This window comes from Paraburkholderia sp. BR10882, assembly GCF_040948855.1.
GTDB lineage: Bacteria > Pseudomonadota > Gammaproteobacteria > Burkholderiales > Burkholderiaceae > Paraburkholderia > Paraburkholderia nodosa_A.
In genome coordinates, this window is the sequence record NZ_JBFPKP010000031.1 from 1 (window position 1) to 55,433 (window position 55,433).

General features: G+C 65.7%; 53 protein-coding genes and 1 pseudogene (1 of these 54 running past the window's edge). 16 read left to right on the forward strand and 38 right to left on the reverse strand.

Annotation, left to right across the window (positions count from 1 at the left end):
- Positions 1 to 246: 246 nt before the first annotated feature.
- From AB3X99_RS38125 to AB3X99_RS38145, 5 genes are all read right to left on the reverse strand, one after another.
- Positions 247 to 3,303, reverse strand: a complete 3,057-nt coding sequence (locus AB3X99_RS38125; RefSeq protein ID WP_368619950.1) for an efflux RND transporter permease subunit — start codon at positions 3,301 to 3,303, stop codon at positions 247 to 249.
- Positions 3,300 to 4,439: an efflux RND transporter periplasmic adaptor subunit gene (locus AB3X99_RS38130; RefSeq protein WP_368619951.1), complete on the reverse strand. Its 1,140-nt coding sequence runs from the start codon at positions 4,437 to 4,439 to the stop codon at positions 3,300 to 3,302. The genes AB3X99_RS38125 and AB3X99_RS38130 overlap by 4 nt, the downstream gene beginning before the upstream one ends.
- 5 nt (positions 4,440 to 4,444) lie before the next feature.
- Positions 4,445 to 5,893: a TolC family protein gene (locus AB3X99_RS38135; protein ID WP_368619952.1), complete on the reverse strand. Its 1,449-nt coding sequence runs from the start codon at positions 5,891 to 5,893 to the stop codon at positions 4,445 to 4,447.
- Positions 5,894 to 6,068: 175 nt separating this feature from the next.
- The gene (locus AB3X99_RS38140; RefSeq protein WP_368619953.1) at positions 6,069 to 6,983 is read right to left on the reverse strand and encodes a class I SAM-dependent methyltransferase; all 915 of its coding nucleotides are present in this window, start codon (positions 6,981 to 6,983) and stop codon (positions 6,069 to 6,071) included.
- 300 nt (positions 6,984 to 7,283) lie between these two features.
- Entirely contained in the window at positions 7,284 to 7,595 is a 312-nt protein-coding gene (locus AB3X99_RS38145) for a hypothetical protein (RefSeq protein WP_368619954.1), read from the reverse strand.
- 498 nt (positions 7,596 to 8,093) lie between these two features.
- Here AB3X99_RS38145 and AB3X99_RS38150 point away from each other — a divergent pair, with 498 nt between their 5' ends.
- On the forward strand, positions 8,094 to 8,249 hold the full coding sequence (locus tag AB3X99_RS38150) for a hypothetical protein (protein ID WP_368619955.1): 156 nt from the start codon (positions 8,094 to 8,096) through the stop codon (positions 8,247 to 8,249).
- 11 nt (positions 8,250 to 8,260) lie between these two features.
- On the opposite strand, the gene AB3X99_RS38155 is transcribed toward AB3X99_RS38150, so the two are convergent.
- On the reverse strand, positions 8,261 to 8,485 hold the full coding sequence (locus AB3X99_RS38155) for a hypothetical protein (RefSeq protein ID WP_069265725.1): 225 nt from the start codon (positions 8,483 to 8,485) through the stop codon (positions 8,261 to 8,263).
- A 314-nt stretch (positions 8,486 to 8,799) separates the two neighbouring features.
- Between AB3X99_RS38155 and AB3X99_RS38160 the strand changes: the two genes are divergently transcribed.
- On the forward strand, positions 8,800 to 9,168 hold the full coding sequence (locus tag AB3X99_RS38160) for a hypothetical protein (protein ID WP_368619956.1): 369 nt from the start codon (positions 8,800 to 8,802) through the stop codon (positions 9,166 to 9,168).
- A 69-nt stretch (positions 9,169 to 9,237) separates the two neighbouring features.
- Here the strand turns inward: AB3X99_RS38160 and AB3X99_RS38165 are convergent, their stop codons facing one another.
- The 4 genes from AB3X99_RS38165 to AB3X99_RS38180 all read right to left on the reverse strand — a co-directional run bounded on the left by AB3X99_RS38165 (position 9,238) and on the right by AB3X99_RS38180 (position 16,066).
- Positions 9,238 to 10,911, reverse strand: coding sequence for an electron transfer flavoprotein-ubiquinone oxidoreductase (locus AB3X99_RS38165; RefSeq protein ID WP_368619957.1), 1,674 nt, complete (start codon positions 10,909 to 10,911; stop codon positions 9,238 to 9,240).
- 43 nt (positions 10,912 to 10,954) lie between these two features.
- Positions 10,955 to 12,745: an acyl-CoA dehydrogenase gene (locus AB3X99_RS38170; protein ID WP_368619958.1), complete on the reverse strand. Its 1,791-nt coding sequence runs from the start codon at positions 12,743 to 12,745 to the stop codon at positions 10,955 to 10,957.
- A 242-nt stretch (positions 12,746 to 12,987) separates the two neighbouring features.
- Complete coding sequence (locus AB3X99_RS38175; protein ID WP_069268047.1) at positions 12,988 to 13,992, reverse strand: AraC family transcriptional regulator; 1,005 nt, start codon at positions 13,990 to 13,992, stop codon at positions 12,988 to 12,990.
- Between the two features lie 79 nt (positions 13,993 to 14,071).
- Positions 14,072 to 16,066: an acetoacetate--CoA ligase gene (locus tag AB3X99_RS38180; protein ID WP_368619959.1), complete on the reverse strand. Its 1,995-nt coding sequence runs from the start codon at positions 16,064 to 16,066 to the stop codon at positions 14,072 to 14,074.
- A gap of 720 nt (positions 16,067 to 16,786) precedes the next feature.
- Here AB3X99_RS38180 and arcD point away from each other — a divergent pair.
- The 4 genes from arcD to arcC all read left to right on the forward strand — a co-directional run bounded on the left by arcD (position 16,787) and on the right by arcC (position 21,533).
- Entirely contained in the window at positions 16,787 to 18,154 is a 1,368-nt protein-coding gene (arcD, locus tag AB3X99_RS38185; RefSeq protein ID WP_368661794.1) for an arginine-ornithine antiporter, read from the forward strand.
- Positions 18,155 to 18,170: 16 nt separating this feature from the next.
- Entirely contained in the window at positions 18,171 to 19,427 is a 1,257-nt protein-coding gene (gene arcA / locus AB3X99_RS38190) for an arginine deiminase (RefSeq protein ID WP_368619960.1), read from the forward strand.
- A 59-nt stretch (positions 19,428 to 19,486) separates the two neighbouring features.
- Positions 19,487 to 20,497, forward strand: a complete 1,011-nt coding sequence (locus AB3X99_RS38195) for an ornithine carbamoyltransferase (protein WP_342945751.1) — start codon at positions 19,487 to 19,489, stop codon at positions 20,495 to 20,497.
- A 106-nt stretch (positions 20,498 to 20,603) separates the two neighbouring features.
- The gene (arcC, locus tag AB3X99_RS38200; RefSeq protein ID WP_069268050.1) at positions 20,604 to 21,533 is read left to right on the forward strand and encodes a carbamate kinase; all 930 of its coding nucleotides are present in this window, start codon (positions 20,604 to 20,606) and stop codon (positions 21,531 to 21,533) included.
- Positions 21,534 to 21,646: 113 nt separating this feature from the next.
- Here arcC and AB3X99_RS38205 read toward each other — a convergent pair whose 3' ends face one another.
- The 5 genes from AB3X99_RS38205 to AB3X99_RS38225 form a co-directional block, all read right to left on the reverse strand.
- Positions 21,647 to 21,901 carry an RNA-binding protein gene (locus AB3X99_RS38205; protein WP_254313976.1) on the reverse strand — a complete coding sequence of 85 codons (255 nt, stop codon included), beginning with the start codon at positions 21,899 to 21,901 and terminating at the stop codon, positions 21,647 to 21,649.
- Between the two features lie 89 nt (positions 21,902 to 21,990).
- Entirely contained in the window at positions 21,991 to 22,812 is an 822-nt protein-coding gene (gene ppk2 / locus AB3X99_RS38210) for a polyphosphate kinase 2 (protein ID WP_342945749.1), read from the reverse strand.
- A gap of 137 nt (positions 22,813 to 22,949) precedes the next feature.
- Positions 22,950 to 23,393, reverse strand: coding sequence for a PRC-barrel domain-containing protein (locus AB3X99_RS38215; RefSeq protein ID WP_256094983.1), 444 nt, complete (start codon positions 23,391 to 23,393; stop codon positions 22,950 to 22,952).
- Positions 23,394 to 23,463: 70 nt separating this feature from the next.
- Positions 23,464 to 24,036, reverse strand: a complete 573-nt coding sequence (locus tag AB3X99_RS38220) for a cupin (protein ID WP_069268054.1) — start codon at positions 24,034 to 24,036, stop codon at positions 23,464 to 23,466.
- Positions 24,037 to 24,040: 4 nt separating this feature from the next.
- On the reverse strand, positions 24,041 to 24,373 hold the full coding sequence (locus AB3X99_RS38225) for a hypothetical protein (RefSeq protein WP_069268055.1): 333 nt from the start codon (positions 24,371 to 24,373) through the stop codon (positions 24,041 to 24,043).
- A gap of 507 nt (positions 24,374 to 24,880) precedes the next feature.
- On the opposite strand from AB3X99_RS38225, the pseudogene AB3X99_RS38230 reads away from it, so the two are divergent.
- Positions 24,881 to 25,018 (forward strand): annotated as a pseudogene (locus tag AB3X99_RS38230) (thioesterase family protein); the annotation flags it as partial.
- Positions 25,019 to 25,030: 12 nt separating this feature from the next.
- Here the strand turns inward: AB3X99_RS38230 and AB3X99_RS38235 are convergent.
- From AB3X99_RS38235 to AB3X99_RS38245, 3 genes are all read right to left on the reverse strand, one after another.
- Positions 25,031 to 25,348, reverse strand: coding sequence for a YnfA family protein (locus tag AB3X99_RS38235; protein ID WP_069268057.1), 318 nt, complete (start codon positions 25,346 to 25,348; stop codon positions 25,031 to 25,033).
- 107 nt (positions 25,349 to 25,455) lie between these two features.
- Positions 25,456 to 26,259, reverse strand: coding sequence for a phosphonoacetaldehyde hydrolase (gene phnX, locus AB3X99_RS38240; RefSeq protein WP_368619961.1), 804 nt, complete (start codon positions 26,257 to 26,259; stop codon positions 25,456 to 25,458).
- Between the two features lie 54 nt (positions 26,260 to 26,313).
- Positions 26,314 to 27,474: a 2-aminoethylphosphonate--pyruvate transaminase gene (locus tag AB3X99_RS38245; RefSeq protein WP_368619962.1), complete on the reverse strand. Its 1,161-nt coding sequence runs from the start codon at positions 27,472 to 27,474 to the stop codon at positions 26,314 to 26,316.
- Positions 27,475 to 27,611: 137 nt separating this feature from the next.
- Between AB3X99_RS38245 and AB3X99_RS38250 the strand changes: the two genes are divergently transcribed.
- Positions 27,612 to 28,469, forward strand: a complete 858-nt coding sequence (locus tag AB3X99_RS38250; RefSeq protein ID WP_069268060.1) for a LysR substrate-binding domain-containing protein — start codon at positions 27,612 to 27,614, stop codon at positions 28,467 to 28,469.
- A gap of 15 nt (positions 28,470 to 28,484) precedes the next feature.
- On the opposite strand, the gene AB3X99_RS38255 is transcribed toward AB3X99_RS38250, so the two are convergent.
- Complete coding sequence (locus AB3X99_RS38255; RefSeq protein WP_069268061.1) at positions 28,485 to 28,706, reverse strand: hypothetical protein; 222 nt, start codon at positions 28,704 to 28,706, stop codon at positions 28,485 to 28,487.
- Positions 28,707 to 28,974: 268 nt separating this feature from the next.
- On the opposite strand from AB3X99_RS38255, the gene AB3X99_RS38260 reads away from it, so the two are divergent.
- Complete coding sequence (locus tag AB3X99_RS38260) at positions 28,975 to 29,646, forward strand: phosphoribosyltransferase (protein WP_368619963.1); 672 nt, start codon at positions 28,975 to 28,977, stop codon at positions 29,644 to 29,646.
- A gap of 34 nt (positions 29,647 to 29,680) precedes the next feature.
- Here the strand turns inward: AB3X99_RS38260 and AB3X99_RS38265 are convergent, their stop codons facing one another.
- Positions 29,681 to 29,977, reverse strand: coding sequence for a YciI-like protein (locus tag AB3X99_RS38265; RefSeq protein ID WP_368606470.1), 297 nt, complete (start codon positions 29,975 to 29,977; stop codon positions 29,681 to 29,683).
- Positions 29,978 to 30,181: 204 nt separating this feature from the next.
- On the opposite strand from AB3X99_RS38265, the gene AB3X99_RS38270 reads away from it, so the two are divergent.
- From AB3X99_RS38270 to AB3X99_RS38280, 3 genes are all read left to right on the forward strand, one after another.
- Positions 30,182 to 30,502: a PsiF family protein gene (locus tag AB3X99_RS38270; RefSeq protein WP_342945740.1), complete on the forward strand. Its 321-nt coding sequence runs from the start codon at positions 30,182 to 30,184 to the stop codon at positions 30,500 to 30,502.
- Between the two features lie 311 nt (positions 30,503 to 30,813).
- Positions 30,814 to 31,257 (forward strand): hypothetical protein, encoded by a 444-nt coding sequence (locus AB3X99_RS38275; RefSeq protein WP_368619964.1) that lies wholly within the window; start codon positions 30,814 to 30,816, stop codon positions 31,255 to 31,257.
- A 128-nt stretch (positions 31,258 to 31,385) separates the two neighbouring features.
- Positions 31,386 to 31,973, forward strand: a complete 588-nt coding sequence (locus AB3X99_RS38280) for a YSC84-related protein (RefSeq protein WP_368619965.1) — start codon at positions 31,386 to 31,388, stop codon at positions 31,971 to 31,973.
- Positions 31,974 to 31,996: 23 nt separating this feature from the next.
- On the opposite strand, the gene AB3X99_RS38285 is transcribed toward AB3X99_RS38280, so the two are convergent.
- From AB3X99_RS38285 to mltG, 10 genes are all read right to left on the reverse strand, one after another.
- The gene (locus tag AB3X99_RS38285; protein WP_069268067.1) at positions 31,997 to 33,064 is read right to left on the reverse strand and encodes a glycosyltransferase family 4 protein; all 1,068 of its coding nucleotides are present in this window, start codon (positions 33,062 to 33,064) and stop codon (positions 31,997 to 31,999) included.
- A 190-nt stretch (positions 33,065 to 33,254) separates the two neighbouring features.
- Complete coding sequence (locus tag AB3X99_RS38290; protein WP_368661784.1) at positions 33,255 to 34,421, reverse strand: AAA family ATPase; 1,167 nt, start codon at positions 34,419 to 34,421, stop codon at positions 33,255 to 33,257.
- A 103-nt stretch (positions 34,422 to 34,524) separates the two neighbouring features.
- A complete protein-coding gene (otsA, locus tag AB3X99_RS38295; protein ID WP_069268069.1) occupies positions 34,525 to 35,931 on the reverse strand; it encodes an alpha,alpha-trehalose-phosphate synthase (UDP-forming) in 1,407 nt (468 codons plus the stop codon).
- A gap of 45 nt (positions 35,932 to 35,976) precedes the next feature.
- Positions 35,977 to 37,284 (reverse strand): mechanosensitive ion channel family protein, encoded by a 1,308-nt coding sequence (locus tag AB3X99_RS38300; RefSeq protein ID WP_368661785.1) that lies wholly within the window; start codon positions 37,282 to 37,284, stop codon positions 35,977 to 35,979.
- Between the two features lie 205 nt (positions 37,285 to 37,489).
- Entirely contained in the window at positions 37,490 to 37,852 is a 363-nt protein-coding gene (locus AB3X99_RS38305) for a Rap1a/Tai family immunity protein (RefSeq protein ID WP_028207010.1), read from the reverse strand.
- 84 nt (positions 37,853 to 37,936) lie between these two features.
- Positions 37,937 to 38,662, reverse strand: a complete 726-nt coding sequence (locus AB3X99_RS38310; protein ID WP_069268071.1) for an ankyrin repeat domain-containing protein — start codon at positions 38,660 to 38,662, stop codon at positions 37,937 to 37,939.
- A 67-nt stretch (positions 38,663 to 38,729) separates the two neighbouring features.
- Positions 38,730 to 39,515, reverse strand: coding sequence for a TatD family hydrolase (locus AB3X99_RS38315; protein WP_342945738.1), 786 nt, complete (start codon positions 39,513 to 39,515; stop codon positions 38,730 to 38,732).
- Between the two features lie 51 nt (positions 39,516 to 39,566).
- On the reverse strand, positions 39,567 to 40,610 hold the full coding sequence (locus AB3X99_RS38320; protein ID WP_368661786.1) for a DNA polymerase III subunit delta': 1,044 nt from the start codon (positions 40,608 to 40,610) through the stop codon (positions 39,567 to 39,569).
- 87 nt (positions 40,611 to 40,697) lie between these two features.
- Positions 40,698 to 41,318 (reverse strand): dTMP kinase, encoded by a 621-nt coding sequence (gene tmk / locus AB3X99_RS38325; protein WP_069268074.1) that lies wholly within the window; start codon positions 41,316 to 41,318, stop codon positions 40,698 to 40,700.
- On the reverse strand, positions 41,319 to 42,329 hold the full coding sequence (mltG, locus tag AB3X99_RS38330) for an endolytic transglycosylase MltG (protein WP_368661787.1): 1,011 nt from the start codon (positions 42,327 to 42,329) through the stop codon (positions 41,319 to 41,321).
- 77 nt (positions 42,330 to 42,406) lie between these two features.
- Between mltG and AB3X99_RS38335 the strand changes: the two genes are divergently transcribed.
- The gene (locus tag AB3X99_RS38335) at positions 42,407 to 43,426 is read left to right on the forward strand and encodes a folate-binding protein (RefSeq protein ID WP_342945734.1); all 1,020 of its coding nucleotides are present in this window, start codon (positions 42,407 to 42,409) and stop codon (positions 43,424 to 43,426) included.
- 91 nt (positions 43,427 to 43,517) lie between these two features.
- Complete coding sequence (locus tag AB3X99_RS38340; protein WP_069268077.1) at positions 43,518 to 44,372, forward strand: NRDE family protein; 855 nt, start codon at positions 43,518 to 43,520, stop codon at positions 44,370 to 44,372.
- Between the two features lie 147 nt (positions 44,373 to 44,519).
- Here AB3X99_RS38340 and AB3X99_RS38345 read toward each other — a convergent pair whose 3' ends face one another.
- The 8 genes from AB3X99_RS38345 to AB3X99_RS38380 all read right to left on the reverse strand — a co-directional run bounded on the left by AB3X99_RS38345 (position 44,520) and on the right by AB3X99_RS38380 (position 53,543).
- A complete protein-coding gene (locus AB3X99_RS38345) occupies positions 44,520 to 45,401 on the reverse strand; it encodes an SDR family oxidoreductase (protein WP_368661788.1) in 882 nt (293 codons plus the stop codon).
- 89 nt (positions 45,402 to 45,490) lie between these two features.
- Entirely contained in the window at positions 45,491 to 46,489 is a 999-nt protein-coding gene (locus AB3X99_RS38350; RefSeq protein WP_069268079.1) for an NADP-dependent oxidoreductase, read from the reverse strand.
- A gap of 110 nt (positions 46,490 to 46,599) precedes the next feature.
- Positions 46,600 to 47,046 carry a PaaI family thioesterase gene (locus AB3X99_RS38355; RefSeq protein ID WP_028207000.1) on the reverse strand — a complete coding sequence of 149 codons (447 nt, stop codon included), beginning with the start codon at positions 47,044 to 47,046 and terminating at the stop codon, positions 46,600 to 46,602.
- An 89-nt stretch (positions 47,047 to 47,135) separates the two neighbouring features.
- Complete coding sequence (locus AB3X99_RS38360) at positions 47,136 to 47,438, reverse strand: Dabb family protein (protein WP_069268127.1); 303 nt, start codon at positions 47,436 to 47,438, stop codon at positions 47,136 to 47,138.
- Between the two features lie 176 nt (positions 47,439 to 47,614).
- The gene (locus AB3X99_RS38365) at positions 47,615 to 48,793 is read right to left on the reverse strand and encodes an acetyl-CoA C-acyltransferase (RefSeq protein WP_342945731.1); all 1,179 of its coding nucleotides are present in this window, start codon (positions 48,791 to 48,793) and stop codon (positions 47,615 to 47,617) included.
- A gap of 53 nt (positions 48,794 to 48,846) precedes the next feature.
- Entirely contained in the window at positions 48,847 to 49,482 is a 636-nt protein-coding gene (pncA, locus tag AB3X99_RS38370; protein ID WP_069268081.1) for a bifunctional nicotinamidase/pyrazinamidase, read from the reverse strand.
- Positions 49,483 to 49,528: 46 nt separating this feature from the next.
- The gene (locus AB3X99_RS38375) at positions 49,529 to 51,610 is read right to left on the reverse strand and encodes a 3-hydroxyacyl-CoA dehydrogenase NAD-binding domain-containing protein (protein ID WP_368661789.1); all 2,082 of its coding nucleotides are present in this window, start codon (positions 51,608 to 51,610) and stop codon (positions 49,529 to 49,531) included.
- 244 nt (positions 51,611 to 51,854) lie between these two features.
- Positions 51,855 to 53,543, reverse strand: coding sequence for a 3-(methylthio)propionyl-CoA ligase (locus tag AB3X99_RS38380; RefSeq protein WP_368606478.1), 1,689 nt, complete (start codon positions 53,541 to 53,543; stop codon positions 51,855 to 51,857).
- Between the two features lie 143 nt (positions 53,544 to 53,686).
- Between AB3X99_RS38380 and AB3X99_RS38385 the strand changes: the two genes are divergently transcribed.
- Together AB3X99_RS38385 and msrB are read left to right on the forward strand one after the other, a co-directional pair.
- Positions 53,687 to 55,285 carry a YdiU family protein gene (locus AB3X99_RS38385; protein ID WP_368661790.1) on the forward strand — a complete coding sequence of 533 codons (1,599 nt, stop codon included), beginning with the start codon at positions 53,687 to 53,689 and terminating at the stop codon, positions 55,283 to 55,285.
- A 50-nt stretch (positions 55,286 to 55,335) separates the two neighbouring features.
- A protein-coding gene (msrB, locus tag AB3X99_RS38390) for a peptide-methionine (R)-S-oxide reductase MsrB (protein WP_069268085.1) crosses the window boundary here: on the forward strand, positions 55,336 to 55,433 show its 5' end (the start). It continues 322 nt past the right edge of the window; the window shows 98 of its 420 coding nt (coding positions 1–98); the start codon lies at positions 55,336 to 55,338; its stop codon lies off the right edge, out of view.

Sequence of the window (55,433 nt, forward strand, 5' to 3'; positions counted from 1 at the left end):
CGTCTGCCTGCTGGCAGGACGGCGGCTAAGGAAGAATCCAGGCGGGCGTCGTGCCGGTCAGGCAGAAAAACGATTCGAAGGTCGACAACTACAACTGTCCAAGGCATATGCCCCTTTCGTGGAAACACGCGAATTCTAGTGACGACGCGCGAGCCGAGTCAACGACTAATTCAAAGAATTTTCTTTCGAATCTGTTACTGCGGTGGATGCAAATCATTTGCACACCTCTTCGTTTTGCACCCGCCCTCACTCACCTGCCCCCTTTACTCGAAGCAGGAGGCGCAGCAGCACAGGCAGCACCAGCAGGACGAGCGGCATCTGCACGATCAAGCCCGAGATGATCGCGACCGCGAGCGGTTGCTGCATTGCAGAACCCTGGCCGATCGCGAAGGCAAGCGGCAGCAGAGCGAGAATGGCTGCGATGGTCGTCATCGCGATGGGCCGCAGTCGATTGCGACCCGCGGCCTGCAACGCCTCCTCCAGCGGCACGCCTTCGTCGCGTACGAGCCCCTGAAACTCGGAAACGTAGAAGATCGCGACCTCCGTCACGATGCCGACGATCATCGTCATGCCCATCATCGCGGAGATGTTGAGCTCGATGCCCGTCACCCACAGCCCGATGAACACGGCGCCGGTGGCGAGCAGCGGCATTGCCATCACCGCGAGCGCCACGCGAAAGCGCTCGTAGAGGAATAGCAGCAGGCCGAACACCAGCGCCACGGCCGCGCCGAACACCGCGAGCAGCCCCTTGAAGGCGATCTGCTGTTGCTGGTACAAGCCGCCAAGTTCGTAGTAGACGCCCGCTGGCAGGAGCGCGGGATCGGCAAGCGCGCGCTGCACGTCGGCGATCGTCGAGCCGAGGTCCCGCCCATCGATGCGCGCCGTCACCGCCACCATGCGCTTGAGGTTGTCGCGACTGATCTCGGGCTGGCCGCTCACGTGCACCGGGTCAGCCACGCGTGAAAGCGCGAACACGTGCCCATCCGGCGCGCGCAACGGCAGGCGCGCAAGTTCGGTGTCCGTCATTTGCAGCGCACCTTGCGCACGCACGCGCACACCAACTGTCTTCGGGCCGCTCTGGAACTGCGTCGCCACATTCCCGTCCAGCAGGTCGGAGACCTGCTGCGCGATTGCCTGCGGATCCATGCCCTCGGCAGCCGCGGCGTCGGGCCGGATGCGCAGATCGATGGCGTCGCCGGCAGGATTGATGCCGTCGTTCACGTCGACGATGCCGCCGATCTTGCCGATGCGTGCGGCCACACGTTGGGCGGTCGTGTCGAGCACATGGGAGTCGTCCGAGTAAATCTTGATCTGCACGGGCTGCGGCACCGCCGTGAGGTCGCCGATCAGGTCCTCCATCAACTGGGCAAGTTCCACGCTCACGCCGGGCACTTTTGTTTCGATCTGCGAACGGATCTCCTCCATCACCGTGTCGATCGGTTCGCGGCTACCGGACTTCAAGCGCACAAAGAAGTCACCCTTGTTCGGCTCGTTCAGGTCGCCGCCAAGTCCTGCGCCGGTGCGGCGTGAATACGTCGCCACATTCGGGTTCGCGCGAATGATCGCTTCGATTTGTTGCATCAGTCGATCGGTTTCGGTGATCGATGTGCCCGGTTGCGTGTGATAGTCGAGCACGAAACCGCCCTCGTCCATCGACGGCATGAAGCCGCTGCCGACCCGCGTGAACGCGAGCGCCGAAAGCAGCGCAAGCGGAACCACGAGCGCGAGCACCCACAGGGGCCGCGCACTCACGCGAGAGACGAGCCGCGCGTAGGTGCGATTGAGCCACGCGGCGAAGCGCGTTTCGCGATGCTCCTCGGCGTCTTTCGCCGTTAGCCAGCGGTCGCAGAGAATCGGGATGGCAAGCCACGTGACGAGGAACGAAATAAAGAGCGCGCTCGCCATCGTCACCGAAAGCGCCTTGAAGAACGCGCCGGTTACGCCCGAGAGAAACGCCAGCGGCACAAAGATAATGAGCGTTGCCGCGGAAGAGCCGGCGAGCGGCCGCGTGAATTCGAGCGCCGCGCTCATCACCCGGCCATGGAACGCATGCGCGCCGGCCTCGCGCATACGCCGCGCGATATGCTCGATCATCACGATGGCATCGTCGATCACGAGGCCCACCGCCGCCGCCATGCCGCCGAGCGTCATGATGTTGAAGCCCATGCCGAACACGTCGAGCAGCAGAATGGTCGCGGCCATCACGATGGGCACGAGCGCCACTGCAATGAGCGTGATCTTCGTGTTGCGCAGAAATACGAAGAGGGTGAGCGCCGCGAGCACCACGCCAATCATGATGGCATCGCGCACGCTGGTGGCCGAGGCGATCACGAGCTCGCTCTGGTCGTACCAGTTCGAGAGCGTCACACCGTGCGGCATCTGTGGGCCGAAGTCCTTCAGGCGAGCGCGAATCGCCTGCGCCATCGCCACGCTGTTTGCGCCGGGCTGCTGGTAGACGTTGACCAGCACCGCATCCTGACCGTCGGCGGTCACGCGGATCCATTGCGGCACGGTCCCCTGGGTGACGGTGGCCACATCGCGCAGGCGGATCTGCGTCGCGCCAGTGGACGACACGACCACGTTTTTCAGCGTATCGAGCCCGCTGAAAGCCGTATTCGCCACGACGAGAAAGAGCTTGTCGTGGTCCTCGATGCGCCCGGTGGCCATCAGCACGTTGCCCGCACCGATTGCACGCGAAATATCGCCCACCGAGAGCTTGTACGTCGCGAGGCGTGCGGGGTCGACGGCCACTTCGAGCTCGTCGCGCGCCCCACCCGTCACGTCCACGCGCGCCACGCCCGCCACGGAGGAAAGCAGCGGACGCAACTGGAACTGGGCGAGGTCGTAGAGTTGAGAAAGCGACAAGCGCGACGACGTCAGGCTGTATGCGAGCACCGGAAACACGGTCGGGTCCATCCGGCGCACCTGCATGCTGGTGCCGGGCGGCAGCGTCGCGAGGATCTCGGCAATGGCCGACTGCGCCTGCAACGTGGCTTGCGCCATGTCGGTGCCCCAGTCGAAATTGAGGGAGATCTCCGCCGACCCGCGGCTCGTGCGGGATTCGACGTCGCGCACGTTCGGCACGCGACGCAACGCTTCTTCCACCGGCATGGTGACGAGCGTCGCCATCTGTTCGGCCGGACGGTCGCCCGCGTCGAGTGAAATCACGGCGCGCGGAAAGGAAACGTTAGGAAAGAGCGAGATCGGCAGACGCAGCGCGGTGAGCGCACCGGCAAGCGCGGCAAGCGCGATCACGAACAGCAGCGAACGACGGTGGCGCTGCATCCACTGGCTGAACGTCATCGCGCGCCGCCTTGCGCCACGCGCACGGCCATGCCGTCTTCGAGTTCGTAGTTGCCGACGACGACGAGCGGCCGCGAGGCGTCGAGCGCGCCATCCACGCCGTACGTATCGCCATGCTCGACTTTCACCTTCACGTCGACGCGGTGCGCCTTGTTGTTCGGCGCGACCTGAAACACATAGCTGCCCTTCGCGTCCTGCAGGACCGCGGCGCGCGGCACGTTCCACCACGTGCCGGTCTGCGTGTCGATGTCGGCCCGCACGCGCGTTCCCGGCAGGAAGGCCGCACCCGCGAGCGGTACGTTCGCACTCACGTTCACGAGCTGGCTCTGCGCGTCGATGGCTGCGCCGACGAGCACGATGCGTCCCTGCGCGCGCTGCGACCCGAGCGAGGCGGACAGAGGGCGTAGCACGACACGGTCTCCGGCGTGCAGCGTGAGCGCGTCGGCGGCTTCGACGCCCAGCGAAATGTTCGCGGCATTGCCCGCGGCGCCGTTGAATGCAACGAGCTGGACGAGCGCAGTGCCCGCCTGGATCCGGTCGCCCGGCACCGCGGCAAGCTGCGCGATGACGCCGGCCACTGGTGCCGTAATCGTCTTCGAACCCGGTGTGATGCCCGTCGCTTGTTGCGCAGCAAGCGCTTGCTGAGCGTCATCCAGCGCTTTTTGCGCCGCGGCGAGCTGCGATTGCGTGGCGAGACCGTCGTGAAAGAGCGAGCCCGTGCGCGCGAGTTCGCCACGTGCGAGCGTCGCTGCGCTTTGTGCCTGCGTATAGGCGATCACGGCGTTCGGATCGGCTTGCACGACGAGGAGCGCAGCGCCCTGCGCTACGGTCTGGCCGGGCTGGACGAGCACGCGCGTGACGCGTGCGAGATACGGCAGGCTGATGGACGTGGCGTTCGAGGCCGCGGACGCAACCGAGCCATACGCGACGACGGTTTGGGCAACCGGTTGGCGCATCACGCGCACGACCTGCACGGCGGCGGATGGCGCGGGCGTGCTGCCCGAAGCGCCGGCGTCATCCGCGCGCGCTGCATGCGGTGCGAAAAGTGCTGCGCCAGCGGCGAGCGCGGCCGCCGCGCCAAGTGCGCAGACGGCGACACGCGTGCGCGTGCCGGAAAGAAAGCGGTGCTCAGTCATGGAGATCAACGTGCAACGATGGTTTTGGATGGCGCGCTTTCAGCAGTGGCGCCTCGCGCGGACGGAGCCTGATCAGGATCGGGGACCGCGCTGCCGAGCAGCGCCTGGAGGCCAATGCGTTGCTCAGCTAGCGCTTCGCGCGCAGTGGCCGCATCGATGCGACGCGCGAGCGCCGCAGTTTGCGCATCGACATACTGGCCAAGCACGATGTTGCGCGCCGCATAGGCGTCGCGCGCCTGCGCGGCGGCACGTTCGAGCCCTGGCAGCGCAGCGTCATCCTGATCGAGTTGATGCACGGCGATCGCGCTGTCGGCACGCAGGTGGGCAATATCGGCGTAAGCCGCATTCAGGCGTGTCTGGTATTCGTCCGCGAGACGCTGCCGCGTGGCCTGCTCGATGGCGATATTGCCGCGATTGCGGTTGAAGACCGGCAGCGTGAGGTTGATCGCGAAACCACTCGTGTAGATCTCCGAGGTGTCGCGCTGGCGCGTAAAGCCCACGGAAAGACTTGGGAACTGGTTGAGGATCGCGGCGCGGTACTTCTGCTCCTGCGCCTCGTAGCCGGCCTGCAGCGCGATCAGATCGGGACGGCGCTGCCCCAGCATTGCAACCGCGGCGTCGAGCGTGCCATCGGGCATCGGCGTGACTGCTGTGTCGCCTGTGAGCGCAAGCATCGTGTCGGGCGCGAGGCCGAGCAGCGCATTGAGGTCATGGTGCGTCTGCTCACGCGCGTGCTGCATGTCGGTGTACTGCTTGCGGGCGTCTTCGTACGCCGTGAGCGACGCGGTGACGCTGTCCGCCGTCACGTTGTGCTCGCTTGCCGCGTGCGCGGTGCGTTCGTAACGCGTGCGGGCCAGTGCCGTCTGCTGCTCGAGCAGCGGCAACACCTCATCCTGAAAGCGCGCTCTCACGTACAGCTGCTTCGCCTGCGCCACGACCTGCCACTCCTGCCAGAGCAGACCGAGGTCGGTCTTTCGAACCGTGGCGTTGGCGGACTTCGTGTTCGCGCCACGCGTGACAATCGCCATCACGTCCAAGCTCAGACCGTAGCTGAACGCGCGCGACAACCCGACAGCGCCGGGATAGTCGCTGGAGACGCTCACCTGTGGATCCGGCAGAAGTCCCGCCGAAAACGCCTGCGCTTGCGCAATGCCGAGGTCGTCGCGTGAAAGTTTCAGGTCGGGATTGTTGGCGACTGCCAGCATCGCGACGTCTTCGATGTCGAAGCCGTTCGACGGATCGAAGCGGTGTGCCGCAAGCTCGGGCAATGGCATTTTCGCGGGGTCGATCTGCACCCGTGCGAGCGCGCCCTGCGTGATCAACGAAGGACCCGGTGCCAACGGCTGCGCCTTGTAGCTTGCGCAGCCGGCGAGCAGTGCGGTGCCCGATACAACGGCGATGAGCGCAGCGCGCGTGCGATTCGGGATGCTGAAGTGAAAGACGCGCGGACACATTGCGCGAGACTGCGGGCTGGACAATATGGACTCCTCAAGCCAATCCCGCGCAGCATGAATGCGCGAGCATGGACCCGAACGCACATCACACGTTGGTGGCGTTGCGGCAGGCATGCTGCGCATTCTGCAGGGTTAACGCTTATGCAATCCTTAAGCAGGCGTTCCCATCCGGTCTCTACGGCCGCTTCGCCGCCAGGTAGGCGATGCGCTCAGCGCCGAGCTGCGCTCCGCTTTCGAAAATCGCCCGCATCCTGACTTCCAGATACGCGCGCTCTTCGCGGGTAAATTCCTTTTCGAAGACCTCTTCCAGGCTGGGCGCCAACGGATGGGGCGAGATACGAAGAAACGTTTCCCAAGGCAGGCTGTCTTCGGTTCGCACTTCGATGTGCAATTCCAGACGGATGTCGGTGAAGCCCGCGTCGATCGCGAAGCGCACGAGGTCGCGCTCACCATAATTCGTGATGGACAGCGAGCGCGCCTTCTCTTCCGTGTCCGGGAACTGCGCCGCCCGGCACCGAAGCAGCAAGGGAAAGAAGGGATCTTCCGCGTTGAACGCGCGGGAATCGACGAGTTGCTTGAGCATGCACACCTCGAGCGCTTCGTCACGCAAAATCGGCTCGGCGATGGCGAAGCGGCCACCCGGTTTGAGGATGCGGTAGATCTCTCGCATTGCAGCGGGCTTGTCTTCCACATACGCCAGCACCGCGCGCATCGTGGCGGCATCGACCGCCTCATTGGCGATGCCTGCCAGATTTTCGGCGCTGCCGTGTATGAATGCGCACTGCCCGCTTACCCCCAGGCTTCGGGCGCTCTCTTCCGTGTGCCGCAGCAGCGGAGCCGAAATATCGGTCATGAGCACCCGGATTGAGGCGCCGGCCCGTTCAATCGCGCGAAACCCGACGAGACCATCACCCGTCCCGATGTCGGCCAATGTCATCCCGGGGCGCAGGCGGACGGAATCCAGCACACGGTCCGCGTACCTTGTGATCTCGGCGCGGACATGGTGCTCATGGGCGGGATCATTGCCATGGCGCTGCCGGTGGATCCACGTGGACCAGTTGTCCTGAGTGACGTCGTTCGTGAGTGGCAACAAAATGGATTTCCAGGGAAAACTTGAAAGACTCGCGCGATGGTAACCTTGAATTCTGATGAACTCCTTATCTAAACGGTATTCCCGACGTGGAGCCTTATTTTCGCGGTGCCAAAGGTGCGGTTTTTAGCCTGAATAAGAGTTGCTTTCATTCCATGACATACTGGCAATCATTTCAATGGCCACGCAAGCCCCGGGCACGCAGCGTCCGGAAACTCGGACCCGACCACATTTTTAAAACAGATCGTCGGGCGATTATGACCGGCGTTGACGCGAATCGAACCGCAGCTTATACGAGCCTTAAGTTGATTCGTTTTCAAAAAATAAATACTTCTTAAGTATTTGGAAGGTACTCCGATAAGCCGGGCGCAGTTCACGGTTTTTCTCTCTCTTTATCGGAGACCCTCTGATGACAATCCGGGCAGTTTCTAGCCAACCCGCCTCTTCCACAGCAGCGAATACCGGCGCGCAGAACCAGCAGGCGGCTGCCGCTACGCAACCTGCCAGCAAGACGCAGGCGCCGACAACGACGACGACACAGGCTTCGACGCCGTCGGCTTCGTATGCCGTTACGATCAGCAACGCCGCACGCGCAGCATTCGCCGAAGCCACCGAAACGTCGGTTCAGACCGCGCAAGAAGCCAACCGCGGAGACCGACAGGCTCAACGCCTGCTAGCGAAGGAACAGGCCAATAAGCTGGGCTAAGGCGCAAGGGCGTGCGACAGGCGTTGTCTGACGCCGGTTCTGCACGCCCTACCCTGTGGCTCCGCTTGCACGCTGCGCGAAAACCGCGACGTGCAAGTTCACAGCTTTGCGCAAGACCGCTTGATGTGCTCCAGGTGCTCCATCAAACCAGACGGATAAGATAACTTTTCTTATCTGAATAGTTTGTTTACAACACAAAACTCGGCACTTCAAAAACGCGCCGCAAGCGCCCATTCCCTATCTTCAGCGACAATGGGAGCATCCTCGCGCGCTGCTAAAGGAACGAGCGCGCAGACGTGCGAAGCCTAGGCAAACGCCGTGCTGCGCGCCGTGAAACCGGGCGGCATCGTGATCGTGGGACTTTCGCCGAGGAGGGTCCCGACCATTGCAGCGGGCTACCCGTCATGCGCTACAGCGCCGATGCGTTGCACGCCGAATTTGGCGCGCCCTTCACGCTGCTCAAACAGGAACGCGAAGAGCATCACGCGCCGCGTGGCGCCACGCAGAAGTTCATCTACTGCATGTGCCTAAAGAGACTTCGTGAATGGGCCTGCCGTTGAGGCGGTACGTTTCAGGGCGCGAACGCGAGTGCCGCGTCTTCCGGAAGATTCTCGAGCGCGCGACTGCCGTCGCGCAGCGCCTCGCTCTCGCCGTTGAAGGTCGTTTCGCTGTATGCGATGAGTTTGAAGCCGCTACCCGCACTGCGAGGGATGGTGATGCCCCAATGCCACCCTCCTTCCTGTTCGAAGACGTGCAGCTTCAGAGATGCATGCAATGTGTTTGATCGATTCGTCATGTCACGCCCTCCTTTGCGAAAGCGTCGAGGCAGCCGGCATTGGTCAGTGTAGGCATCATTTTGTTGCGGCGCAATAAATATCGACGTTGAGGTGCGATGCTACGCGATCGGGCGTCGTTATCGGGCAACAAAGGGAAACAGGCGGCAACGAGAAGCAACAAGCGGAAACAAAAGTAAACAGGCGTGCGGCGGCGCAGCGTCCTGCCGCAGTGATGTCAGTCCCTCAAAAGGACGTGGGCGCGCCCGCCGCGTTCGCGCTATCCTCCGCGCGATGCGCGAAAGTATGCGCTCCCCATTTCCTTTGCGCCCCAAGCATGACCGAACGCACCGAAGCCATCCCCGAGAGCACGCCCGAGGTCGCGTCCAATAGCGCGCGATCAACGCTGTGCTATCCCTATCCGGCCCCACCCGCGCCGGGCTTTTACGGGTTGCACGCGCGCATCGAACGCTTGCGCCAGGGGCAGGACAAGAGCCTCGCGCGCCTGCGCGGCACGCTCGCCGAACCGCGCCGCGCCGTTGACGTGTTCGGGGCGCTGTTCGCGCGGCGCATCGGCGAGGACGATCTCGGGCAGATGAGCCTCGCAACCGGCGAGAGCCTGGCGTGCCTGAACTACCTGATGTATCGCGGTGAAGTGAAACGCGAGCTGCGCGACGACGGCATGTACTGGTATTCGCGGACGTAAAAATGGCAGGAAAGGCGCACTACGCCTCTCCTGCCACAAGTCGGATCGACGGCAGTCGCCGCCCGGCGCTTACATGTTCGGATAGTTCGGGCCGCCGCCGCCTTCGGGCGTGACCCACACGATGTTCTGCGTCGGGTCCTTGATGTCGCAGGTCTTGCAATGCACGCAGTTCTGCGCGTTGATCTGCAGGCGGTCGCTGCCGTCGTCGTTCTTCATGAACTCGTACACCGCGGCCGGGCAGAAGCGCGCTTCGGGGCCCGCGTAGGTGCGCAGGTTCACGTTCACGGGCACGCTCGCGTCCTTGAGCGTGAGGTGCGCGGGCTGGTTCTCTTCGTGGTTCGTGTTCGAGATGAACACCGAGGAGAGCCGGTCGAACGTGAGCTTGCCGTCGGGCTTCGGATACTCGATCGGCTTGCACTGCGAAGCGGGTTTCAGCATCTCGTGGTCGCGATGCTGGTGATGCAGCGTCCACGGCACGTTGCCGCCCAGCAGCTTCTGCTCGATGCCCACCATCAGCGTGCCCAGGTACAGGCCCTTGCTCATCCACTGCTTGAAGTTGCGCGCCTTGTACAGTTCCGTGTGGAGCCACGACTGCTTGAACGCTTCCGGATAGGCCGCGAGTTCATCGCTCTGGCGGCCTGCCTGCACGGCTTCGAACGCCGCATCGGCGGCCAGCATGCCGGTCTTGATCGCCGCGTGGCTGCCCTTGATGCGCGAGGCGTTCAGGAAGCCCGCATCGTCGCCCACGAGCGCGCCGCCCGGGAACACGAGCTTGGGCAGCGACATCAGGCCGCCTGCCGTGATCGCGCGCGCGCCATACGACACGCGCTTGCCGCCTTCGAGGTACTTGCGGATTTCCGGATGCGTCTTGTAGCGCTGGAACTCCTCGAACGGCGAGAGATACGGGTTCTGGTACGCAAGACCGACGACAAAGCCCACCATCACCTGGTTGTTGTCGATGTGGTAGAGGAACGAGCCGCCGTAGGTGTCCGACTCGAGCGGCCAGCCGGCGGTGTGGATCACGAGGCCGGGCTGGTGCTTCGAAGGATCGATCTCCCACAGTTCCTTGATGCCGATGCCGTAGACCTGCGGGTCCGAATCCTTGCCGAGCTTGAACTTCTCGTTCAGCTGACGGCCCAGGTGCCCGCGGCAGCCTTCGCAGAACAGCGTGTACTTGGCGTGCAGCTCCATGCCGAGCTGGAAGTTTTCGGTGGGCTCGCCGTCCTTGCCGACACCCATGTTGCCGGTGGCGACGCCCTTGACCGAGCCGTCGTCGTTGTAGAGCACTTCGGCGGCCGGAAAGCCCGGGAAGATTTCGACGCCCAGGGCTTCCGCCTGCTGGCCCAGCCAGCGCGTGACGTTCGCGAGGCTGATGATGTAGTTGCCGTGGTTCTTGAAGTTGTCGGGCAGTGCCCAGTTCGGCACAGCCTTAGCCCCCGTTTCGGAAAGAAAAAGGAACTTGTCCTCGGTCACGGGCACGTTCAGCGGTGCGCCTTGCTCCTTCCAGTCCGGCATCAGTTCGTTCAGGGCACGCGGATCCATGACCGCGCCCGAGAGGATATGCGCCCCGATTTCCGAGCCTTTCTCCAGCACGCAGACGCCGATCTCAGCGCCTTTCTCCGCGGCCAGCTGCTTCAGGCGGATCGCGGCAGACAGCCCGGCTGGGCCGCCACCGACGATCACCACGTCGTATTCCATCGACTCGCGTGGGCCGTACTGTGCGATCAGATCAATCGACGACATATCCTCTTCCTTCCTTGCTAACTGAGCGACCTAAACCGCCCGATCAAAACTGCGCTTCGCTCAGTGCGAGCACGCCAGCGTCGCCCTTTGCGGCCAGGATCGACGTCTCGAGGCCGCCTGCCTGCGCGAGAATGTGCTCGGCGTAGAACTGCGCGATCGCGATCTTCGCGCCGTAAAACCCGGCGTCGTTCGCGAGTTCGCGTTGCGCGACGAGCAGCGCACGCGCCATTTGCCAACCGCACAGCACGATGCCCGCGAGCTTGAGATACGGCACGCTGCCCGCGAACACCGCGTTCGCGTCGCGCTTGACGTTCGCAACCACGTAGTCGACGACATTCGCCAGTGCGCGCGCGCCCTTCTCCAGCTGCTCGCGCATCGATGCCGCGGCCGCGCCGCCGGCCCGGCCGAGTTCCTCAGCAGTCCGATAGATCTCGCCGAGCAGCGCCTTCGCAACCGCGCCGCCGTCGCGCACCGTCTTGCGGCCGACCAGGTCGTTCGCCTGGATCGCCGTCGTGCCTTCGTAGATGGCGAGAATGCGCGCATCGCGGTAGTACTGGGCCGCGCCCGTTTCCTCGATGAAGCCCATGCCGCCATGCACCTGGACGCCGAGGCTCGTCACCTCGTTGACCATCTCGGTGCTCCAGCCCTTCACGATCGGCACGAGGAATTCGTAGATCGCGAGATTGCGCGCGCGCACTTCAGGATCGGCGTGGTAGTGAGCATGATCGCTATAGGCGGCGGCGACATAGGCGAGCGCGCGTGCGCCCTCGGTCATCGCGCGCATCGAACCGAGCATGCGGCGCACGTCCGGATGATGGATGATGGTCGCCGACTGTTTGAGCGAGCCATCCACGGGGCGACTCTGCACACGCTCCTTCGCGTACGCCACGGCCTTCTGGTAGGCGCTCTCCGCCACGCCCACGCCCTGCATGCCCACGCCGAAGCGCGCGGCGTTCATCATGATGAACATGTATTCGAGGCCGCGATTCTCCTCGCCCACGAGGTAACCGATCGCACCGCCGTGGTCGCCGTATTGCAGCACGGCCGTCGGGCTCGCCTTGATGCCGAGCTTGTGTTCGATCGATACGCAATGCACGTCGTTGCGCGCGCCGGGCGAGCCGTCGTCGTTGACGAGGAACTTCGGCACGACGAAGAGCGAGATGCCTTTCACGCCTTCTGGCGCGTTGGGCGTGCGAGCCAGCACGAGGTGAACGATGTTCTCCGCCATGTCGTGCTCGCCCCACGTGATGAAGATCTTGGTGCCGAAGACCTTGTACGTGCCGTCACCCTGCGGTTCGGCGCGCGAACGCACCAGCGCGAGGTCGGAGCCGGCCTGCGGCTCGGTGAGGTTCATCGTGCCGGTCCAGTCGCCGGAGATGAGCTTCGGCACGTAGCGCGCCTTCAGTTCGTCACTGCCCGCGGTGAGCAGCGCCTCGATGGCGCCGTCAGTGAGCAGCGGGCACAGCGCGAACGAAAGGTTCGCCGCGTTGAGCATTTCGATGCAAGGCGTCGCGATCAGCTTGGGCAGCGCCTGGCCGCCGAATTCGGTCGGATGCTGCAGACCCTGCCAGCCGCCCTCGACATACTGGCGGAACGCCCCTGCGAAGCCAGGCGTCGCCGTGACCTCGCCGTCGCGCCAGCTGCTGGGCACGCGATCGCCTTCCACGTTCAGCGGCGCGATGACTTCGCCGGAGAGCTTCGCGCACTCGTCGAGCACGGCCTGCGCAGTGTCGAAACCAGCGTCTTCGAAACCCGGCAGGGTTGCGACTGCGTCGATGCCGGCCAGCTCTTTCAGCACGAACAGCATGTCCTTGACGGGGGCGTTGTAGCTCATGATCGGTCCTTCCAGTCACTCAGGGGTCAAAATGGATGCGCCACCGGGCCAGGATTACCAAGGATACCTGGATGGCCACCTTGCGGCAGTACAGGACGGATCGTAGCGTCAATCGGTCGCCAAACCACTGTCCAAACCGGACCATATGGTGACAATTCTGGCCACGTTATCGGCTGCTGTGCCCCGCCATCATGGCTGGGCGACCCGACTTTGCGCCGGGCGACGCTCAGGCGTCCAGCCGCTCAGCCTCGGCGGCGGTAGGTGCCGGGCGTGCTGCCCGTCCAGTGCCGAAAGGCGCGATGAAAGGCGCTGGGGTCGTCGAAACCCAGATCGCCGCCGATGGCCGCGATCGTGTCCTGGGTGTCGGTGAGGCGCTGGATCGCCACGTCGCGGCGGAGTTCGTCCTTGAGCGCCTGGAACGTGGTTTCCTCTGCGGCGAGGCGCCGGCAGAGTGTACGCACCGAGCAGTGCAGGCTGTCGGCCGCCGCTTCGATGGTAGGCAGATCGGGCAGTTGCGCGGCCAGGTACTGGCGCACGTTGTGGCTCACCAGCTGCTCGCTGAAGGTCTCGAAGATCCAGTCGCCGGGCGAGCGCGCGAGAAACGCGCGCAGGTTGCGCTTGCTCTGCCGGATCGGCATGTCGAGATAGGCCGCGCTGAAGCGCATCAGCGTGGCCTCGCGGCCAAAGCGCACGGGCCCCGGGAAGAAGTAGCGGTGATCGAGTGCGTGCGGCGGCTGCGCGCAGGCGAAATCGACTTGCAGCAGCGGGATCCGCTGTCCGATCAGCCAGGACGACACGCCGTGGGCAAGCTTGAGCGTCAGCTCCTGCCCGAGCGGCCCGATCGCGCCGTACGCCGGATTGGCGCGTAATGCCACCTGGGCCACGAGCCCCTGGCGGCGCGATTCGAGCCGGAAATCGTCGAGCACGATGTGGAAAAACTGGTCGAAGCGATGCAGCGCCGTTTCGAGGTTGCGCGCATCGAGCAGGCTCAGGCAGAGAAACTTGAGCGTGCCGCTGCGCAGCGGCCGGCTGAAGATGCCGGGCATCTCGTCGTCGAGTTCGATGGCGAGCGTCTGGTAGAGCGTGGAGAACTGCTCTTCCGTCACGCGGCCGCCCGGCTTGGCGAGCAGTTCGAGCGCGATGCCCGCCTCGTTGAGATAGCGGCGGATCACGCTGGGCTCGGCGCCCGCGCCGGCGAGAAAGCCGTTGACGAGCGAGATGGGAACGGTGGCGCTAGGCGATGGCATGCATTGACGATGAAAGGCCGCGGAAACGGACAGACTTCGGCGTCGGCCCGCGCGCCATTTTAAATCGGCGCGGCCGAAATCACGCGGCCGGGCCCCTCGCCCGCGCGAATGCATCGAACCACGCGAGACTTTCCGGGTTGGCCATGGTGTCCGGATTGGCCACCTTCTCGAGCGGCTGGCCGAGCAGAAGCCGCTTGATCGGCACCTCCATCTTCTTGCCTGACAGCGTGCGCGGAACGGCCTGAACCTGATGGATCTCATCGGGCACATGGCGCGCCGAGAGTGCCTCGCGCACGCGTGCGCGAATGCGCTGCGCGAGCGCGTCGCTCAGATCGACACCCGGGCGCAACACCACGAAGAGCGGCATCGACGAGCTGCGCCCCAGGTACTCGAGATCGACCACGAGGCTGTCGAGCACTTCGGGCACCGACTCCACCGCGCGATACAGCTCGCTCGTGCCCATGCGGATGCCGTGGCGGTTGATGGTGGCGTCCGAGCGACCGTAGATGACCGCGCCGCCGCGGGGCGTGATGCGCAGCCAGTCGCCGTGGCGCCAGATACCGGGAAACATGTCGAAGTAGCTTTCGCGGTAGCGCCGGTTCGCGTCGTCGCGCCAGAAGCAAAGCGGCATCGAAGGCATGGGCGCAGTGCACACGAGTTCGCCGACTTCGTCGATGCGCGCGTGCCCGGCTTCATCGAACGCCTCGACGCGCGCGCCCAGGCACCGGCACTGCATTTCGCCGAGATAGACCGGCAAGGTCGGCACGCCGGCGAGGAAGCAACCCGCGAAATCGGTGCCGCCGGAAATCGCGTCGATCCAGACGGGCCCTACCTGCTCGAGTATCCACGCGTACGCTTCGGGCGGCAGCGGCGAGCCGGTCGAACCGACCGCGCGCAGGCGCGACAGATCGGCCGCGGCACGCGGCTCGACACCCGCCTTCAGGCACCCCTGGAAATATGCCGCCCCCGCGCCGAAGAACGTCACGCCCGTCTCGCCCACGAAGCGCCACAGCGCCTGCGCGTCGGGATACGTGGGGTTGCCGTCGTAGAGGCAGAGCGTCGCGCCCGCGAGCAGGCCGCCCACCTGGCAGTTCCACATGATCCAGTTCGTGCTGGCGTACCAGTGGAACCGGTCGCCCGGGCTCAGGTCGAGATGCAGCGCGGTGAGCTTTACGTGCTCCACCACGATGCCGCCGTGCGAATGCACGATGGCCTTGGGCATGCCCGTCGTGCCCGACGAATAGACGATCCACAGCGGATGATCGAACGATACGTGTTCGATTTCGAGCGGGACGTTTCCAGCGATCGCGTCGCGCCATGCCGTGGCCTGCGGGTACGCCTTCACGTCGGCGTCCGGGTCGAGCTGCGGGACGAATACGAGATGCGCCACGCTCGGCAGCTCGCGCAGCAGATGGTGAATCAGTTCGCGGCGGTCGTGTGGCTTGCCGCCGTAGCGGTAGCCGTCTACGGCGAACAGCACCTTCGGCTCGATCTGCCGGAAGCGGTCGAGCACCGCGAGCGGCCCCATGTCGGGCGAGCACACCGACCAGATCGCGCCCACGCTCGCGGTGGCGAGAAATGCCACGACCGTCTCGGGCGTGTTCGGCATGAAGGCGGCCACACGGTCGCCGCGCGTCACGCCCATGCGCCGCAGCGTGGCCGCGCAAGCCGCGACCTGGCGGCGCAGCTCCGCCCAGCTCAATTCGCGCGTGCGGCCCGCCATGGGGCCGCTCTCGCTGCGCGAAACGATCGCCGGCCGCGCGTCGCTCGCGAGCTGAAAGGCCCGCTCGACGTAGTTCAACTCGACACCCGGAAACCAGCGTGCACCGGGCATCGCCGCATCGGCGAGCGCCACGCCGCGCGGCTCGCGCGAGGGAATCTGCGCCCAGTCCCACAGCGCGCACCAGAAAGCGTCGATGTCCTCGACTGACCAACGCCAGAGCGAGTCGTAGTCGTCGAACGCGAGACCGCGCGCCTCGCCGAGCCACTTCATGAACCGGGTGATGCGGGCGGACTCGACCTGCTGCGGTGCCGGCGTCCAGGCCGGAGCGGATGCGGGAACGGTTTCGTTCATCTCGTTGCGTGGGCTCGTGTGGCTTCGTTTGACCTAATGGTGCCGGAGCCGGTGCGCGTCGAACAATTCAGGGAAACCAGTGGAAGGTTTCCTATCGCGTTTGCTGGCGATGATGTCCGATAACGTCGCGCGTAATGGCACATCAACTTGTAATTATTTCCAATAATTCGAATAAAAGAGGTGATTGAACACTTACGCGCGATCAATATTTTGCTTCCCGATTTAATCTAAGATTAATCGAAATTCACATGCGAGTTGTCCTGCACAAATAGATCGAACCGCGAATTTACCCTGCGCCGCGCAATGCCTGTCTGCCGGCAAAGTCCGGCAAACGGCCCCATTCCGTACGCAATTGGCATAAGGCCCGTCATAAAACTGCAATCCACTGACGCCTTTAATTCGCCTAATTCCCGTCGAACCGCCTCTTCCTATCGGACCAAGGTCTTATTGTCATTTTGCGCGCCCCCTATCAGATTGAGCGCGTAGCGGCACGGGTTCCGCTCTCGCGGCATGCGATCCGCGCTGCAGATTCAGGCACCAGCATGTTGATGGGCTCGCGCGCAGCGCGAGATCTGCAACCCAGCCGGCTCGTACAGGAGATCGCGCATGTCCGAATCGACGTCTTCGTCTCACCCCGCGGCCAAGCCCGACAGCGCCGCCACGCCAGCCTCTGCCAACAAGTTGCGCCTTGGCGCGCTCACCGCCCTCGTCGTGGGCTCGATGGTGGGCGGCGGTATCTTTTCCCTGCCGCAAAACATGGCGGCCAGCGCCGACGCCGGCGCGGTGCTGATCGGCTGGGCGATCACCGCGGTCGGCATGCTCATGCTCGCGTTCGTGTTCCAGTCGCTGGCCATCCGCAAACCCGAACTCGACGGCGGGGTCTACGCCTTCGCGAAAGCCGGCTTCGGCGACTACATGGGCTTCGGCTCGGCCTGGGGCTACTGGATCAGCGCGTGGCTCGGCAATGTCGGCTACTTCGTTCTCCTGTTCAGCACGCTCGGCTACTTCTTCCCGGTGTTCGGCGAGGGCAACACGCCGATCTCCATCGTCTGCGCCTCGGTGCTGCTCTGGGCGCTGCACTTTCTCGTGCTGCGGGGCATCAAGGAGGCCGCGATCGTCAACCAGATCACCACGGTCGCGAAGCTGGTGCCGCTGTGCCTCTTCATCATCATCTGCGTGTTTGCGTTCCGCTCCAGCACCTTCACGGCCGACTTCTGGGGACAAATGAATCCCAAGCTCGGCAGCGTGACGAACCAGGTCCGCGGCATGATGCTCGTGACCGTGTGGGTGTTCATCGGCATTGAAGGCGCGAGCATCTTCTCTGCGCGGGCGGAAAAGCGCAGCGATGTCGGCAAGGCCACGGTCATCGGTTTCGTCGGCGTGCTGCTCCTGCTCGTGCTCGTGAACGTGCTGTCGCTCGGCGTACTCACGCAGCCGAAACTCGCGGCACTGCAGAATCCTTCGATGGCCGGCGTGCTCGAAAACGTGGTCGGCCACTGGGGCGCGATTCTGATCAGCGTGGGCCTCGTCGTGTCGCTTGCGGGCGCACTGCTCTCGTGGGTGCTGCTGTGCGCAGAAATCATCTTTTCGGCCGCGCGCGACCACACGATGCCTAACTTCCTGCGCAAGGAAAACGCGAAGCACGTGCCGGCCAACGCGTTGTGGCTCACGAACGGCATGGTGCAGATCTTCCTCGTCATCACGCTGTTTTCGAAGGGCACGTATCTCTCGCTCATCTATCTCGCGACCTCGATGATCCTGCTGCCCTACTTCTGGTCGGCAGCCTACGCATTCCTGCTCGCGATGCGCGGCGAAACGTATGAGGCCGACAGCGGCGAGCGCAACAAGGACCTCGTCATCGCGGGCGTCGCCGTGATCTACGCGGTCTGGCTCATTTACGCCGGCGGCCTCAAATACGTGCTGCTCTCCGCGTTGCTCTACGCGCCGGGCATCGTCCTGTTCGCACGCGCAAAACGCGAGGTCGGCCAGCCCGTATTCACCACCATCGAGAAGTTCGTTTTCGCCGCTGTGCTGATTGGCGCATTGCTGGCGGCTTTCGGCCTGTACAAGGGCTTTCTCACCCTTTGATTCGAGGAGTCTCATGATGAGTACGGACACTGTCGCCTTCGGCGTCAATTCGGAGGCAGGCAAGCTGCGCAAGGTCATGGTGTGCGCGCCGGGTCTCGCGCATCAACGCCTCACCCCCAGCAACTGCGACGAGCTGCTCTACGACGACGTGATCTGGGTCAGCCAGGCGAAGCGCGACCACTTCGACTTCGTCACGAAAATGCGGGAGCGCGGCGTAGACGTCCTCGAAATGCACAATCTGCTCACGGAAACGGTGCAACACCCCGAAGGGCTCAAATACATCCTCGATCGCAAGGTTCGCCCCGAGACCGTGGGCGTGTCGCTCGCCGGCGAGGTGCGCAGCTGGCTCGAAGGGCTCGAGCCGCGCAAGACCGCGGAATTCCTCATCGGCGGCGTGGTCGCCGAAGATATTCCGGATACCGAACAAAGCAAGATCCTCAAGGAATTTCGCCGCTATCTGGGCTATTCGAGCTTCGTGCTCGCGCCGCTGCCCAACAGCACCTTCACGCGCGACACGACCTGCTGGATCTACGGCGGCGTCTCGCTCAACCCGATGTACTGGCCGGCGCGCAGGCAGGAAACGCTGCTCACCACGGCCATCTACCGCTATCACCCCGACTTCGCGGGCAAGGACTTCCAGGTGTGGTACGGCGACCCCGACGAGGACCATGGCGCGGCCACGCTCGAAGGCGGCGACGTGATGCCGATCGGCAATGGCGTCGTGCTGATCGGCATGGGCGAGCGCACGAGCCGCCAGGCGATCGGCCGTCTCGCGCAGAACATCTTCGCCAAGGGCGGCGCCGAGCGCATTGTCGTGGCGGGCCTGCCCAAGTCGCGCGCGGCCATGCACCTCGACACGGTGTTCAGCTTCTGCGACCGCGACCTCGTGACGATCTTCCCGGAGGTGGTCAACGAGATCGTGCCGTTCTCGATTCGCCCCGACGACAAGAGTCCCTCGAAGCTCGACCTGCGCCGCGAGGAGAAGCCCTTCGTGGACGTCGTGGCAGAAGCGCTGGGCTTGAAGAGTCTGCGCATCGTCGAGACCGGCGGCAACGCGTTCGCGGCCGAACGCGAGCAATGGGACGACGGCAACAACGTGGTGTGCGTCGAGCCCGGCGTCGTGATTGGCTACGACCGCAACACCTATACGAATACGCTGCTGCGCAAGGCCGGCGTGGAGGTCATCACGATCACGGCGAGCGAACTGGGCCGCGGGCGCGGCGGCGGCCACTGCATGACTTGCCCGATCGTGCGCGACGCCGTCGATCTCTGAGCGCCGCCCCTATTCGCATTCCCACTGCATTCCCACTGCATTCGCAACGGAGAAACGACATGGCTTTCAACCTGCGCAACCGCAGCCTGCTTAGTCTCATGCACCACAGCACCCGCGAGCTGCGTTATCTGCTCGACCTCTCGCGCGACCTCAAGCGCGCCAAATACACGGGGACCGAGCAGCAGCACCTCAAGGGCGTCAACATTGCGCTGATCTTCGAGAAGACCTCCACACGCACGCGCTGCGCGTTCGAAGTCGCGGCCTACGACCAGGGCGCGAACGTCACCTATATCGATCCGACCTCGTCGCAGATCGGCCACAAGGAAAGCATGAAGGACACGGCGCGCGTGCTGGGCCGCATGTACGATGCGATCGAGTATCGCGGCTTCAAACAGGACATCGTCGAGGAACTCGCGAAGTTCGCCGGCGTGCCGGTATTCAACGGTCTGACCGACGAATACCACCCCACGCAGATGCTCGCCGACGTACTCACCATGCGCGAGCATTCGGACAAGCCGCTCACGCAGATCAGCTACGCGTATCTGGGCGACGCCCGCAACAACATGGGCAACTCGCTGCTGCTGATTGGCGCGAAGCTCGGCATGGACGTGCGCATCGCGGCGCCGAAGTCGCTCTGGCCGCACGACGATCTCGTGGCGGACTGCAAGAAGTTCGCCGAGGAAAGCGGCGCGCGCATGCTGCTCACCGAAGACCCCAAGGAAGCCGTCAAGGGCGTGGATTTCGTGCACACCGACGTGTGGGTCTCGATGGGCGAGCCCATGGAAGCCTGGGGCGAACGTATCAAGGTGCTGCTGCCTTACCAGGTGAACATGGCGCTCATGAAGGCGAGCGGCAGCGCACAAACGCGCTTCATGCATTGCCTGCCGGCCTTCCACAACAGCGAGACCAAGGTCGGCAAGCAGATCGCTGACACGTATCCCGAGTTGAAGAACGGCGTCGAGGTCACTGAGGAAGTATTCGAATCGCCACTGAATCTGGCCTTCGAGCAGGCGGAAAACCGCATGCACACGATCAAGGCGATTCTCGTTTCGACGCTCGCCGACATTTGAGCCGTACCGCTCGACGGCGCGCGTGCGCCGCGCGGCCGGGTTGCAAACCCGGTAACGCGGTGCATGCGCCCCGCTTCACCGACACGCATCACCTTGGGAGTCAGACATGCGAATCGTGATTGCGCTTGGCGGCAACGCGCTGCTGCGTCGCGGCGAGCCGATGACGGCAGAGAACCAGCGCGAGAACGTGCGCCTCGCGGCCACCCAGATCGCGCAGATCGCGCAGGGCAACGAACTGGTGATCGCCCACGGCAACGGGCCGCAGGTCGGCCTGCTCGCGCTGCAGGGCGAGGCCTACAAGGACGTGCCCGGCTACCCGCTCGACGTGCTCGGCGCGCAGACCGAGGGCATGATCGGCTACATGATCGAGCAGGAACTCGGCAATCTCCTGCCGTACGAGGTGCCGTTCGCGACCATCCTCACCCAGGTCGAAGTGGACGCGAACGATCCTGCGTTCCAGCATCCGAGCAAGCCGATCGGCCCGGTCTATACGAAGGAGCAGGCGCAGAAGCTCGCCGCGGAGCGCGGCTGGGCCATCGCCCCGGACGGTGACAAGTTCCGCCGTGTCGTGGCGAGCCCGCGGCCGAAGCACATCTTCGAGATCCGCCCCGTGAAATGGCTGCTGGAGCGCGGCACGATCGTGATTTGCGCGGGCGGCGGCGGCATTCCGACGCTCTACGGCGAAGGCCACAAGCTGGGCGGCGTGGAGGCGGTGATCGACAAGGATCTATGCTCCGCCCTGCTCGCGCAGGAGCTGGAGGCCGATATGCTCATCATCGCGACCGACGTGAACGCCACGTACGTCGACTGGAGCCAGCCGTCACAAAAGGCGATTGCGAGCGCGCATCCCGACGAACTGGAGAAGCTGGGCTTCGCGGCCGGGTCGATGGGTCCGAAGGTCATGGCGGCCGCGGAGTTCGCGCGCAACACCGGCAAGGATGCGGTGATCGGCGCGCTGGCCGATATCGTGGCGATCACCCAGGGCAAGGCGGGTACGCGCGTGAGCACGCAGCGGCCGGGTTTGATCTTCTATTGAGGCTGGCCTTTACGGTTCGCGGGCGGCCGCCTCGAAACGGTGCCTGAAAATGCAGGGCGCGCACCGCAGCTGGCGTAGCCGCGGTGCGCGCCCTGTTGTGTAGTTGCGTGCGCCTATTCCTCGCGTGCGGGCGGCATGACCTGTGCGCTGATGGTGTGCTCGCGCCAGAACAGGTTGTTAATGCGTCCCTGCAAGCGGCGCAACCCCTCCTCGCTCGCGGCGTGGAAGGTGAGCAGCGCGCCGGGACGGCCCGCTCCCTCGATGCGCTGAATCGCGTCGTACGGCGGGAAACCGTAGCGCTCCAGAAACTCGTTGATTTCGGCGTCGGTGACGTGTTCGTCGATATTACCCAACAGCAGCTCGGCCATGGTCTACCCCTCGTGAGCGTTCAATCGTGATGATAGTGTGGTTTTATCCGGCGCGACGACAAGCTGCGCCGGGTCGGACGCGATGCCGCTCAGTACTTCTCCTGCACGTAACGGTAACGATAGTCCGGGTCGCGGTAGCCTTGTGCCTTCTGGCGCTCGGGCAGCGTGACCTTCTCGCGCGGCAGCGCCTTGTACGGAATGGTGTTCAGGATATGGCTGATGACATTCAGACGCGCGCGCTTCTTGTCATCGGATCGGACAACGAACCATGGGGATTCCGGTGTATCCGTCATGTCGAACATTTCGTCGCGCGCGCGTGAATAGTCGTACCAGCGGCTATACGACAGCAGGTCCATGGGCGAAAGCTTCCAGATCTTGCGCGGGTCGTTGATGCGCCCTTCGAGGCGCCGGGTCTGCTCTTGCTGGCTCACTTCGAGCCAGAACTTGATGAGGATTGTGCCCGAGTCGATGATGGCGCGTTCGATGAGCGGCACGCCGCGCAGGAATTCCGTCGCCTGTTCCGGCGTGCAAAAGCCCATCACGCGCTCGACGCCCGCACGGTTGTACCAGCTTCGGTCGAACACCACGATTTCGCCCGCGGCGGGCAGCAGCGGCAGGTAGCGCTGGAAGTACATCTGCGACTTCTCGCGCTCCGTGGGCGCGGGCAGCGCGAATACGCGAAATACGCGCGGGCTGACCCGATCGGTGAGCGCCTTGATCGTGCCGCCCTTGCCTGCGCCGTCGCGGCCTTCGAACAGGATGCATACCCTGAGGCGCTTCTGGACCACCCACTCCTGCAAGCGAACGAGTTCGCCATGCAGGCGCCCGAGTTCCTTTTGATAGGCCTTTTCGCTGAGTTTTTCTGCCGGCGCGGCTGCGCTCGCCGCCTTGACTTCCTCTTTCTTCGCCATTGAATCGCTCCCCGCTTCAGACGCCTCACACGAGGCATCCATCCACTATGGTGGGTGAACGAGGGGCGCGCAATAGGACTTTGGACTCAGGCCCTGGCCGTCTTGACCTCCGGCAATCACGCTCACCTAAGAGCGCGTCATTCGTGCGCGTAGTTGAACTCGGGCATGGCCTTCAGCTGGTCCTTGTCGGCCTGCAGCACGATCTGCTTGCTGTCGATGCGCAGGTCGTTGAACGGCACGGCCACGAGATGCTTGCCCAGACCGAGGAAGCCGCCCACGGAGAGAATCGCGAAGGCACCCTGGTTAGGCGACTCGAGCACGATGTCGTCGATCGCGCCGATCTTGCTGCCGCTATTGTCGTAGACGTCTGAGCCCACGAGCTTCGAGGCGCGAAATCCGGTGCCAGACTGCACCGTCGCCATGCGCTGCACGGCGATCGATTGCGGTGCGCCCTGCGCGAGCGCGGCAGACGGTACGCCCAGCGCACAGCCGAACGTGCACCCGAACGAGACGACGAGCGCACAAGCGCGGCGACAAGCCAGGTCTCGCATATTCAGCGGGCGATTCGATTGTGTCGTCATGGTATCCCCCTATCCCTTGTGCGAATGCACGGCGAATACCGCCTGAAGGCAAGCGCTGTGCCTGGCGCGCTCACGCCTGCGCGAGCCAATGCTCGATCAACGGCCCCCGTTCGCCGTAAATGGGATCGCTTGCGGGATACGGCAGCGCCTGCATGGCGCGCAACTCCGCCGACGTCAGCGCGTCGCGGCGGATGTCCCACTGCTGCCCGCGCGGATAGCCGCCCGCTACGCGAAAGCCGCCGGCGAGCGACAGCAGGCAATGACCGGTGCCGGCCGGCAGCAGCAGCGCGTCGCCGGCATGCACGCGCAGCACGCGCCCGCCCGGGCCGCCGAGAATCAGCTCGGCGGTGCCGGCGAACACGCCCAGCACCTCGTGCGCCGTGGAATGGAAATGGTGATAGTCGAATACGCCGTCGAGCCATTGTACCGGCCAGCCGTTCGCCTCGAAGCGTTCGTTGAATGCCCGTGCAAGGTCATGGGCGCCTGGCGCCAGCGCGCGCCGATAGACGATGACCGGAAGCCGTGCGTTGTTCGGCACCCAGCCGTGCGCGGCGAGGACGAAAGTTTCGACGCCGCTTTCGCGTTGGGCCGGACGGCTTTCGCGCAGTTTGCGCGGAAAATGAAAGGCGCGATCTTCATGCATCGTCTTACTCCCTCGCAACGCTGCCGCCCGCGGCGGCCGACGCGCCCGCCGCGCCGTTTGCCGGCTTTTTCGCGTGATGCGGTTTGTGTTTCGAGGAATGTGTCGTTCGCGTCGCCTGTGCGCCCTTGCTGGCGGGCACGCCCTTCTCGACGCCCTGGGTCGGCGCCGGGTACACGCCGTTGGCCTTCGCCCCGCTCGACTCGGTGGCGGGCGCCGTGGTCGGCCGATCCGCGCCGGTGTTGTCCTGCGCGAGCGCCGCGCCCGCCGCTGCTCCTTCCAGGACGAGTGCCAGCGCGAGCGCGCCGGGCACGAAAACCTTCGTCGGTCGGGTGTGCATGGTGATCGGTCCTCCTTCAGTACGTTGCGAGCCCGGATGCGAGGACCCCGCACAGTCGAAGCGAGCTGACCGCGCCGGTCCCAGCTTGATAAGCAGCAACCCGCGTACCGGCCCCGGCAGGCCCCGGCGACCTGCGGGGCACGGCGTTTGCGCCGAGCCGGGCAAATCGATTCGCGCGAAGGCGAGGCCGAGGGGCTGCGACGCCCCCTCTGGCGCACGCTTCGTGTATCCCGGAGAGGTTTATGCGTTCGAATTTCCTGCCCGCCGCTCGTGTTGGCCGCGGCCCCGAGTCTCATCTGCCGACCGAGGAGCCCGACGATCCGCATCGTCCGCCACCTCCTCCAGTACCGGACAGCGAGCCGCCGCCCGTACCGGAAGGCGATCCTCCGCCTGAAGCGCCACCCGAGCGCCTGCGCTAGCGCGCTTGCGCCGCCATGGCGCGGCAGCGCTCAGCCGGTGGCTCGCAAGCGGCGCGACGGGGCGGCCTTCACCTCGGGCCATTCGTCCATCACGCGGCCGGCCGATGGCGCGCTCATCGCCATGGCGAAATCGGGCTTCGTGTTCTTCGACTACGAAGCGAAAAAGGTCGTGCCGATGCCGCAGGCCTTCCGCGACAAGTTTCCGCAAGTCAATACGCTCGGCTGAGCCTGGATTCGCTCAGCGCGGCTGGAACATGATGAGCGCCATGCCGGCTAGCGTGAAGCCGATGCCGGCCCAGTCCCAGGGGCTCGGCCTGATCGCCTGGACGGCCCAGAGCCAGAGAATCGCCACGCAGACATAGACGCCGCCGTAGGCCGCATAGGTGCGCCCGGCGGCCGTGGGATGGAGCGTGAGCAGCCACGCGAAGAGCGCGAGCGAGGCAGCGGCGGGCACGAGGAGCCACGCACTCGCGCCTTCGCGCAGCCAGCGATAAGGCAGATAGCAGCCGATGATCTCGGCGAGCGCGGTCACGACGAAAAGCGCAAACGTCTTCATGGGCGGCGGCTAGTGGCTGGGGCGCCCATGGTAACGCAGGCGGCGAGGCCGCCTGCGCGTTCTTCGCAACGTACCGCTCTGTTCCCCTCAGTTCCCTTCGGGTCGCCTCAGGGCCGCTCGCCGCGGGCCAGCCGCGCTTCGATCTCGTTCACCACGGGCAGCAGATCGGCGACGCTGTCGATCACGTAGTGCGCGCCCGCCGCACGCAGGCGTTCCGCGGCCGCGGCGCGGCGGCGCGTGAATTCTTCGGGCGCGAGCGCGCGAACTTCTTCCTCGGTCAGGCCGAACGCGTTGCCGCTCACGGCGACACCCACCGCCCACGTCCCGCCGTTGATGCCCTCCTCGATGCCGACTTCGGTGTCGTCCACCTTGATCGCGTCGCGCGCGAGCCACACGCCGAGCTGCGGCAGCGCGCGGTAGATCATGTATGGCGAAGGCCGGCCCTCGGGCGTGTCGCCCGTGCAAACGATGCTGTCCGGATCGAAACCCTGAGCCTTCGCGCCCGGCACGATCTGGTCGATGATTTCGCGCGTGTAGCCCGTGGTCGAGCCGATGCGTACGCCGTCGGCACGCAGCGCGGCGGTCACGGCCGCCACGCCCGGAATCACGTCGCTGTACTGCGCGGCCACGGCGACGTTCTTTGGCACGAAGACGTCGTACACGGCGTCGATATCGGCTTCGCCAGGCGCGTGGCCGTAGTGCGCTTCCCACGCCGCCGCGACGCGCGGCAGCGCCATCAGCGCCGCGATGTGCGGACGCTTGGCCATGCCCATCGGCCCGCGCGCCTCGTCGATCGTGATCGGCACGCCGAACTGCTCGAAGGTCTCGACGAACGCGCCCATCGGCGCGCGCGAACCGTAGTCGACCACGGTGCCCGCCCAGTCGAAAATTACTGCCTTGACGTGTTTCATTTCATGCGTCCTGCTAAGAAATCGATGATGTGGAGTCTTGACGATCTGTGCGTATTACGCGGCGAGCGCTTCGCGTGCGCCGAGGTCGACCGGCGCGGGCGCAGCGCTTGCCACGCCGAGCGTGCGCAGCGCTTCGCCGCACGCGGCCACGACGCGGCGCATGACGGTCTCGTCGAGTGCGCCGATGCAGCCGACGCGAAAGCTCTCCACGCTCGTCAGCTTGCCCGGATAGATGATGAAACCCTGCGCCTTCATCAGTTCGTAGAAGCGCGCGAAGTCGAATGCGGGATCGGCCGGCGAAAAGAACGTGACGATGATGGGCGAGCGCCAGGCTTCGGTCAGCAGCGGCTCGAAACCGAGCCCGCGCATGCCCTCGACGAGTACGTCGCGGTTGCGCGCATAGCGTGCAAGGCGCCCCGGCTGACCACCTTCGAGCGCGTGCAGGCGCAGCGCCTCGATGAACGCGGCCACCGCGTGCGTGGGCGGCGTGAAGCGCCACTGGCCGGTGCGGTTCATGACGTCCCACTGGTCGTAGATATCGAGCGCGAGCGAGTGGCTCACGCCCTTTGCGTTGTTCAGGACTTCCTTCTTTGCGATCACGAAGCCGAAGCCCGGCACGCCCTCGACGCACTTGTTGGCCGAGGAGACGAACGCGTCGCAAGGCAGCGTGCGCACGTCGAGCGGCACCGCGCCGAACGCGCTCATCGAGTCGACCAGGAGGCGCCGCCCCTGGCGGGCCGTCACGGCCGCGATCTCCTCGATCGGGTTCAGAATGCCCGAGCTGGTCTCGCAGTGCACGACGACGACATGCGTGATGTCCGGGTTCGCGATCAGCAGCTGTTCGACGTCTTTGGCGCGCGCCGGCAGGTAGTCGCCGGTGTCGTGCACGGTGTGCTCGCGACCCAGGTAGCGCAGCGTCGTGGCGATGCGCTTGCCATACGCGCCGTTGGCGAGCACGAGCGCGTGGCCATTGCGCGGCACGAAACTGCCGAGCATCGCCTCGACGCAATAGCTGCCGCTGCCCTGCAACGGCACGCAGTCGTATTCACCCTGCTCGTCGCCCGCGATCTGCAGCAGCGCGGCGCGCAATTGCGCGGTCATGGCGCGGAAGTCGGCGTCCCACGAGCCCCAGTCGCGCTGCATCGCGGCCTTGGTCGAGGCTGCGGTCGTAAGCGGTCCGGGGGTCAGGAGATACGGCTCGGCGGGGGTGGTCATGCGGGCTCCAGTGGGCGTCGGGACAGTCGATCCCGACACGTTAGCGCAGCGCCGTCCATCGGTAAAATCGATATAATCGATGTCGATATAAGTTGAACTTATCCCCAGTTTTTCTCCTGTCGCCGGAGTGCTTCGACATGCAATACGCGCAATTGCGGGCTTTTCACGCGGTCGCCGAACACGGTGGGTTCTCACGCGCCGCGCAGGCGCTCTCGCTCACGCAGCCGGCCGTATCGGACCATGTGCGGCGGCTCGAACAAGATTTCGGGGTCAAACTGTTCGAACGCGGCCCTCGCGGTGTGGAACTCACCGAACTCGGGCGACGACTTTTCGCGGTGACGCGTCAGATGGTGGGGTGTGAGCGCGACGCGCGGCGGCTTCTCGAAGCGGCAGGCGCGCTCGAATCGGGCGAACTCGCCCTCGCCGCCGACGCGCCCGACCTCGCCATCAAGCTGATCGGCGCGTTCAGGCGGCGCTATCCGGGGGTGGTGATCAAGCTATCGATCGCGAACGCGACGGAATGCATGCGCCGCGTCCTCGCGAGCGAAGCCGACGCCGCGATCACGGCCGCGCGTCAGGTTCACAGCCGGCTGCAGGCCCGCGTGCTGCGCGAGGAACCGCTGGTCGCGGTCGTGCCCGCCGAAAGCCCCGCCGCGAAAAAGCGCCGCATGACGTACGAGGAACTCGTGCGCGAGCCCATGGTGTTTCGCGAAACGCATTCGGTCACGCAGCAGTTGCTCGAAGCCGAACTCGTGCGCAAAGGACTGCAGGTCCAGCCCGTGCTCTACGTGGATGGCCGCGAGGCCTTGCAAACGGCCATTGCGCAGGGCGTGGGCGTGGGTGTGATCGCGCATGCGGAATTTGGCGAGTCGCGGCGCATTCGCATGCTGCCACTCGTGGACTGCCAGGTGCGCATGGTCGAATCGCTTACGCGCCTCGCCGACACGACCTCGTCGAATCTGCTCGACGCGCTCTTTGCCATTCCGCTCGATTGAGCGGCGGGAGGGCCGTCAGGACACCACGATAGCGGTGCCGACGGCATGGAGCAGATCGCGCAGCGTTTCGGCCTGCTCCATGCGCGCGCCGTGGCGCAGGTGAATCCGCAGCGCCCGGCCCGCGATGCCGTCGACCGGGCGCGCGAGCCACAGCTCGACGGCGAGCCCGAGGCCGTCGGGGGCATCGGGCACGACCGGTTCGACGACGCGCGGCTTGAAGGAGGCGGATTCGGACATGGCGAGACCTCGTCGGTGGCGGGATCGACTTCATCGTAGCGAGGCGATACGCCCGCGCCAAACGAGAAATCCGCGTATGCAAATGAGCGCCGCCCCGCAATGGATCGCGCGGGCAGTGGCATGCACGACCGCTCGCATTGCGCGCCGCATCGTGGAAGCCGGCGAGGTGCCCTTTTTACCAGCAGCGTGTGGCCGCGAGTGGCAAACTGAACGCATCGTTGCGCGGCCCTTGGCCAGTTTGCCTGCAACGAGATGGGAGGACCTCTTCATGGAACGCCCCTTTACCGATCGCCGCGAGGCGGGCCGTTCGCTCGCCGGCCCGCTCTCGGCCTACGCGAGCAGACGCGACGTCATCGTGCTCGCGCTCCCGCGCGGCGGCGTGCCCGTAGCCTATGAAGTCGCGAAGGCGCTGCAGGTGCCGCTCGATGTCTTGCCCGTGTGCAAGCTTGGCCTGCCCTGGCAGCCGGAACTCGCCATGGGCGCGCTGTCGTCGAACGGCGCGCAGTACGTGGACAGTGCGCTCGTACGCAGCGCCGGCGTGAGCGAGGCCCAGTTGCAGAGCGCCATGGCGCTCGCACGCATCGAGCTTGGCCGGCGCGAGGCGCGCTATCGCGGCGAGCGTGCTCCGCTTGCGGTGGCGGGCCGTGTGGCGGTCATCGTCGACGACGGCATGGCCACGGGCGCGTCGCTCAAGGCAGCGGCGCTCGCGCTCGCCACGCTTGGCCCCGCGCGCATCGTCGCAGCGCTGCCGGTCGCGCCCTCGGGCTCGCGGGACCGGCTCGGCAGGACGGTGGACGAATTCGTCTGTGCGCGCACGCCCGAGGCGTTCTACAGCGTCGGCCAGTTCTATCTCGACTTCGATCAGGTCAGCGACGACACCGTGCGCGAGTTGTTGGCTCAAGCTGCGGCGAACGACGCGCGCGGCGACGCGCAGAGCTAAGCCGCGCGGGTTGCGCCGCCGCTGCACTTGCGCCTTATTTCACCGGATTCGACGCCGCTTCGCCCACCACCGTTTGCCAGGGCCGCACGCGCCAATGCTTCACGAGCCCCGAAAGCACGTACGGGTCGGCGCGCGCGAACGCTTCGGCCGCGGCCTGACTGTCACCCTGGAAAAGCAGCAGCGCGTTGTCGACGGGATCGGCAACCGCACCCGCCAGGAGCAACTCGCCGCGTTCGACGGCCGCCCATGCCAGCTTCAGATGCGCACTGCGGTGTTCGGGGCGGCGTTCGAGGTAGTCGTCTGCGAGTTCGTACATCAAGAGGTAATGCATGCGCGTTCTCCGTGTCGTTGCGGCCACGCCGGACTGGGTCGACGGCCGATAGCGAACATTGTGCAGCAGCGCGCGCGTCAACCGAACACATCGCTGCGTCGTTTTAATGGCAGCTTTGCCATAATGGCGGCGCGCGCGAGGCGCACCGGCCTTTACGGCTGGCCGCACGTCAACTGAGAACGTCCAAAGTCAAGGGAGTGAACGATGAAGATGCAATCCGTCATTGCTGCAATCGTGCTGGGCGGCGTGCTGGCCGCGCCGGCGTTCGCACAGACCGCCGCACCCGCTTCCGCGCCGGCGGCGAACAGCCAGCAGAACAAGATGAAGGCATGCAACGCCCAGGCCGGCGACAAGAAAGGCGACGACCGCAAGGCATTCATGAAGCAGTGCCTTTCGACTGCCGGCGCTCCGGCTCCGACGATGACCCAGCAAGAGCGCATGAAGGCGTGCAACGCCCAGGCCGGCGACAAGAAGGGCGACGACCGCAAGGCATTCATGAAGACCTGCCTCTCGACCAAGAGCTGAGCGAAGCGGGTTCGGGAACGCTCCCGCACCCGTTTGCACTCGCAGGATCCGCGCGCCGCAGCCTTTGCTGCGGCGCGTTTTTTTATGCGCTGTTTTTGTGCGTTGCAGCGCCCGTGTCTGCGGTTGTGCGAATCATCGTCGACGGATGCGAAATCGCGCAGGTTTGCGCGGATTTGCGTCATCACCCGCATTCGGACGTGCCGTTTTTCTCCTATGATGGCTGCAGCGGCGGCCCCTCCCCGCGAAATCACACATTAGCCATCGGGCTGCCGCGTTGACGTTGATGCCAATGGCATCGAACGGAGGCGCAGATGGCATGGAGACACAAGAACCGCTGGTTTCGCCGCTGGCTCATGGTGATCACCTTCTGGCTCGTGCCGGTGATGATCGTCGCGGTGCGCGAGGTTCAGGACGAGATGGCGTATAACCGCGCGGATCTGCAGCGCGCGCTGACCTCCTGGACCTTCACCGACGCCGAGCGCGACGCCGGCGCCCCGCTGCGCTGCCACGGCACGCCCGAAACCGCGCGTGCAGCCGGCTGCCCCGCCGTGGTGCTCGCGGCGAACGCACAGCGCCAGCAGGAAGCGCGCGACGAATACGCCGTGCGGCGCACGACGCTCGCAGGCTACCTGTGGCACGCGTTCGTCGGCTACTGGGTCGTGCCCGCTGCGGTGCTGCTCGCGATCGGCGTGCTCATCGGCGGCGTGAAGCGCGCCTTGCGTCGGCCCACGGCCAAGCCCGTGCCGGAGCGCTAGCGCGTTTCGTGCATGCCCCAGCGCACAGCGTGTGTGCTGCGCAGCCTCAAAGAGCGGGTCGGGACGTTCGGGTATAACGACGGGACGCCGTGACATCGCGGCGCCCGGCAACTAGAACGGAGAACAAGATGAACGCATCTCGCATGCTTTTGAAGGCTTCTGTCGCAATCGCCGTCGGCGTCGCGACACTCTCGGGCTGCACCACCACCGGCAGCCAGGCCCCCAGCCCCGCGACCAATGCGTCGCGCGCCGACTCGATCAACTCCGACGTCGACGCCATCCTGTCGCGCCTCTATCAGACGGTGCCGGGCTCGCGCGAACTGGTCGGCAAAGCTCGCGGCATTCTGGTGTTCCCGCGCGTGATCCAGGCGGGCATCGGCGTCGGCGGCGAACACGGCGACGGCGCGCTGCGCGTGGGGGGCAGCACGGTTGGCTTTTACAGCACGTCGTCGGCGTCGGTTGGCGCAACGCTCGGCGTGCAGTCGAAGTCCGTCATCTATCTCTTCATGACGGAAGACGCGCTGGCGAAATTCCGCAATTCGAGCGGCTGGTCGGCAGGCGGCGACGCATCGGTCGCGCTCGTGAAGGTCGGCGCGAACGGCTCGATCGACACCACCACGGCCACCCAGCCCGTGCAGGTCTTCGTGCTCACCAACAGCGGGCTGATCGGCGACCTCTCGCTCGGCGGCACGAAGATCACGAAACTCGAGCTCTAGACGCCCCGCGGACGTCCGTGCGCTCAGCTCGCGGACGTATCGATCACCTTGAAGCGCGAACGCTTGTTCGCGCGAATCACCGCCTCGTACGCCTGCACGTACTCCTGCGCCATGCGGTGCGAGGTGAAACGCTCTTCGAAGCGGCGCCGCACGCCGGCGCGCGGAACGCGCGCGATGCGGTTCACCGCCGCCACGGCGCCGATCTCGTCCTCGACGATAAAGCCCGTCACGCCCTCTTCCACCACCTCCGGTACGGCGCCGCGATTGAACGCGATCACGGGCGTGCCGCACGCCATCGCCTCGATCATCACGAGGCCAAACGGCTCCGGCCAGTCGATCGGGAACAGCAGCGCATGGGCGCCGGAGAGGAATTCGGCCTTCTGGCTGTCGTTGATCTCGCCCACGTACTCGACGTGCGGCAGCGCTAACAACGGCTTGATGTCGCGCTCGAAATACTCGCGGTCGGCTTCGTCGACCTTCGCGGCGATCCGGATGAGCAGCCCGCAGCGCCCGGCAATGCGTATCGCCGTGTCGACGCGTTTTTCCGGCGAAATACGGCCGAGAAACGCAAGATAGCGCTGCTCCACAGGCTGCGGCGTGTAGAGCGTCTCGGGCAGGCCGTGGTAGACCGTGCGCAGCCAGCGCGCTTGCGGCATCGGCTGGCGCTGCGCATTGGAGATCGAGATGACGGGCGCGGTGTTGAACGTATCGAAGACCGGCTGCTGCTCGGGCAGGTCGAGACGGCCGTGCAGCGTCGTCACGAACGGCGTTTCCTGGCGCTTGAACACCGAAAACGAGTAGTAGTCCATATGGAAATGCAACACGTCGAACTGGTCGGCCTGGCGGCGCACCATTTCCATGAGGAGCATGTGCGGTGCGATACGGTCGCGGATGCCGGGGTCGAGCCGCAGCGCTCGTGGCCACACGGGCTCGAGCTTCGCGCTCGTGAGCGAATCGCCGCTCGCGAACAGCGTGACGTCGTGCCCGAGTTCGACCAGCGCTTCAGTGATATACGACACGGCGCGCTCGGTGCCGCCATAGAGCTTCGGCGGGACCGATTCGGTCAGCGGGGCGATCTGCGCAATTCTCATCGTGTGTCTCCAGGAAACGGGGCCGCGTTGCCCGTTCTTGCGGTGCCGGTCATTCTAAGCCAGGTCCGGGCGGCCATCGGCGACGCAGCAGTTATCCCATTATTCGGCAAGCCGGGCTCGCGCGCCGCCAGTCTTTCAATTTCTATACGGTGTTACATGCCGAAACAACCCCTGCGTTTTCCCTACCGGCCTATCTGGCGGGCCATTTCCAGGCCGGCACGTCGAGCGTATCGGGGTCGCCGAACCCGGTTGCGCCGAGGCGCCGTTCGAGCACGACCGACTGGCTGCCGGCCTCGCGCTCCAGCGCCGCCACGAGCCGCGCCGCGTGCGAAACGACGATGACCTGCGAGTGCCGCGACGCCCGCGCGATGAGCCGCGCGAGCGACGGCAGCAGGTCCGGATGCAGGCTCGTCTCGGGCTCGTCGAGCACCAGCAGGCCCGGCGGCCGCGGGCTCAGCAGCGCCGCCGCGAGCAGCAGATAGCGCAAGGTGCCGTCCGAGAGCTCCGCGCCACGCAGCGACCGCAATAGCCCCTCCTGGCGCAGCGCTACCTCGAAGCGCCCTTCGTGATTCACGATTTCGACGCGCGCGCCCGGAAAGGCGTCGCCGATGGCGGTATCGAGCGCCTCGCCGTCGCCGATCTCGCGGATCGTCTGCAGCGCGGCGGCGAGGTTGGCGCCGTCGTCGGCGAGCACCGGCGAATGCGTGCCGATCTGCACCTGGCGCGCGCTCGCGTGCTCGTCGGTGCGGAAGTGGTCATAGAAACGCCACGAGCGAATCTGCTCGCGCACGGCGATCATTTCGGGTGCGCTGCGCGGGTCGGCGTACTCGGTCATCATGCTGTCGAAGCTCGCCACGGGCTGCGCGAGCGTCGTCCATTCGCCCGCGGCGTCGCGGATGCGGATCATCGGCCCCTGGCGATCCACGAGCAACGCCGAGGGCCGCAGGATCGGCCCGCTCCAGATGCATTCGCGCTTGATCACCGGGTCGAGCGAAAACTGCGAAGTGGACGAAGGCAGCGGCAATCCCAGATCGATCGCGTAACCGAAGGCGTCGCCCGCGAAGCCCAGGCGCAGGCTCACCGCATCCTTGCGTACCGTGCCCTGCACCGCGTATTCCCCAGCGGTGACGGCGCGCGAGAAGCGCTCGGGGCCCGCCCACAGCGTGGATTGCAGGCCGCCCTCGCGCGCCAGCGACGGGATCACGCCGCCGCGGGCGGTGAGCGCGAGCAGACGCAACGCGCGATAGAGATTCGACTTGCCACTGCCGTTCGGACCGGTCACGACGTTGAGCGCACCGAGCGGCACGATGAACTCGCGCAGCGAGCGGTAGTTGGCGATGGCGAGCGTAGTCAGCATGAAGGTGCGCGGGGTGGCGTGGCAGTCGCACTGCGGATGCGTGGATCAGCCACGCATCATACGCAATCGTGCCGGCACGCGAGTCGCCTGTGCCCCGTATCGTTCAGCGCGGCTGGGGCACCGCCGCGAGGTCGCGCAGGAAGGTATCTCGCCACACGCCGAGGTCGTTGCGTCTGAGCGCCTCCATGTTGGTCTGGTAGCGCGCCTGGCGTTCTTCGAGCGGCATCGAGAGCGCGCGTTCGAGCGCTTCCGACATACCGGTCGCATCATGAGGATTCACGAGCAATGCGCCCGTGAGTTCGGCCGCCGCGCCCGCGAAGATCGACAGCACGAGCACGCCCGGATCGCCGGGATTCTGCGCGGCCACGTATTCCTTGGCGACGAGGTTCATGCCGTCGTGCAGCGGCGTCACATAACCGATCTGCGACTCGCGAAAGAGCGACATCAGTTTCCAGCGGTCGTACTGCTGGCTCAGATAGCGGATCGGCGTGTAATCGAGGCCAGAGTAGCGGCCGTTGATGCGCCCGGCTTCCCGCTCCAGTTCCTCGCGTATCACCTTGTAGCTCGCGACATCCGAGCGTGTGGGCGGCGCGATCTGCACGAGCGTGACCTTGCCGCGCCATTCGGGCGACGTTTCCAGCAACTGCTCGAACGCATGGAAACGCTCGACGAGCCCCTTCGAATAGTCGAGCCGGTCCACGCTCATGATGAGCTTGCGCCCTTCCAGACTCTGCTTGAGGTCGAGCACGTGCTGGCGGCTTTCGTAGCGCGCGGCCTGCTCGGCGATCTCGTCCGGAAACACGCCGATGCGGTAGACCCCCGTGCGCAGCTTGCGGCCATACGCCTCGACCTCGCCGTGCTCCGGATTCTCTGCGCGCTCGCGAACCTTGCCGCGCGCCTCGCGCGCGATGTAGTCGTGGAATGCCTGCTGGTCGTTCTGCGTCTGGAAGCCCAGCAGGTCGTAACAGCACAGCGACCTGACGAGTTCGTCGTGCGGCGGAATGGTCTGCAGCACCTGCGGCGAAGGAAACGGAATATGCAAAAAGAAGCCGATGCGGTTGCGTACGCCTTCCGAGCGCAGCGCCTCGGCGAACGGAATCAGGTGGTAGTCGTGCACCCAGATGTTGTCGTCCGGGTGGATCAGCTTCATGAGCTTGTGCGCGAGCCACGCGTTCACGCGGCGATAGCCCGCGTATTCGTCGCGCTCGTAGCGCGCGAGGTCGTTGCGGTAGTGGAACACCGGCCAGAGCGTGGCGTTCGAGAATCCGCGGTAGTACTGATCGTAGTCCTTGCGCGTGAGGCCGACGGTCGCAAAGGTGACGTGGCCTTCTTCGACGAGCGTCGGCCCCGCGTTCGCCACCGTCTCGCTCACCACGTCGCCGCTCCAGCCGAACCACACGCCGCCCGCGTCCTTCAGCGCGCCGAATACGCCGACCGCGAGGCCGCCTGCCGAGCCCTTGGTCTCCGTCGGCGTCGCCACGCGGTTCGAGACGACTATCAGTCTGCCCATCTTGCTGTTCCTCCTCCTTTCCCTCTCGACCGCTGACAGCGGTTATCAACCATTATCGCGGCGGCTTTCGGTCGCCGGCTCGCGGGCGTCGGTGGCTTGCGCTGCCTCAGCCCCCTTAGCCGCTTCGGATGCCGGCCGCGCCGGGCGGTGCGTCTCCAGCTCCTCGCCGTCTCCCGGCACGCGCGTGCCCGTCACGGGATCCGCCTCCGTATGGGCCGCCGTGCTCGCCGCCGCCTGCCGCGCGGGGCGGCGCACGAAGGACGGCAGTTCCCCGGTGCTGCTTTCGAGCTCCGCCGAAACTTCAGCGCGCGCACGCGGCAGGAACTGCGGATAGTGCTCGTTGACGAAATCGAGCAGCCCTTCGCGCACGCGGCAGCGCAAATCGAAGTTCAGGCCGGAGTCGCGCGAACTCACCAGCACGCGCACCTGCATCGCGCGCTCGTTGGCGTCGGTGACCTGTAAAACCTGCACACGGCGGTCCCATTCGGGCGCACCGTCGACGATGCGCGCGAGCGCCTCGCGCAGCGGCGCGAGCGGCATGCGGTAGTCGAGCCACAGAAACACCGTGCCGATGATCTGCGAGCTGCTGCGCGTCCAGTTCGCGAACGGATTCTCGATGAACCATTGCAGCGGCACGATGAGCCGCCGCTGGTCCCAGATCCGCACCGAAACATAGGTGCCGGTAATTTCCTCGATGCGCCCCCACTCGCCCTGGATCACGACCACGTCGTCGAGCCGGATCGGCTGCGAGAGCGCGATCTGCAAACCGGCAATCAGATTCCCTAGCACGGGGCGTGCCGCGATACCGGCGACGAGACCGGCGACCCCGGCCGAAGCCAGCAGGCTCGCGCCGATCTGCCTCACGTTCGGGAAGGTCATGAGCGCCGCGCCCACGCCCACGATGATGATCAGCACCATCACCGTACGCGCGAGCACGCGGGCCTGGGTGTGGATGCGGCGGGCCTGGAGGTTGTCGGCGATGTCGAGCGGATGGGCGGCGATGATGGCCTCGCCGATCGCCGCCGCGCAGCGCACCGAAAGCCAGGTGATCGCGGCGATCAGCGCGAACGCGCACAGCTCGCGCAGGCCGCTGATGTGCCTGAGCGTGTCGGGCGCCTGCCACCAGACGAATTCGATCGCGAGGATCGCGAGCACGGCGAGCGCCGGTTTGCGGATATAGCGCAGGAACACGCTGACCCGCGGATACGGGCGCGCGATGCGCAGCAAGACGCGGCCGCCGACCCAGTGCAGGGCGAACGCGAAAACGAGCGCGAGCGCGCTCACGAGCAACGTGCCGAGCCAGTCGTGCAGCGGCGCGTCGGTGAAATGGGAGAGATCGTCGAGTGTCGGCATCTGCGGCCAGTTCCTCCTGAGCATCCTGAGCAAAGGGCGACTCTTGGAAACGGCACGGGCGCAGGCCCGCGGACGGCCTCGGCGAGGGTGAACGCTGGCCCCGCTGCGGCCTCGATGATGAACGGCGCGGCGGCGGTCGGTGCCGCGCCGTGTTTGCAGCTATATCTAACTACGGACTACGGATTACGACTCGAACCGGCCGGCTTCAACTCCCGTTGCCGGTCTTGCAGGGAAACGCCTTGCCCAGCCCGAGCGAAATGGCAGTACTGGCGTTGTAGCCGGCCACGTTCGGGTTGTCGGCGATGTACTTGCGCACCGCATCGGTGAGTTGCGCCGAGCGCGCATCGGGCGGCAGGCAGAAGTATTGACCCACGCGCGGCCCGGTAGTGCCGCCGATGGCGTCGATGGTGTTGAAGATGCCGTCCGCGGCACCTTCGATATAGGCAGCGCATGCACTGCGCGAAGCCACGTCGGTCTTCGTGCAGAGCCGGTTGAGGTCGCTTGCCGTGAATGCGAAAGCGGAGAGCGGCAACGCCATCGCGCCCGCACAGATCAGAACCCGCAGCATGGTTCTCCTTGAGTTGTCATGGGGAGCGGCGCATCGAGCGCCGCCGGGCGGCCGCGTTGGTCCTGTGCGGCCGTCTTATCCCCATTATTTTGCACTGTTTTGCGGCGCTGCCGGGCTCGCCGTGGAAAGGCCAGCCTGCGTCATGCGCGCCGTGAGGTCCTTGATCGCATCCGGCGCCTTGTACTGGCGCGCGAAATCGAGCGCCGTCATGCCGATCTGGTTCTTCGCGCCAAGCGTCGCGCCGTGCTCGAGCAGCATCTGGAGCGTCGTGAGATGGTCGCCGCGTGCGGCCATCATGAGCGGCGTCGTGCCGTTGGGCGACAGCGCGTTGACGTCGGCCGAATAGCCGATCAGGAGCTTCGCGACGTCGTCATTGCCGTTCGCGGCGGCGTAGTGCAGCGGCGTCCAGCCCTTCTTGTTGACCTCGGCACCCTTGGTAATGAGGAGCTTCACGAAGTCCACGTCGCCATTGAGCGCGGCGAGCATCAGCGCGTTTTCGCCTGCGCGGTCTTCAGCGGCGATATTCGTCTTCGGGTTGTCGAGCAGCACGGCCCCGACCTTGTCGGACTTCTCGCGCGCGGCCAGCACGAGGAGCGGCATGCCCTGGTCGTCGGTGGCATTCGGGTCCATGCCTTGAGCGAGCGCCTTTTGCACGCCCTTGTCGTCGTCGAACTTGACGCTCTTGATGAGCGAGTCGATCGGAGCGGCATGCGCCGCGGCGCCGAACAGGGTGGCGGCGACGCCGAGCACGAGCGCGGCGGCAGTACGGCGGACAGGGTTGGCGGCGTGCGGAAGCGGTTTCGAGTTCATGTCAAGCCTTAACGTTATCTGCTATCTCGTTGATATTTAAAATCATTGACAGCACGCGGTTCGCGATTCAGGCCTGCGGCTGGATCTTGAAGAGCCGGAAAAAGTTCTGCGTGGTGACAGCGCCAAGTTCGGCGTCCGGCAATCCGCGTTGCTGCGCAATGAATCTTCCGACATGGCTCACGTACGCAGGTTCATTGGGTTTGCCACGAAATGGCACCGGCGCGAGGTACGGCGAATCGGTTTCGATCAAAAGACGCTCGATCGGCACGCGGCGCGACACTTCCTGCACATCGGTCGCGCTCTTGAACGTCACGATGCCCGAAAGCGAGATGTAAAAATTCTGCGCGAGTGCGCGCTCGGCAATCGCCCACGGCTCCGTGAAGCAATGCATTACGCCACCCGGTTCGCCCGCGCGCTCCTCTTCCATGATGCGCAGGGTGTCGTCCGAAGCGGCTCGCGTATGGACGATGAGCGGCTTGCCCGTGGCGTGCGCCGCGCGAATGTGCGTGCGAAAGCGCTCGCGCTGCCATTCCATGTCGGCGATCGTGCGCTCGCCCAGGCGATAGTAATCGAGCCCCGTTTCACCGATCGCCACCACTTTCGGGTGCGCAGCCAGTTCGACCAGCTCGGCCACGGTCGGCTCGCGCATGTGCTCGTGGTCGGGATGCACACCGACCGACGCGTAGACGTTCTCGTAACGGCTCGCGATGTCGAGCACCGAAGGCAGCGTCTCGAGGTCCACCGACACGCACAGCGCGTGCGTGACGGCGTTCGCGCGCATGTTCTCGAGCACCTGCGGGAGGCGGTCGCCTAGGCCCTCGAAGTTGATGTGGCAATGCGAATCGACAAACATGGATGGTCCTGCGATGGAAGATTCGGGCCTGATCGGGTACGTCAGCGCCCGTCAGGCGAACAGTTCACGATAGCCGAGAAAGAGTTCCTCGAACACGAGGCGCGCATTCAGCGGATGGTTTTCCACGGCGCGCTGGCGCGTGACCGTCTTCAGGTAGCGCGCCAGCGCCGCGGCGTCGAGCTTCGCGGCGCAGCGAGCGAGGCCGCCGGCGGCCTGCGGAAAGTAGCGCGGGCGCCCCGCTGTGCGTTCGGCGAGCAGGTCGTAGACCCAGCGCTGCAGCCAGCCGAGCACGAGCGGCACCGGCAGCTTCTGCAGCGTCTCGCCGCACGCAAAGGCGTCGCAGGCGGGGCCCGCCGCGAGCTGGGCCAGGGTCCAGTCGCGCAGCGTGCGGTTTTCGTCGTGCGCGAGCGCGAGCGCCGCGAGGGGCGCGCCGCCGGCTTCGGCGAGCAGCGCCGGCGCGTCGTCCACGCCCTGCTGCGCGAGCCAGGCCGCAGCGGCTTGGGGCGCCGGCGTGCCCATGGGCCACTGGCGGCAGCGGCTGATGATGGTCGGCAGCAGGCGGTCGATGCGCGCCGAGACCACGAGGAACACCACGCCCGCGGGCGGCTCTTCGAGCGTCTTCAGCAGCGCGTTCGCGGCGGCGACGTTGAGCGCCTCGGCCGGATACAGGACGACCACGCGCAGGCCGCCGCGATGCGAGCCCACGCCCGTGAAGTCGAGCAGCGCCCGCACTTGCTCGATGCGGATTTCCTTGCTCGGCGCGCGGCCCTTCTTGCCCTCTTCGCCGTCGGCCTTGTCGGCCTTTTCGGCTTTGGCCTCGTCGTCGCCGCCCTGGCCGATTTCGCCCGCCAATGCCTCGGGCACGACGATGCGGTAATCCGGATGATTGCCTTGGACGAACCAGTTGCAGGCCGCACAGGCGGCGCACGGCTCGCCATTGGCCTGCGGCGCTTCGCAGAGCAGCCCCTTCGCGAGATGCTGCGCGAACTGGAGCTTGCCGTTGCCCGCCTGGCCATGCAGCAAGAGCGCATGCGGCCAGTGGCTGCGCAGTTGCTGCAGGCGTTGCCAGTCGTCGGTTTGCCAGGGATAGATCATCTTCGGAATCAATCGGTTAAGCGGTCTTCTGCAGAATTCACATGAAGATCGCGCAGCCCTATAAGAGCGCCAAATATCGCTTTGAAATCAAAGCGCTGCGATCACTTGCTCGAGTTTTTTGCGAATCGCGTCGATGCCCTGCGACGAATCGACGATCGCAAAACGATACGGCGCCTCTTCCGCGCGGCGCAGGTATTCGGTGCGCGTGCGCTTGAAGAACGCATCGGACTCGCTTTCGAAGCGATCGGGTTCGCGCGCCGCGCCGCGCCGCTCGCTCGCCGTATCGGGCGGCAGATCGAACAGCACCGTCAGGTCCGGCTGGAAACCGCCCTGCACCCAGCGCTCCAGCGTCTCGAGCTTGTCGCGCGGCAGCCCGCGGCCGCCGCCCTGGTAGGCGAAGGTCGCGTCGCTGAAACGGTCGGACAGGACCCAGTCGCCGCGCGCGAGCGCGGGCTCGATCACCTTGGCGAGGTGCTCGCGGCGCGCCGCGAACATCAGGAGCGCCTCGGTTTCGAGGTCCATCGGCTGATGCAGCACGAGTTCCCGGATCGACTCGCCCAGCGGCGTGCCGCCGGGTTCGCGCGTCATGACGACCGTACGGCCCGTCGGCGCGAGTTTCTGGGCGAGTTGATCGCAAAACCAGGCGAGATGCGTGGTCTTGCCCGCACCGTCGATGCCCTCGAACGTGATGAATCGGCCCCGCGCCATTTAATTTCCCCGGATGTATTTGTCGACGGCCTTGTTGTGGTCGACAAGATTGTCAGAAAAGACGCTGCTGCCGTCGCCGCGCGCCACGAAGTACAGCGCAGCCGTCGATGCCGGATTGAGCGCCGCCTGGATCGCCGCGACGCCGGGCAGCGCAATGGGCGTTGGCGGCAACCCAAGGCGCAGGTAGGTATTGTAAAGAGTGTCCGACTGCAGATCGCGCTTGCGCAAATGCCCCGCGTAGTTGTCGCCCAGACCGTAGATCACGGCGGGATCGGTCTGCAGCGGCATGCCCACTTTCAGGCGATTCGAAAACACGGCCGCCACGAGCGCGCGGTCGGCGGCGCGGCCCGTCTCCTTTTCGACGAGGGACGCGAGCGTCAACGCCTCGTAGGGCGACTTGAGCGGCAAGCCGGGGGCGCGGGCGGACCATGCTTCGTTCAGACGCGTCTGCATCAGGTGATACGCGCGTCGATAGACATCGAGATCGCTCGAGCCCTTGTCGAACAGATAGGTGTCGGGGAAAAACAACCCCTCGCCGCTGCCGTTCGGCGCCGGCGGCGCGCCGATCGCGGCGAGTAGCTCGGCGTCGCTCATGCCGGCCGTGTCGTGGCGCAGTGCGGGGTTCGCGTCGAGTTCGGCGCGCATATGCTTGAAGGTCCAGCCCTCGATGATGGTGGCGACGGACTCGTTCACGTCGCCGAGCGCCATTTTCTGCAGCACCTCATAGGGCGTGATGCCCGCCTTGAATTCGTAGTTGCCCGATTTGAGCTGGCTCTGCAAACCGAGCACGCGCGCCATGAGCACGAAAAGTTGCGTCTGCACGGGCACGCCGCCGCGCCGCAATTGCAGCGTGACACTGCGCACGGTGCTGTGCGGCTTGATGGTGACGTCGAGCTGTGGGGCGGCCAGTTCGAGCGGCGTGGTGGCCCAGCGCCACACGCCGCCTGCCGCGGCGGCGCCAATCACGACTAGCGCGGCGCCGGCAACAAGGCATTTCTTCAGAAGGGACATGGAAACACGACTCAGGGGGACCTCATATAATAACTGCTTGCCTTCGCTAAAGTCAGGATTGACTGTTCCCCGAATCCATGAACTCACCGCTCGATCCCGCTTCCACGCTTTCCGCTCCTGAATCCACGGCCGACTTCGACGCCGTTCTGAAAGGCGGCGCCTACGCGATCCTGCCGCAGTTCGGCGTGATCGACGCCAATGGCGACGACGCCGCGACCTTCCTGCACAGCCAGCTCACCAACGACGTCCAGCATCTCGACGTGGCCGGCGCGCGCCTCGCGGGCTACTGCTCGCCCAAGGGCCGTCTGCTCGCCTCGTTCCTCACCTGGAAGACCGGCGACACGATCCGTCTCCTGATCTCGAAGGACGTACAGGCGCCGGTGCAAAAACGCCTGTCGATGTTCGTGCTGCGGGCCAAGGCCAAGCTCACCGACGACAGCGACAAGCTGCTCGTAGTGGGGCTCGCTGGCGACGTGCGCGGCGCGCTCGCGAGCGTGTTCGACGCGCTGCCCGACGGCGTGCACGTGAAGGTGGACGACCCCGCAGGCACGCTGATCCGTGTGCCCGACGCGGCCGGCGTGCTGCGTTATCTGTGGGTCGGCCCGAAGCAAGCGGTGCAGGAGCGCCTCGCGAAGCTCGAGGGTTTGGTTGAGCGCGTGTCGCCGGCGGTGTGGGACTGGCTCGACATTCGCGCGGGCGAGCCGCGCATCACGCAGGCCGTGAGCGAGCAGTTCGTGCCGCAGATGGTCAACTACGACGTGCTGGGCGGCGTGAACTTCCGCAAGGGCTGCTACCCCGGCCAGGAAATCGTCGCGCGCAGCCAGTATCGCGGCACGATCAAGCGCCGCACCGCGCTCGCCAATGTGGCCGCGAATCTGGACGCCGCGCATGCGGGGGCCGAGCTTTTCCATTCGGACGACCCGAGCCAGCCGTGCGGCATGGTCGTGAACGCCGCCGCCGCGCCCGAGGGCGGCGTCGATCTGCTCGCCGAGATCAAGCTTGCCGCACTCGAAACGGGCAGCGTGCATCTCGGCGCCGCGGACGGCCCCGCGCTGCGCGTGTTGCCGCTGCCGTACGCGTTGCCGGCCGAAATTTGACGCTGCGCACCGCGTCCATTGCACGTGAGGCGCCCGGCGCCTCGCGTTGCCTGGGCATGGCCCCAGACTCGACCCTGCAGGGGCCAGTTCCATGTGCCTGATCGTGTTCGACTGGCGTCCGCGCGCGCGCGCCGGCGCGCTTTTCACGCTCGCGGCCAACCGCGACGAGTTCCTGCGCCGCACCGCCGACCCGCTGCACTGGTGGAACGCCTCGGACGACGTCACGTCCCCGGGCAGTTCGGCAACGGGCGTGCTGGCGGGCCGCGATCTCGTCGGCGGCGGCACGTGGCTGGGCATGACGCGCCGCGGCCGCTTCGCCGCGCTCACGAACTATCGCGCGCCGAACGACATGCGCCCCGACGCGCCCACGCGCGGCACGCTCGTCTCGCGCTGGCTCACCGGCGCGCAAGGTCTGCCCGATACGCCGCTCGGCTATCTCGACGAGATCGCGCGCTCGGGCGATCTCTATAACGGCTTCAATCTGATCGTCGGCGACTGGACGCGGCGCGAGCTGGCGTGGTACTGCAATCGCGCGGACCGCGCGCCGGCCTTGCTGCCCGAAGGCACGCACGGCATTTCCAATGCCGTGCTCGACACGCCGTGGCCCAAGCTCGTACGCAAGCGCGCAGAACTCGCACAGCTCGCGACGGGCGACGCGCAAGTCCCACTCGCGCGGCTCGTAGACATGATGCGCGACCCGCAGGTCGCGCCCGACCGCGAGTTGCCCGCCACGGGCATTTCGCTCGAACGCGAACGTGCGCTTTCCGCGGCATTCATCGAAACGCCCGACTACGGCACACGCGGCACCACGGCGCTGCGCGTCACGCTGCGCGGCACCCTGCTGGATGTGGAAGCGCTGGAGCGCAGCGACGACGACGGCGCGCATCGCGTCGTCCGCCCGGGCGCCTTCGAGCGCCACGAAACCTATACCGTCGAAAGAGGCTGAGCGCGTTTCAGTCGCCCGTGCCGTACGCGACGCGCGGCGCGTGCGCGGCCTGCTGCTGTGCGCGCCGCGCCTCGTCGATGAACGCGCCCATCTTAATGAACTCGTGGATCGTGCCGTCGTATCGCACGAGCGTGACCTCCGTCGCGTTTATTGCGGCGCTTTCTTGACTTCAGGTTTGAGCGAGAGCGGATCGGTCGGGTTGCGCAATGTTTCGATGTCCTCATGACGCAGCTTCACCGAAGGAAGAATCTGCGGATGCGTGAGGATATAAAAGTGCCCGTCCCGCACGGCGTCGAAGGTCGCCTTCGCGACGTCGTCGGGCGTGAGCTTGCCGGAGCGCACCGCGCGCTGCAACTGCAGATCGGCGGCTTGCTGCGAGCGCGTGGGTGGTTCTTCGTTGCGAAGATCGTCAGGGCGGGCGCGCTCGGCGTTCGCGATGCCGGTCGACACGAAGGCCGGACACAGCAGCGAGCAACTCACCTTGTCGGTCACGTTCTTCAGGTCGTGATAAAGCGTCTCGGTGAGCGAGACCACGGCATGCTTCGACGCGTTGTACACGCCCATGGCGGGCGGCGAAAGCAACCCCGCCACCGACGCCGTGTTGACGATATGCGCGCGCTCGCCCTGCGCGAGCATGGCTGGCGTGAAGCTGCGCACGCCATTGGCCACGCCCATTACGTTCACACCGAACACCCAGTCCCAGTCCTTCGCGGTGCTTTCCCACACGAAGCCACCGGTGCCGACGCCCGCGTTGTTGAAGAGCAGATGGACCTTGCCATACGCGTCGAGCGCGGCCTTAGCGAGTGCGTCGACCTGCGCGGCATCGCGCACGTCGGTGCGCACGCCGATGGCCTGCGCGCCGCCTTCGCGCAAGGCATTGACGGTTTCGTCGAGCAGCGTCTGATCGACATCGGCGAGCACGAGCTTCATGCCGAGCGCTGCGGCCTGTTGCGCGAACGCGCGGCCAAAGCCGCTTGCCGCGCCCGTGATGACAGCCACGCGGCCGTCGAACTCAAACGGTTCGGACATTGCGAATCCTGCGGTGAAGGTTGCGGTGAACACTGCGCACGGAAAAGCGAAGCGCCCCTTCCCGGGCGCTTGCGCTCACACTCAGATAGTTAGATCAACTTGACGAGCTGCTTGCCGAAGTTGTGGCCTTTGAGCATGCCGAGGAACGCGCCGGGCGCGTTCTCGAGCCCCTCGGCCACGGTCTCACGATACGCGAGCTGCTGCTTCGCGACCAGCGTACCCAGTTCAGCGAGCGCCTGCGGCCACACTTCCATGTGCTCGCTCACGATGAAGCCCTGCGCAAGCAGGCGCTGCGTGAGCAGCAGTTGCGGATACTTGAGCGGCATCGGCTCGCCGTCGTAGCCGGCGATCATCCCGCACAGCGCGATGCGGCCGAACGCGTTCATGCGCGCGAGCGTAGCGTCGAGCACCGCGCCGCCGACGTTCTCGAAGTAGCCGTCCACGCCGTCCGGCGTCGCGGCCTTGAGATCCTGATAGAGATTGCCGGCCTTGTAGTCGACGCATGCGTCGAAGCCGAGCGTCTCCACGACATAGCGGCATTTGTCCGCGCCGCCCGCGATACCCACCGCGCGGCAGCCCGCGCGCTTCGCAAGCTGGCCGACCACGCTGCCCACGGCGCCGCTCGCCGCGCTCACGACGACGGTTTGCCCCGCCTTCGGCTCGATGATGCGATTCAGGCCGTACCACGCGGTGACGCCCGGCATGCCGACCGGCCCGAGGTACGCGGAAAGCGGCACATGCGTCGTATCGACGACATGCAGGTCACTGCCGTTCGAGGTGCCGAACTCCTGCCAGCCGAACATGCCCACGACCTTGTCGCCGACCTTGAACTTCGGATTGCGCGATTCGACCACCTCGCCCACCGTGCCGCCGATCATCACCGAGTCGAGCGGCTGCGGCGCTGCGTACGACTTGCTGTCGTTCATGCGCCCGCGCATGTACGGATCGAGCGAGAGATAGTGGTTGCGCACGCGCAGCTGGCCCTCTTCGAGCGGTGCGAGCGGCGTTTTGACGAGGCGGAAGTTATCGACGCTCGCGGCGCCTTCCGGGCGCGAAGCGAGCAGGATCTGGCGATTGGTCTGGGTCATGGCATCCGTGTTGCTTCGTTGGGCGCGGCGAGGCGTTGCACGCCTGCCGCGCGAGAGAACAGCACCCGGGTGCGCACGAGCAAAGCCCTCGCACGCGCCCGATTGCGCGTTTAACCGTCGCTCGGCCCCGGCCGCGCGCTGGGGTCGCTGCGCAGACGCTGACGCGTCACGTCACGGCCCACCGCAAGCCGGCGCATGTACTTGAAGGTGCCGAGCGCCTTGGCGACGAAATGGCCTTCGCTGTCGCGAATCTCGCCTTCGCAATAGGCCATGGTAGTGGAACGGTGCAGCACGCGGCCGGTGGCGCGCAATTCGCCGCGCCCCGGCTGCATGAAGTTCACTTTCATTTCGACGGTGACGACGCCCACGCCGTCGGCGGCGACGCTGCGCGCGGCCATGGCGAGCGCGATGTCGGCGAGCGTCATCGTGACGCCGCCGTGCGCGACGTCCCATGTATTCAGATGCCGCTCGGCGAGCGGCAGCACGACTTCGCTCGCGCCGTCACGCGCGCTCACGAGTTGCGCGCCGAGGTGCTCGACGAAGGGACTCTCGATGATCGTGAGCGATGGTTGCGGTTCTTGAGCGTCTTCGCTTTTTGGCGCGCCGCCGCCCTGCGATTGATCTGCGGTACCGGTCATGATGCGCGTTAGACCACGTAATCCACGCACTGACGCGACTCGACCACGAGCTTCGCGAACTGCTTCACGACGAGATGCTCGGGGTGGTCCTGATAGCCGTCGAGCGCGGCCTGGTCGGCGAAGTCGGAGACGAGCACGAGGTCGAATGTGGAAGCGAGGCCCGGCTCGGCCACACCGACTTCGAGGTGCAGCGTGCCCGGCACGAGATCGCGGCAGCCTTCGAGCAGCGCCTTGAACTTCACGACGTTCTCGGCGCGCGTCGCGCCTTCGGCCGACTCCTTGAGCTTCCACATCACGATATGACGAATCACGAACTCACCTCTTTCAGTCTGCATGGGAACAGGCGCCGCACCGTGCGCGCGCCGATAGCCGTCATGATACCCGCAGCGGCACGGGTGCGAGAGCGGCTCGGCACGCGGAAAGCCGCGGGAAAGCGGTGGTGTGGCCGAGGCGGCGGCAGACTCTCGCGAGTCCGCCGCACCGTGCATCACACGACCTCGAAGAGGCCGGCAGCGCCCTGCCCGCCGCCGATGCACATCGTCACCACGACGAACTTCGCGCCGCGGCGCTTGCCTTCGATGAGCGCGTGGCCCGTGAGGCGCGCGCCCGATACGCCATACGGGTGACCGACGGCAATTGCGCCGCCGTTCACGTTCAGACGGTCGGCGGGAATGCCGAGCTTGTCGCGGCAGTACAGCACCTGCACTGCGAACGCTTCGTTCAGTTCCCACAGGCCGATGTCCTCGACCTTCAGTCCCGTCTGCTTGAGCAGCTTGGGCACGGCGAACACGGGACCGATGCCCATCTCGTCCGGTTCGCAGCCCGCCACGGCGAAGCCGCGGAAAATGCCGAGCGGCTGCAGGCCTTCGCGTTCCGCGACTTTCGCGTTCATCACGACGCAGGCGCTCGCACCGTCCGAGAACTGGCTCGCGTTGCCGGCCGTAATGACGCCGCCCGGCATCGCCGTGCGGATCTTCGCAACGCCCTCGAGCGTGGTGTCGGCGCGAATGCCTTCGTCGGCGGCGATCGTCACTTCCTTCGTGACGAGCTGCCCCGTGGCCTTGTCGGCGACACCGGCGAGGACCGTCATCGGCACGATTTCGTCGTTGAAGAGACCGGCTGCCTGCGCGGCCGCCGCGCGCAGCTGCGACTGCACGCCGTACTCGTCCTGGCGATCCTTCGAGATTTCATAGCGCTTCGCGACGTTCTCGGCCGTTTGCAGCATGCTCCAGTAGATTTCGGGCTTGTGCTGGTTGAGCCAGCCTTCGGCCACCATGTGGCGGTTCATCTCGTTCTGCACGCACGAGATCGATTCCACACCGCCCGCGACGAACACGTCGCCTTCGCCCGCGATCACGCGTTGCGCGGCAAGCGCGATCGTCTGGAGTCCCGATGAACAGAAGCGGTTCACCGTCATGCCCGGCACGCTCACGGGCAGGCCCGCACGCAGCGCGATCTGGCGCGCGATATTCGCGCCCGTGGCGCCCTCGGGGTTCGCGCAGCCCATGATCACGTCTTCCACGCGCGCGGGGTCGATCTTCGCGCGCTCGACGGCGGCTTGCGTCACGTGCCCGCCGAGCGTGGCGCCGTGCGTCATGTTGAAGGCGCCCTTCCAGGATTTGGCGAGGCCCGTGCGGGCGGTCGATACGATTACGGCGTCAGTCATGCGATGTCTCCCACTACGAATATTGAATCCAGAGGATGTCTTTGATTGGACGTTCAGGCGGACAGTGCCAGCACCTCGGCCGACTGCGCGCGCTTCACACCGGCCGCGAGCAACTGCTGCCACGCGGCGGCAAGCGAGCCGTTCAGGTCGATGGCGCGCGAGGCGTCTTCGATCAGCACGGTTTCGAAGCCGGCAGCGCGCGCGTCGAGCGCGGACCACGCCACGCAGTAGTCGGTCGCGAGGCCGCAGCAGTACACGCGCTTCACGCCTACGTCGCGCAGATAACCCGCGAGGCCCGTCGGCGTCTTGCGGTCGGCTTCGAGAAACGCGGAGTAGCTGTCCACGTCGGCGTGATGGCCCTTGCGGATCACCGCGCGCGCGTGCGGCACGTCCAGGTCGCGATGCAGCGCCGCGCCTTCGGTGCCCTGCACGCAATGCACGGGCCACAGCACTTGCTCGCCGTAGGGCAGCGCCGTCGTCTCGAACGGCGCGCGCCCCGCGTGGTTGGCCGCAAATGAAACGTGCTGCGCCGGGTGCCAGTCCTGCGTGAGCACCACGTGGCTGAAGCCCTGCGCGAGCCGGTTCGCGACCGGCACGACTTCATCGCCACGCGCGACAGCAAGCGCGCCGCCGGGCATGAAGTCGTATTGCAGGTCGATCAGCAGGAGCACGTCGTCTGCGCTTCTCATGATGTTCGTCCGCCTGTTCGTCCGCTTTTGCGTCCGTAAGTGATGCTTAGTTGAACGTACCGCCACTGGCAGCCAGTTCGACGATCGAAGGCGCGACTTCCCACGCCTCGCCATTGCGCTGCTGCGCATAGCGGCGAATCGCGCGCTCGACGTTGTAGAGGCCGACCGTGTCGGCGTACAGCATCGGGCCGCCGCGCCACAGCGGGAAGCCGTAGCCCGTGAGATAGACCATGTCGATGTCCGACGCCTTCGAAGCGATGCCCTCTTCGAGAATCTTCGCGCCTTCGTTGACGAGCGAGAACACGAGACGCTCGACGATTTCCTCGTCGCTGATCTTGCGGCGCTCAACACCGGCTTCCTTCGAGTACGCCACGATCATCTCGTCGACGAGTTTCGAAGGCAGCGCGTTGCGCTCGCCCGCCTTGTAGTCGTACCAGCCCGCGCCGGTCTTCTGCCCGAAGCGGCCGGTCTCGCACAGACGATCGGCGATCTTCGAGTACTTCATGTCCGGGTGTTCCTGATAGCGGCGCTTGCGAATGGCCCAGCCGATATCGTTGCCGGCCAGATCGCTCATGCGGAACGGGCCCATCGCGAAGCCGAACTTTTCGACTGCCCGGTCCACTTGCGCGGGCAGTGCGCCTTCTTCGAGCATGTAGAGCGCCTGACGCACGTACTGCTCGATCATGCGGTTGCCGATGAAGCCGTCGCACACGCCCGACACCACGGCCGTCTTGCGGATCTTCTTCGCGACCTGCATGACGGTGGCGAGCACGTCTTTGGTGGTTTCCTTGCCGCGTACGACTTCGAGCAGCTTCATCACGTTGGCAGGACTAAAGAAGTGCAGACCCACCACGTCCTGCGGACGCTTCGTGAACGCCGCGATCTTGTCGACGTCGAGCGTCGAAGTGTTCGAGGCGAGGATCGCGCCAGCCTTGGCGACTTCGTCGAGGCGCTTGAACACCTGCTCCTTCACGCCGAGTTCTTCGAACACTGCCTCGATGATGAGATCGGCTTGCTTGAGGTCGTCGTAGGAGAGCGTCGGGCTGATGAGCGCCATGCGCGCTTCCAGCTTCTCCTGCGTGAGCTTGCCCTTCTTGACCTGCGCTTCGTAGTTCTTGCGGATCGTGGCGAGGCCGCGATCGAGCGCTTCCTGCTTCGTTTCCAGCAGCGTGACCGGCACGCCCGCGTTGAGGAAGTTCATCGTGATGCCGCCGCCCATCGTGCCCGCTCCGATCACGGCCACCTTCTGGATGTCGCGCGTGGGCGTGCTCGACGGCACGTCGGGAATCTTGCTCGCGGCACGCTCGCCGAAGAACGCGTGGCGCAGCGCGCGGCTTTCCGGCGTCTGCACGAGTTCGAGGAAGCATTCGCGCTCAAAGGCGAGGCCCTTTTCGAAGCCCTGCTTCACACCCGCAGCAATGGCGTCGACGCACTTCACCGGCGCGGGATAGTTCTTCGCCATCGCGCCCACGGTGTTGCGCGAGAACTGCAGGAAGCCTTCGGCGTTCGCGTGTTCGAACTTGCGGTTGCGCACGAGCGGATGCGGGCCCGGCTTGTCGGCCGCCTTGCGCGCGAATGCGATTGCCTCTTCGAGCAGATCGCCTTGCGCCATGGCGTCGAAGAGCCCCGAATTCGCGAGCTTTTCGCTCATCACAGGCGCGCCCGTGACGATCATGTTGAGCGCGGCTTCCAGGCCGATCGCACGCGGCAGACGCTGCGTGCCGCCCGCGCCCGGCAGAATGCCGAGCTTCACCTCGGGCAGCGCGATCTGCGCGCCGGGAGCAGCGATACGGTAGTGCGCGCCGAGCGCGAGTTCGAGACCGCCGCCCATGGCCACGCTATGGATCGCGGCCACGACCGGCTTCGCGCTCTTTTCGACTTCCTTGATGACCGTGTGGAGCGTGGGCTCCTGCATCGCCTTGGGCGTGTTGAATTCGGTGATGTCCGCGCCGCCCGAGAACGCCTTGCCGGCGCCCGTGATCACGATGGCCGCAACGGCCGGATCGCTAGCGGCGCGCGCGAGGCCCTCGACAATGCCTGCGCGGGTCGAATGCCCGAGGCCGTTGACGGGCGGATTATTGAGCGTGATGACGGCGACGCCGTCGCGAGTCGTGTAGTCCACTGCCATTTGCCTGCCTCCATGCTTGCGGGCCGCGATGTGCGTCGTCGGTTTCATTGTCCGACATTCCCGGTCAGCAGGCAGAATACCCAAAAAAGAACGTTCGTTCAATTTTTTGCTGCGCTGCGGACGCCAGGGTTTGTACTGAACCCACGAATCTGGCGGATTGACCGGAAAAAGTCGGAAGAAAAAAACGCAGCCAGATGGCTGCGCCGGAGAACCTTGCGCGGCTGCGCGGGCGGCTCGGGGTGGCTTATCCGCGCTTCGCGGCGTCTTGCGCCGGGTCGAGCGGACAGCCCTCCACGGCCAGCGCAGTCGGTAGCACATAGGCGCGGAACTGCTCGCGCAGCTTGAGCTTTTGCAGCTTGCCCGTTGCCGTATGGGGCAATTCGTCGACGAACACGGCGTCGTCGGGCAGCCACCATTTCGCGACCTTGCCTTCGAAGTGCGCGAGCAACTCTTCACGCGTCACCGCGGCGCCGGGCTTCTTCACCGCGACGATGAGCGGCCGCTCGGTCCAGCGCGGATGCGCGCAGGCAATGCACGCGGCCTCCGCGATGGCCGGATGCGCCACGGCGATGTTTTCCAGGTCGATCGAGCTGATCCACTCGCCGCCCGACTTGATCACGTCCTTGCTGCGATCGGTGATGTGCAGGAAGCCGTCGGGGTCGATCGTGGCGACGTCGCCCGTGGGGAACCAGCCGTCCACGAGCGGCGAGCCGCTTTCCTGGCGGAAATAACGGTCGATCACCCACGGCCCGCGCACGTGCAGGTCGCCGAACGTCACGCCATCCCACGGCAATTCCCGCCCGTCTTCGCCCACGATCTTCATGTCCACGCCGAAAATCACGCGCCCCTGCTTTTCGAGCAGCGCCTGCTGCGCTTCGCGCGGACGCTCCGACTGCTCCCAGTTGAGCCTCGAGAGCGTGCCGAGAGGCGACATCTCCGTCATGCCCCACGCGTGGATGGTCTGCACGCCGTAGTCGTCCTCGAAGGCGCGCTGGATCGCCGGCGGGCAGGCCGAGCCGCCGACCACCGTGCGCTGCAGCTTGGTAAAACGCACGCCCGCTGCGCGCACATACGCCAGCAAGCCGAGCCAGACGGTGGGCACGCCGGCCGAGGCGGTGACGCCTTCCGCTTCCATGAGTTCATAGAGCGACTTGCCATCGAGATCCTTGCCGGGCATCACGAGCTTCGCACCCGTGAGCGGCGCCGCATGCGGAATGCCCCATGCGTTCACATGGAACATCGGCACGACCGGCAGGATCGCATCGCGCGCGCAAAGCCCCATGGCGTCGGGCAGCGACGCGCCATAGGCATGCAGCACCGACGAGCGATGCGTGTACAGCGCGCCTTTCGGGTTGCCCGTGGTGCCGGACGTGTAGCAAAGGTTCGAGGCGCTGCGCTCGTCGAGTTCGGGCCACGCGAAATGGCCGTCCTGCGCGGCGAGCAGCGTTTCATAGCTGAGCACTTCCGTGCGCATTGCCGGCCGGTGCGACTCGTCGCACAACGCGATCCAGCCGCGCACGTTCGGGCATTGCGGCGCGAGCGTGTCGACGAGCGCGGCAAACGTGATGTCGAACAGCACGTAGCGGTCTTCGGCGTGATTGACGATCCACGCGATCTGCTCGGGAAAGAGCCGCGGATTGATGGTGTGGCACACGGCGCCGAAGCCGGTCACGCCGAAATAGGCTTCGAGGTGCCGGTAGCCGTTCCAGGCCAGCGTGCCGACGCGCTCGCCCGGCGCCACGCCCAGCGCAATGAGCGCCTGGGCAAGCTGCTTCGAGCGCACCTCGCATTCGCGGTACGTGTAGCGGTGAATATCGCCCTCGATGCGGCGCGAGACGATCTGCGCGTTGCCATGGTGGCGCGCCGCATGCGCAATCAACGACGGGAGCGTGAGCGGCACATCCATCATCTGTCCCAGCAGCGGCGCAGTCATCGGTGGCGGTCTCCTCGCGTTTGATCGGCTTTGTCTGGCGTTGTCTTTGGCGCATCGGGCTGGCTCGCCGGCAAGCTTCGAACCTGCCCCAGCACGCCGGCGGGTGCGGACTTACAATATCGACTATTCAACAGGCCCTCAATATGTCGTTTTCACCAGGCACTCCCGACTCCCAAGGCGGCTCGTCCGCTACGCACACGCCCGCCACCGGTCCGCTCGCCGACTTCGAACGCGCACTGATCGTGCCGCGCGACGACGCCTTCGCCGCGCTCGGCGCACGCTTTTACACGCGACTGCCCGGCGCGCCGCTGCCTGCGCCTTACGTTGTCGGCTTCTCGCAGGCCATGGCCGCGCAACTCGGGCTCGATGCATCCGCCGTTGCCGACCCCGCGTTCGCCGGGTTCTTTAGCGGAAATTTCACGCGCGAGCGCTCGCCTTCGGCCATGTCGTACGCAACGGTCTACTCCGGCCACCAGTTCGGCGTATGGGCGGGCCAGCTCGGCGACGGCCGCGCCCTCACGCTCGGCGAGGTCGAGCACGAGGGCAGGCGCAACGAGATCCAGCTCAAAGGCGCGGGCCGCACGCCCTACTCGCGCATGGGCGACGGCCGCGCGGTGCTGCGCTCGTCGATCCGCGAATTCCTGTGCTCGGAGGCCATGCATCATCTCGGCATTCCGACCACGCGCGCCCTCACGGTGACCGGCTCGGACCAGCCCGTGCGCCGCGAAGACATGGAAACGGCCGCGGTCGTCACGCGCGTGTCGCCGAGCTTCGTGCGCTTCGGCCACTTCGAGCACTTCTATTCCCACGACGACGTGGACGCGCTGCGCGCGCTCGCCGACCACGTGATTGCGCGCTTCTATCCGCAACTGCGCGAAGCCGACGACCCGTACCTCGCCCTGCTCGACGAGGCGGTGCGCACCACGGCAGCGCTGATGGTCGAGTGGCAGGCCGTGGGCTTCTGCCATGGCGTGATGAATACCGACAACATGTCGATCCTCGGCCTCACGATCGATTACGGTCCGTTCGGCTTCATGGACGGCTTCGACGCCAACCACATCTGCAATCATTCGGATTCGCAGGGCCGCTACGCGTATCGCATGCAGCCGCAGATCGCGTACTGGAATCTCTTTTGCCTCGCGCAGGCGCTCGTGCCGCTGTTCGGCGCGCACTACGACATCGCCGACGAAAAGAAGCGCGGCGAGCGCGTGGTAGCCGACGCGCAAGGCGTGCTCGAACGCTTCAAGGGGCACTTCGCCCCCGCGCTCGAAGCGCGCATGCGCGCGAAGCTCGGCCTCGAACACGAGCGCGAAGGCGACGACGCGCTCGCGAACAAGCTGTTCGAAATCATGCATGCCAACCGTGCCGATTTCACGCTCACCTATCGCCATCTCGCGCGCGTCTCGAAGCATGACGCGAGTGGCGACACGCCGGTGCGCGATCTCTTTCTCGATCGCGCCGCCTTCGACGCGTGGGCTGCCGACTACCGCGCGCGCCTCGCGCACGAAACACGCGACGACGCTGCGCGCGTCGAAGCGATGAACCGCACCAATCCGAAATACGTGCTGCGCAATCACCTCGCGCAAACGGCGATCGAGCGCGCTGCGCAGAAGGACTTCAGCGAAGTCGAGCGGCTCGCCAGGGTGCTCGAGCGGCCATTCGACGAGCAGCCCGAGAACGCGTCGTACGCAGGGCTGCCGCCCGACTGGGCAAGTTCGCTCGAAGTCAGTTGCTCTTCGTGAGCGCGCCCCCATCTACGTGATCCTTGTTTCCCACCCGACAGGAACCCGACATGAGCCAGGACGACCACAACTCCCCCTCCTACCCCGGCTACCAGTCCGACGAGCAATGGCGCGAGCAGCTCGACGAAGGCCAGTATCAGGTCACGCG

Bases quoted from the DNA above. Each gene is read 5' to 3' on its own strand.
- mltG (WP_368661787.1), bottom strand. From the start codon at position 42,329: ATGTCCCTTCTGAAGAAATGCCTTGTTGCCGGCGCCGCGCTAGTCGTG.
- AB3X99_RS38270 (WP_342945740.1), top strand. From the start codon at position 30,182: ATGAAGATGCAATCCGTCATTGCTGCAATCGTGCTGGGCGGCGTGCTG.
- AB3X99_RS38175 (WP_069268047.1), bottom strand. From the start codon at position 13,992: ATGCCATCGCCTAGCGCCACCGTTCCCATCTCGCTCGTCAACGGCTTT.
- AB3X99_RS38205 (WP_254313976.1), bottom strand. From the start codon at position 21,901: ATGGCCGAGCTGCTGTTGGGTAATATCGACGAACACGTCACCGACGCC.
- tmk (WP_069268074.1), bottom strand. From the start codon at position 41,318: ATGGCGCGGGGCCGATTCATCACGTTCGAGGGCATCGACGGTGCGGGC.
- AB3X99_RS38130 (WP_368619951.1), bottom strand. From the start codon at position 4,439: ATGACTGAGCACCGCTTTCTTTCCGGCACGCGCACGCGTGTCGCCGTC.
- AB3X99_RS38260 (WP_368619963.1), top strand. From the start codon at position 28,975: ATGGAACGCCCCTTTACCGATCGCCGCGAGGCGGGCCGTTCGCTCGCC.
- AB3X99_RS38345 (WP_368661788.1), bottom strand. From the start codon at position 45,401: ATGTCCGAACCGTTTGAGTTCGACGGCCGCGTGGCTGTCATCACGGGC.
- AB3X99_RS38125 (WP_368619950.1), bottom strand. From the start codon at position 3,303: ATGACGTTCAGCCAGTGGATGCAGCGCCACCGTCGTTCGCTGCTGTTC.
- AB3X99_RS38375 (WP_368661789.1), bottom strand. From the start codon at position 51,610: ATGGCAGTGGACTACACGACTCGCGACGGCGTCGCCGTCATCACGCTC.
- pncA (WP_069268081.1), bottom strand. From the start codon at position 49,482: ATGAGAAGCGCAGACGACGTGCTCCTGCTGATCGACCTGCAATACGAC.
- AB3X99_RS38225 (WP_069268055.1), bottom strand. From the start codon at position 24,373: ATGCACACCCGACCGACGAAGGTTTTCGTGCCCGGCGCGCTCGCGCTG.
- AB3X99_RS38365 (WP_342945731.1), bottom strand. From the start codon at position 48,793: ATGACTGACGCCGTAATCGTATCGACCGCCCGCACGGGCCTCGCCAAA.
- AB3X99_RS38150 (WP_368619955.1), top strand. From the start codon at position 8,094: ATGCGCTACAGCGCCGATGCGTTGCACGCCGAATTTGGCGCGCCCTTC.
- AB3X99_RS38305 (WP_028207010.1), bottom strand. From the start codon at position 37,852: ATGCTGCGGGTTCTGATCTGTGCGGGCGCGATGGCGTTGCCGCTCTCC.
- otsA (WP_069268069.1), bottom strand. From the start codon at position 35,931: ATGGGCAGACTGATAGTCGTCTCGAACCGCGTGGCGACGCCGACGGAG.
- AB3X99_RS38165 (WP_368619957.1), bottom strand. From the start codon at position 10,911: ATGTCGTCGATTGATCTGATCGCACAGTACGGCCCACGCGAGTCGATG.
- AB3X99_RS38155 (WP_069265725.1), bottom strand. From the start codon at position 8,485: ATGACGAATCGATCAAACACATTGCATGCATCTCTGAAGCTGCACGTC.
- AB3X99_RS38255 (WP_069268061.1), bottom strand. From the start codon at position 28,706: ATGTCCGAATCCGCCTCCTTCAAGCCGCGCGTCGTCGAACCGGTCGTG.
- AB3X99_RS38285 (WP_069268067.1), bottom strand. From the start codon at position 33,064: ATGAGAATTGCGCAGATCGCCCCGCTGACCGAATCGGTCCCGCCGAAG.
- AB3X99_RS38265 (WP_368606470.1), bottom strand. From the start codon at position 29,977: ATGCATTACCTCTTGATGTACGAACTCGCAGACGACTACCTCGAACGC.
- AB3X99_RS38235 (WP_069268057.1), bottom strand. From the start codon at position 25,348: ATGAAGACGTTTGCGCTTTTCGTCGTGACCGCGCTCGCCGAGATCATC.
- AB3X99_RS38385 (WP_368661790.1), top strand. From the start codon at position 53,687: ATGTCGTTTTCACCAGGCACTCCCGACTCCCAAGGCGGCTCGTCCGCT.
- AB3X99_RS38335 (WP_342945734.1), top strand. From the start codon at position 42,407: ATGAACTCACCGCTCGATCCCGCTTCCACGCTTTCCGCTCCTGAATCC.
- AB3X99_RS38315 (WP_342945738.1), bottom strand. From the start codon at position 39,515: ATGTTTGTCGATTCGCATTGCCACATCAACTTCGAGGGCCTAGGCGAC.
- AB3X99_RS38300 (WP_368661785.1), bottom strand. From the start codon at position 37,284: ATGCCGACACTCGACGATCTCTCCCATTTCACCGACGCGCCGCTGCAC.
- AB3X99_RS38195 (WP_342945751.1), top strand. From the start codon at position 19,487: ATGGCTTTCAACCTGCGCAACCGCAGCCTGCTTAGTCTCATGCACCAC.
- AB3X99_RS38340 (WP_069268077.1), top strand. From the start codon at position 43,518: ATGTGCCTGATCGTGTTCGACTGGCGTCCGCGCGCGCGCGCCGGCGCG.
- AB3X99_RS38180 (WP_368619959.1), bottom strand. From the start codon at position 16,066: ATGAACGAAACCGTTCCCGCATCCGCTCCGGCCTGGACGCCGGCACCG.
- AB3X99_RS38135 (WP_368619952.1), bottom strand. From the start codon at position 5,893: ATGTGTCCGCGCGTCTTTCACTTCAGCATCCCGAATCGCACGCGCGCT.
- ppk2 (WP_342945749.1), bottom strand. From the start codon at position 22,812: ATGGCGAAGAAAGAGGAAGTCAAGGCGGCGAGCGCAGCCGCGCCGGCA.
- AB3X99_RS38320 (WP_368661786.1), bottom strand. From the start codon at position 40,610: ATGATCTATCCCTGGCAAACCGACGACTGGCAACGCCTGCAGCAACTG.
- arcD (WP_368661794.1), top strand. From the start codon at position 16,787: ATGGTGGGCGGCGGTATCTTTTCCCTGCCGCAAAACATGGCGGCCAGC.
- AB3X99_RS38160 (WP_368619956.1), top strand. From the start codon at position 8,800: ATGACCGAACGCACCGAAGCCATCCCCGAGAGCACGCCCGAGGTCGCG.
- AB3X99_RS38245 (WP_368619962.1), bottom strand. From the start codon at position 27,474: ATGACCACCCCCGCCGAGCCGTATCTCCTGACCCCCGGACCGCTTACG.
- AB3X99_RS38220 (WP_069268054.1), bottom strand. From the start codon at position 24,036: ATGCATGAAGATCGCGCCTTTCATTTTCCGCGCAAACTGCGCGAAAGC.
- phnX (WP_368619961.1), bottom strand. From the start codon at position 26,259: ATGAAACACGTCAAGGCAGTAATTTTCGACTGGGCGGGCACCGTGGTC.
- AB3X99_RS38250 (WP_069268060.1), top strand. From the start codon at position 27,612: ATGCAATACGCGCAATTGCGGGCTTTTCACGCGGTCGCCGAACACGGT.
- AB3X99_RS38280 (WP_368619965.1), top strand. From the start codon at position 31,386: ATGAACGCATCTCGCATGCTTTTGAAGGCTTCTGTCGCAATCGCCGTC.
- AB3X99_RS38290 (WP_368661784.1), bottom strand. From the start codon at position 34,421: ATGCTGACTACGCTCGCCATCGCCAACTACCGCTCGCTGCGCGAGTTC.
- arcA (WP_368619960.1), top strand. From the start codon at position 18,171: ATGAGTACGGACACTGTCGCCTTCGGCGTCAATTCGGAGGCAGGCAAG.
- AB3X99_RS38275 (WP_368619964.1), top strand. From the start codon at position 30,814: ATGGCATGGAGACACAAGAACCGCTGGTTTCGCCGCTGGCTCATGGTG.
- AB3X99_RS38170 (WP_368619958.1), bottom strand. From the start codon at position 12,745: ATGAGCTACAACGCCCCCGTCAAGGACATGCTGTTCGTGCTGAAAGAG.
- AB3X99_RS38380 (WP_368606478.1), bottom strand. From the start codon at position 53,543: ATGACTGCGCCGCTGCTGGGACAGATGATGGATGTGCCGCTCACGCTC.
- AB3X99_RS38215 (WP_256094983.1), bottom strand. From the start codon at position 23,393: ATGACGACACAATCGAATCGCCCGCTGAATATGCGAGACCTGGCTTGT.
- arcC (WP_069268050.1), top strand. From the start codon at position 20,604: ATGCGAATCGTGATTGCGCTTGGCGGCAACGCGCTGCTGCGTCGCGGC.
- AB3X99_RS38350 (WP_069268079.1), bottom strand. From the start codon at position 46,489: ATGACCCAGACCAATCGCCAGATCCTGCTCGCTTCGCGCCCGGAAGGC.
- AB3X99_RS38310 (WP_069268071.1), bottom strand. From the start codon at position 38,662: ATGAACTCGAAACCGCTTCCGCACGCCGCCAACCCTGTCCGCCGTACT.